This window comes from Natronorubrum halalkaliphilum (assembly GCF_009834785.1).
Lineage (GTDB): Archaea > Halobacteriota > Halobacteria > Halobacteriales > Natrialbaceae > Natronorubrum > Natronorubrum halalkaliphilum.
This window is the reverse complement of record NZ_WUYX01000019.1, coordinates 1-55,641: the sequence shown is the minus strand read 5'-3', so window position 1 is coordinate 55,641 and position 55,641 is coordinate 1. Positions and strand designations below refer to the sequence as shown.

Here is a 55,641-nt window from a genome sequence, read left to right as displayed (position 1 = left end):
TTCAGCACCTGTTTGATCGTGTAGTACATCGACTCTAAGTTCTGGGCCTGTCGGACGACGACGCGGCGGACGCCGTCGATGGGGACTCGCGACCGGATGATCGGAATGACGGATTCGTCCTGTGCACCGTCGGTGACCACGAGCACGGTGATGTCTTCGGCGGTCGAGAGACTTGCAAGAACCGTGTCGACTTCGTCGCCGACCTCGCGGTTGGCGTTAACGTCGCCGTCGTCGTTGCCGGTGACCACGGCTACCTCGACGCTTTCGTCGCGTTCGTCGAGGTCATCGTAGACGTGGAGGCCCTGAAAGATTACGTTGACGTCGGAGTCCTCCGGGTCCGCAGTCGCGAGCGCGACGGCGGCCTCTTCGACGGGATCGCGGCCGATAACTGGCGTCGAGAACCCGGTCTTGCGACCGAGGTCGTCGTCGAGGTCGACACAGAGGACCAACAGCATCGATCGAACGTTCGGCCGCGGGGTATTTCCATCTTCTGGGGACGACAGAATTCAGCGGCTCGACGAGAACCCGACCGTTACTCCACACCGCGCAGGGTCACTCCACGAGTGTGGATGAGGGTGGCGGCGAACGGGTCGGTGACGGAGTCGATATCGCCCGTACGACGCACGACCAGTGACGGTAGCACACGCCACACGCCCCAAATGCGTTTCGCACGTCTTTTGTGGATCCGCCCAGTATGTTCCCTCGAATGATCTCGAAGGGCTGTGAGCAGTGCGCGAAAGGTGGCAAGATGGTGCTGTTCGTCTACGGATACTGCGACCAGCGTGACTGCTTTTACTGCCCGCTCGGTGAGAACCGCAAGAACGTGACCGACGTCTACGCTAACGAGCGACGCGTCGAGAGCGACGAGGACGTCCTTACGGAAGCCCGCCGAATGGACGCACTCGGGACCTCGATCACCGGCGGCGAGCCACAAGAGGCTCTCGAGCGGACCTGTAACTACCTCTCCCTGCTCAAAGACGAGTTCGGTGAAGACCATCACACGCACCTCTACACCGGCATTACCGGCGGCCGCGAGAACATGCGCCGTCTCTCCGAGGCCGGCCTCGACGAAATTCGATTCCACCCACCGTACGAACAGTGGGGCGACCTCCACGGCACCGAGTGGGAGGAAATCCTCTACATCGCTCGCGACGAAGGACTCACGCCCGCGTTCGAGATTCCGGGGATTCGAGCCGAAGAAGAGTTCCTCGAGTTCCTGGACGAAGGCGCTGCCGACTTCTGTAACGTCAACGAGTTCGAGATGAGCGACGGGAACTACCGTCGAATGCAGGAGGAAGGATTCGAACTCAAGGAAGACCACATGAGCGCCGTCGACAACGACCGCGACGAAATCCTCGACGTGATGGGCGACCACGAGAAGGTCTACTTCTGTACCTCGGTGTTCAAAGACGCCGCCCAACACCGCCGGCGACTCAAGCGGATGGCCCGTAACGTCCGTCGCGAGTTCGACGACGTCACCGACGACGGTACGCTCGTCTACGGCAAAACGTACGCCGACCCCGACCGCTTCGAAGCGCTCGGCGTCCCCGAGGAGTTCTACACGGTCAAGTCGAATCACGTCGAAGTCGCTTGGTGGCTCTTAGAGGAGATGATCGAAGCCGGCGATCTCGAGGAGGGCGAAATCGTCGAACAGTATCCGAGTTACGACGGTCAGGTCGTCGAACGGACGCCGCTGGCCTGAGCGACTGTCCCGCGAGCGAACGGAGAGAGCGAGCGGCTTTTTGGTCGAGATTTTTGCGCGAGAAGTGAGTGAGCCTCGCGAACGAACTCGAGCGGAAAAAGGTCGCGACGCAGTATCCGAGTTACGACGGTCAGGTCGTCGAACGGACGCCGCTGGCCTGAGCGACTGTCCCGCGAGCGAACGGAGAGAGCGAGCGGCTTTTTGGTCGAGATTTTTGCGCGAGACGGATTCAGACCCCGATAGGGGACGGGTATCACCGGTTGGGCGCAAGGAGATTTCGGGGTGAACACGAACGACCCTCTCACCGCAGATACGTCACTGATATTTCACGATGAGTTCTTGTGGCTGACTCGCCAAGACTGAAGTATGCCTCACGACCAAGATATCGAAGGCGATACGTCGAAAATAGCCTCCGAGTACGAGTGCCTGCAATGTGGAAAGATCGTTTCGGCCAAAACCCACCCCGGAGAATGCTCCGACTGTGGCGGTGAGTTCCAGAACCGAGCAAAATCGCTTGAATGAGTGTTCGCTGAACGCCCCGTACGTACCGTTGTCGGGTAGCCACAGAGAGCGTCCGTGAACCGCCTACGGCACCCTCAACCAGGTAAACCGTCGTCAGTCGAACTCGGCCGGATTGACTTCGGGGAGCGTGATGAGATTTTCACGGCCGATCCGAAGCTTCTCGATATCGTCGTCGTCGTCCATCTGCGAGAGGAGTTGCGAGACTTTGGCGTTCGACCAGCCGGTCTCCGTAACGATCGAGGCCTGCTTCATCCGCCCGCCGTTTTGTTTGAGCAACCGGAGGACCCGTTCCTCGTCGCTCAGCAGTTCGGGATCGATCTCCTCGTCGACTTCCTCCTCGAACTCGAGTTGCGTTCCGGCTGCGGCGTCTGCAGCGTCGGTGTTGCCAACGGCTGTCGGCCCGGCACCCGGTTGCACCGACCCACCGTTGGTATCAGTCGCCATCGACGAGTCGTGTTCCTGCTCGCCTCGAGTACCGCCGCGCGAACGGAGTCGGTTCCCGAGACCAGTACGTCCGAGCTGGGAGACACGCTCGGCGAGTTGATCGACCGGCTGCGGCAGATCGATCTCCGGTTTCCACCGTGCGAGGAGATAGCTGCCGATCCCAACGAACAAAACGAGCGCGAAGACGGCAGCGATCATCCAGCTCGAGATATCGAAGCCGGAAGTCGCGCCGCTGTGGACGAAGACGATGTCGAGCTCGCCGTCGCCGAACTCGTAGGGGCCGTCCCAGTCGAGTTGGGTCGGCGTCTCGAGGGCGTAGTCCGCCGGCGGCTCGATAATAAGCCGTTGCGTGTCGGTTAACGTGAGCCAGACGCCGGTGTCGGTCTGAAAGGCATCGCCGAAGTAGATTCGGTCGTTCTCGGTGGTCGCGAAGTTGGTCCACGTAAACGAGTAGGTGATGACGCCGACGTGGACGGTCTCACCGTCGCCGTCGTCGGTTTCGATGGTCTCGGCGTCGACAACGTCGTCCTCCGCGACCGGGTTGACGCGCGGCTCGTCCCAGCCGGCGTTTTCGATCGACATGTGACGATCGGTCCGATCTGCGGCATCGTGTGCGTGGGCTTCGAACAGTTGACGGTTGATCGCGATGTCGCGTTCGCCGGCCGTGACGGCGCTGGCGAACTGCTCGAAATCGTCGATATCGTCGTCGTCGTGGAGAACGAAGCGACTCTCGATAGTCCAGTGTGCATCTCCGCTTTCGTCGATGTCGATCCGGAATACCTGTCGTGGATCGGCGTCTGTCGGCGGATCGGTACCGGCCTGAGAGAGCGATGCTGGGGGCGTGGATACGAGCGAGGAGGATGATGGCGCAGTAGAGAGCGCTTGCGTCGGGGAGAGCGAGGCCGACTCGAGCGAGGACTGGTCAGCGCCAACGACCGTCGGCCCAGCGTCGGGCGCGGATCCCGTCGCTGACGGCGTGGCTGCCACCACCCCCACGGTAGACGTTACGAGGAGGATTGTGAGGGCGATTGTAATGGCGGTGGATAACCGCATGCGTACCAATCGGTGGTTTCCCCGGGGAAAAAACCCTTTCCATCGGAAAATAAACGGTTACCATCGACTGTAGACTTGTCTATCACGCCTGTTTGCGATGATTTAGATCTACACGAGTGGTGCGACCAGCTTTTGTATCAGGAGCCCATACGGTCGGTCGATGAATCGTACGACGCCCGTCCTCCTCGCTGCGGTCCTCGTCTCCTCGCTTCTTGCGATGCCGGTTATTGCGGCGGGACCGGAGCCAACGTCCCACGACGTGGGAGCCGACGACCCCACCTCCTCCCTTCCCCTCCACCAGCTCGCTGCTCAACAACCGCCAGCCGAGGCCGATGGAACGACAAATCGTCTCCCGCTCGAACCCGATCGAGCCGGACACACCGAGTACGGCACCGACATCGGCCTCGCACTCGCGAGCGTAGACGACGAACTGCGAGTCGATCACGAGCAGTATACGCTCATCGACAGCGAGTTCGCCACCGCTTCGGCCGACGAACGAGAAGAGATGGTCCGAGCGGCATACAACCAGATCAAAGATCGAACCGAGCAGTTAGAAGAGCGCGAGCGTGAGGCGGTTCGCGACCACGCCGCTGGCGAACTCACCGACACCGAACTCATACAGACGCTGTTGCGAAACCAGAACGAGGCGGCCAAGCTGTACGATGCGCTGGTGTTAACCGATGATCGAGCGGATCAGATCGACGGCTACTCGCTCGTCGGTCAACAGACTCGAGCCGATAGAACGATCCTCGAATACCACCAGACGTCGATTCGATCGACGCTCGAACAAGCGAGCCAATCCGGCGGAGCGAGCGAGCAGACCGAGCTCCTGATTCAGACCTCGGAGAACGGCTACAGTCTCTCGATGATTGACGGCGATATGTACGAGCGAGAGACGGTTCGATTCGATAACCGTCGGGTGAGCACGGCACCGAACCAGTTCGAAGACAGTTCGCATTCCGAAACGATGGACCACGCAGCGGAGCACTATCCGTGGGCAGGCATCGACCAGGGCTGGTCAGGCTTTCGCGACAGCGGCAACGAAAACCTCTATCGGATGACGATGGAGGTAGATCAGAACCACCTCGAGATTCACCTCGACGGCGGAACCGGCGAGGTCTACCGCGAGGAGCAGGAGCTCTCGCTGGAATCACTCCCCGAAGAGAGCGTCGAAACCTGGACCGACGACGAGGACGAACTCGAGCTCGAACTCGTACAGACGCCGGCAAACGGACCAGCGGCAGTGACGGTAAACGATACGGCAACGGACGAACCCGTGGGCGCGACGATCACCATCGACGGAGTCGACGTCGGCCACACTGACGACGGGACGCTGTGGATCGTTCCACCGAACGACGAGTACGAACTGCGAGCCGAGACAAGCACTGGAACCGTCAATGCGACAATTACGGGTAACTAACGTCGCCCGACGACCGATAGACGATACCGACTACCCGTCCGACCCTTTATCACGGAACGAGCGGCCCAGAGTAGCGTGTGTCCAGTCGCTCGAGTACACCGCGCCCTCGATGTCGCTGTCCGACTAGCAAAACCGCCAGTTGTGCTCACGGTACTGTCGGCCGTGTCGACGCTGACGGACGAGCGATCAGTCCGGTCGTCGGCGTTCTCGTACTGATCGTCCTCACGGTGTTGCTCGTGACGATCGTCGCCGTCGGTGCGAGTACGCTGACACTCGAGTCCGGCGGCCCGACTGCAGCGTTCGACCTGACGGCCGATAGCGGGACCTCAGAGATCACCATCGAACACGTCGCCGGTGATCGGATCGACGTCGAGGAACTGTCCGTGACGGTCGCGGTAAACGACGACCCGTTGGCGGCACAACCGCCCGTACCGTTCGTCGGCGCGACCGGATTCGACGGAGCGCCGAGGGGCGCGTTCAACGCGGAGGCGGACCCCGAGTGGCGAGTCGGAGAGCAGGTCGGTTTCACCGTTGCCGAAACGAACGATCCCGGGATCGACGCGGGTGATTCGGTCACCGTTACGCTCGCCGTTGACGGCTATCGCGTGGCGGCGCTCGAGACGACGGCGCGCTGAAAGCCGACACGAGAGAAACTGTCGAGGAGGTACGATCGAAAATCGGATCAGGTCGCCCTACCGAACGCCGGTCACGTACGTCTGCTCGTGATCCGGAAACAGCTTCGAAACGGCTTCGGGGCCGTCTTCGTCGGCAATGATGGCTCGGAGTTCCGCCTCGTAATCGGCTCGGTCGATCTCCTCGCTCGGTCCGACGGTCACCTCGAGGCGCGCTTCGACGAGCCGGTCGACGGCGGTACGGCCAAAGCCCGACAGGGGTGCGATGTAATCGACATCGTGGCGATCCTCGAGGCTCTGGGCCTGCGCCCGCGAAATAGTCGGGACGCGGTCGTCACGCCGCGTACCGTCGGCGATCGCGTCGAACTCCTGTTCCGCCAGTCGCTCGAGGGCGTGCTGGTGTATCTGTTGTATCCCGTTGCGCGGAAAGCCGTCGTCACGGATCTGGTCGACGGCCTCCCGGGCGACGGCCGAATCCAGCTCGAGGCGCTCGAACGCGAAGCCGGCGGCGGTAGCGGTCTCGCGGGCGTGTTTCCAGTCGTCACTGATGCCGAACTGGGCCGTGACGAGCGTGACGTCGTAGAACTCCTCGAGGAGAAGGGCTGCGAGCGTCGAGTCCTTGCCGCCGCTGTAGAGCACTCCGAGCTCCATCAGCGACGCTTGATGTCGAAGCTCTGTGAGTCGGGTTTCAGCTCCTGAAGGAGTTGTTTCATCTTTTCGTCGTCGATTTTGCCCTGGATGCGCCCGCTGCGGGCCAGCGTGACGACCTGCCGTTCGACTTGCTCACCGAACTGGGGTTTGCTCATCTTGACGGTGTTGAGCCGTTTGCGGGCATCGTCGGTCAGGTGTTGGCGCAACACGGCCTTCTTCTGGGCTTCGGCCTGTTGCTGGGCCGCCTCCTGCGAGCCGTCGCCCTGTTGGCCGGCCTGTTCCTGTAACTGCTCCATTTTCTTCTGTCGGAGCTCCTCAAGTTTTTCCTCGTCAGGTGAGCCACTCATAGCTATCGACGTATTGGTTCGCATGGCGGAAAATGATTACGGACGACAGGCGATGCTACTGGCGGCGCTCGAGTGTCGTTTCGGCAGGAAACTGGTTTCGATCGTCTACGCGTAGCGTTCGAGTTCCGGGCGGTCGAGCTCCTCAAGGACGGCACCGGCAGTGTCGTCGAGCAGGCTTCGGCCGGCAGGCGTGATGCGGCGACCTTCACCCTCCGCGGTTTCGACGAGGTCCTCCTCTTCGAGCTGCTGGAGGATGGTACGGATCAGGTTCTTCGAGCCGTCGGTTCGCTTGTCGGGAGCGACCTGGTAGCGGTTCGAACCGTCCTTCGCGCCGCCGTACTCTGTCGAGAGTCGTTCGACGCCGATCGGGCCGCGGTCGGCGACCTTGCGCAGGAGACTTGCGGCGCGGGTCGCCCAGAAGTCTTCCTGTTCGGGCGGAAGCTCTCGGTCGACACCGGTCTTTACGAACTTGCCCCAGTCGGGCTCGTCGAGTCGCTCCTCGAGATCGTCGGCGAGCGCCTCGATGAGGTCGTCCGCCGGAACGTCGTACATCGTAGCCATTGGCGTGTGGTTTCCGTCCGCGGCATTTAAGGCCATCGTTGTCCCGTCCAGTAGGTGTGTGCCGTCTGCACACACGGAACGCGGGTTTCGCGGCTCGCGGAACGTGACGGTCACGGACGGTCCGGACCGCTTTTCGTACTGGACGCGAAACGGCCGGTATGGACGAACGCGCCGCCCTGGCGCTCCTCGAGCGCGAACTCGAGGCTGTCGGTGACGATGCTGCCGTCGTCGACGACCTCGTGATTACGACGGATATGCTCCACGAGCGGACGGATTTCCCGCCGGGAACGACCCGCTACACCGCAGGTTGGCGAGCGGTCGCCGCCTCGCTCTCCGACGTCGCCGCGATGGGCGCCGACGCAACCGCGACCGTCGCGGCGTACGCGGCCCCCGAATTCGATCGCGAGGAGCTTCTCGCGTTCGTGCGCGGAGCGAGCGACGTTTGCGAGCGCGTCGACGCCGAGTACGTCGGGGGCGATCTCGACGGTCACGAGGAGTTCACCGTGACGACGACGGCGGTCGGCCGAACGGACGATCCCGTCCCTCGTAGCGGTGCCCAGCCCGGCAATCTCGTCTGTGTTACCGGCACGGTCGGTCGGAGCGCGGCCGCGATCGAACTGTTCGAGCGCGGCGATGACGGCCGAGACGGCGACGCCGACTCTCGCGGCGAATCGTCCGGCGACAGCGGTCGCAGGCGACCAGCCGGCGATAGCGAATCGTCCGGCGACACCAGGACCGCCCTCGAGCGCGCGAACGAACTCTTCCGGTTCGAACCGCGGGTCGCGGCCGGCCGGACGCTCGCGCCGCACGCGACGGCGATGATGGACTCGAGCGACGGTCTCGCCCGGTCGCTCCACCAGCTCGCCGAAGCCAGCGACTGCGGGTTCTCGGTCGAGTCGGAACGGCTTCCGATCGCCGACGCGCTGTGCGACGTGGCCGACGGCGAGGAGTTACTCGACCTCGCGACCACCTTCGGCGAGGAGTTTGAGCTCGTCGTGACGCTCCCGGAAGCGGCGCTCGAGACGGTTCGGACGGAGATCGACGTCGATCTCTCGGTCGTCGGTTCAGTGACGCCAGCCGAGGACGGGATCACCCTCGACGGCGAGACGCTTGCGGATCGCGGATACACGCATGGTAACTGAGTAGGAGCGAGACGGCGATCACGCCGTTCCACGGCGGTTGTCCGTTCTCACTGTAGAATTTCGATCGGTACCGGCATGAAGCAGAGCAAGCCGAGGCCGAACGTGACGATGCCGACGATGAGTCGACCCGTTCCCAGCCGCTCGTCGGTTACCGGTCTTGCCGCACCCGCCGACGCCAGCACGATAGCCAGGATGCCCCAGAAGACCCAGATGAACACCGTCTGCGCGCCGTAGCCGCCGACGTAGTAGAGGTACGCGGCGAGAGCGAACAGGGCGGCCGGCACGAGCGCGCTGATGGTCTCGTGGAACTCGCCGGTCATCGCCCGGAGGATGTGGCCGCCGTCGAGCTGTCCGACCGGGATCAGGTTGAGAAACGTGACGAACATGCCGACCCAGGCTCCGATGACGACCGGATTGATGTTCCGCGTCGGATCGTCGGTGTACATCGGCTGATCGACTGCCGTCGCGAGCAACTCGAGCATCGGCGGGATTCCGAGGCGAAGCCCGCCGCTCTCGGCCTCCTGAACGAGGGATTCCGGAACGGTCACGGGCGGCATGTGGAGTCCGACAACGGCGACGACGACCGTCGCGACCAGTCCCGCCAGCGGGCCGGCGACACCGATATCGAACAGGGCTTTGCGGTCGGGCATCTGTCCCTTCAGTTTGATCACCGCACCCATCGTTCCGATAATCGTCGGGATAGGGATGAAGTACGGCAGCGAGGCGTCGACCTCGTGATAGCGGCTCATCGCGTAGTGTCCCAGTTCGTGGACCCCGAGTACCGAGAGAATCGCGAGCGAGAAGGGCCACGCGTGGACGATATCGACCGGATTCGCGACCGGGTCGAGCCCCGGATACCACCACAACGCACCGACGAACAACGTGGAGATCGCCGTCGACAGCAGCAACACGATATTCGTCCAGGGGATGCCGTCGATGCCGACGCTGACCGGTTCGGCGACGAGAACGTACTCGCCGTAGCGCGTGGTCAGCTGCAGTTCGTACCCCGCCCGTCTGAAGACGGGCCACAGTTCGCGCAGTGCCTGCTCGGGATGTACCCGCGGATCGCCGTAGTACAGCAGCTGGTCGCCCTCGGTTCGGATCTCGTAGATCGTAAACACCGACTCGACTCGCTCGAGCGGCGGTCCGTCATCGAAAGACCGACCGTCGGCTCGTCCCGTTCCGAACCCGGCCGAATCGACGTCGTCCATCACCGGTGATTCAGTACCGCTTCGTATAAATCGCCTGCCGTTGGCTGCTCCGGCTGTGAGCGTCCGAACGACGATCGGTACCTGCCACAACAGCGGCTACCGAGGTTACTGACCGCTGAAAAAGCGACAAGGGACGAGCGGGGACTCGTCAGGGCTCGTGCCGGATGGCGTCAGGAACGCGCCGACATGCGGGGTGTGGGTGGAGAGAGGCGGATCGTGGGAGATCCGTCGTCGTGTGGGGTTTCAGGAGCGGCACAGCGCACACGACCGCGATCAGGCGGGCTCGACGCGCCAGGTCGTCGCACTCGTGTACGACCACTTTTCGATCTCGAGGTCGGTCGCCGACTCCGAGAGCTTGACCATCAGCGCGCCGATTTCTTTGGGGGACATTCCGACGTCGTCTGCGATGAACTTGCCTTTGAAGTACAGCTCGCCGTCTTCTGCACGTTCACGCAGGTAGCGTTTCAGGCGGTGTTCTTTGCTTTCCGTGGAGGGTTGGGCTGTCGTGCTCATCGACATCAACCGCTTGTGGGGGGAATATGTTATAAAGGGTGGATGGTTAGCGGCATTTCGTTTGTGTTCAACGATTTGGGGGGTAAGAGACATTTTACACCCCTTTATGAGATCGTTTCTAGGGGGCCGAGATGGCATTAGAAGTTTTAAAACCGCTGCTAATCTATTATCGCGCCCAGGATTCTCACGTGTGATAGACAGTCGTTTCTCGCGAGGGTTGATCAATTTTGAACGACACGTGTCCGAATACAATACGTTACGATCGTTCGTGGACCCAGAACTCGTCGTCCACTGTCACTTCTTTCTTGAACAGCGGAACCTCGTCTTTCAGGCGGTTGATTCCGTCTTCGACGGTCCGAAACGCCTCCGTACGGTGCCCCGCGAGCACGACGACGAAGACGATATCCTCGCCGTCTTCGACGACGCCGGTGCGGTGTTCGAGTTCGACCTCGAGAACGCCGTCACGGGCCTCGAGATCCGCCTCGAGGGCCGCCATACGCTCCTCCGCGATACCCTCGTACTTCTCGAACTCGAGGTATTGGGTGCGCGAGTCGTCCGGGTCGTCTTTCGCCCGCACGCGCCCAGTGAACGTCGCGATCGCGCCGGCCTGATCGGCGTTCGGTGACCGCTTTACCCGCTCGACCAGCGCCTCGAGGGTGACGTGTGGTTCGGTGTCCGCAAGCGCGGTCGCGACCGCGTCGACATCGAGATCGCCGGACGCCTTGACGGCCGCGATGACGTCGTCCTCGAGATCGGTCGAACCGACGACGAGTTTCGGGTGGCGAAGGGCTTCGATGCCGACGACGACCGCATAGTCGCAGTTGACCGCCAACTGGTCGAGGGCATCTCCGACGGTCATTCCCGTCCCGGAGGCGGCCCAGTCGCCGTCCGCGCCAAGGTCGTAGATGACGTCCCCGCCGACGGCCGTCGGTTCGTGTGCGTGCATGCCGTCCGCGATCGTCGCGTCGTATCTGATGACGCCGACGCGTCCCTCCTGTGCGAGTCGATCGACGGTGCGGTCGACGACCCGCTCGAGTGCGTCGCCGCCCGCGCCGCGGTCGAGGATACCGAGTACGTGCATACTATGAACATGGCGACGTCGGGCTTTGTAGCTATCGACGCCGGAGGCAGAGAGCCGGTGCTGGCGGACCACTTCGTGTTGGGATATGACACGCGCGCTGCCGGCCAGTTGGCAACCCTTAAGATAGCAACCCGGTTACACCGGGTTAGCATGAAAGTGGTCGTCTCTATCGGCGGAAGCGTGCTCGTCCCCGAGCCCGGTGCGGATCGGGTTGCCGAACACGCGGCCGTCGTCGAAGACCTCGTCGCGGACGGCTGTCGCGTCGGTGCCGTCGTCGGGGGCGGCGGCGTCGCTCGTGAGTACATCAGCGCCGCTCGCGATCTGGGGGCAAACGAGATCGAACTCGATCAGCTGGGTATCGACGTCACCCGGCTCAACGCACGGCTGTTGATCGCCGCACTGGGCGAGGATTCCGTCACCGCGCCGGCCGCGGACTACGAGGACGCCCGCGAGGCGCTCCGGCGCGGCGGAATATCGGTCATGGGCGGCGTCGCGCCGGCCCAGACGACCGACGCCGTCGGCGCGGCCCTCGCGGAGTACGTCGACGCCGACCTGCTCGTCTACGCGACGAGCGTCCCCGGCGTCTACAGCGACGATCCCAACGAAGCGGCCGACGCGACGAAATACGACGAACTCAGCGCGACCGAACTCGTCGACGTCATCGCCGGCCTCGAGATGAACGCCGGTGCCTCGGCACCCGTCGATCTGCTGGCGGCGAAGATCATCCAGCGCTCGGGGATGCGAACGATCGTCCTCGACGGCACCGATCCGGACCGAATCTCGCGTGCCGTTCGCCACGGTGACCACGACGGCACCGACGTCATTCCGGCGGGCGTCGGCGAGGAACCGACCTACTGGGCCGACGACGAGCAATGAGTACCGAACACGACGGAGACGCCGACGCAGACGACGGCACCGTCAGTCCCTACACGCTCCAGCGTGAGGACGGCGACGACGCTCGTCACGCCTTCTGGGCGGACACCGTCGCGGATCGAGTGGAGGCCCGCGACCCCGACGAACCGATCGTCGTCAAGGGCGGTATCTCCCCGTCGGGCGTGCCCCACCTGGGAAACGTCAACGAGATCATGCGGGGCTACTACGTCGCCGAAGTTCTTCGCGATCGCGGTCACGAGGTCCGGCAGGTCTTTACCGCGGACGACCGCGATCCGCTGCGAGGACTGCCGCGGACGCTCTGTGATCTCGAGGGGAACCTCGTCGATCTCGGCGAGGTCGACGCGGGCGCGCTCGGCCGAAACCTCGGCGCACCGTACACGGACATTCCGGACCCCTTCGGCTGCTGTGATTCTTACGGCGATCACTTCTCCACGATCATTCAGGACAGCGCAGACGCCGTCGACGTCCCGATCGAACTGCTCTCGAACACGGAACTGTACGAGAACGGCGACCTCGAGGACGTCACCCGCTTCGTCCTCGAAAACCGAGATCGCGCACGCGAGGTGCTCGCCGAGTACCAGGACAAGGTCGACGCGGACTACGTTCCGTTCAATCCGATCTGTGAGGCGTGTGGGAAGATCACGGAAACGGTGACCGGCGTCGATTTAGACACCGGCGAAGCGGGAACCGTCGACTACAGATGTACCGATATGGACGCCGGCGACCAGACGATCGACGGCTGCGGTCACGAGGGCACCGCGACCCTGCGCGAGGGGAAGATGCCCTGGCGCTTCGAGTGGCCCGCCCAGTGGCAGGTACTCGGCGTCGACTTCGAGCCCTTCGGCAAGGACCACGCCGAAGGCTCCTGGCCCAGCGGCCAGGACGTCGCGCGCAACGTCTTCGACAACGAGCCGCCCGTTCCGATGGTCTACGAGTGGTTCACCCTCGAGGGCGAGCCGTTTTCCTCCTCGGAAGGAAACGTCATCCTCGTCTCGGACGTGCTCGAACTGTTAGAGCCCGAAGTCCTGCGCTATTTCTTCGCAAAAGATCCCGCGAAGGCCCGGGACTTCAGCATTGAACGCTTAGACCAGTTGGTCGACGAGTTCGACCGCCTCGAGGCGATCTACTTCGACGAGATCGAGGCCAGCGAGGACGAGACGGCCTTCGCGAAACGAGTCTACCCGCTCGTCGTGGGCGAGCCGAAAGCCGAGCGGGTTCGACTGCCCTACACCTTCGCCGCCGTTCTCGGCATGACCGACGACCCCGATCTGCGCGAGGAAATCGCCCGGCGCGAGGGCCATATTCCCGAGGACGCCCCCGAGTGGGCGGTCGAGGGTGCACTCGAGCGCGTCGAACAGGCCCGCAACTGGGCGCGGCGGACCGAAAACGAGTTCGACTACGAACTCAAGCGAACCGAGATTCCGGACCACGAGTTCGACGCGGCGACCGAGGATGCCCTCGACGAACTCGCGGCGTTCATCGAAGCGGGTCACGAGCCCGAGGAGATTCAGAGCGAGATCTACGAAACGGCACGGCGTCACGACATCGACGTCGGTGACTTCTTCAGTGCGGGCTACCGGCTTTTCTTCGACGAGGAGCAGGGCCCGAAGCTCGGGTCGTTCCTCGCGAAGGTCGATCGCGAGTTCGTCGTCGCCCGACTGCGTCGTGAACGATGAGCGAGAACGGCGGTACTGAACCCGCCGTTCGGTCGGCAGGATAGACAAAAGCCCTTTGAGAACGCCCCCCGGAAATACGATCGATGGATTACGGCTCTCCCGCTGTCGTCTCGGTTCCCGAACTCTACGGCTCGGAGACGCTTACGTGGGCTGTTATCGGCCTACTCGTCTACTGGTTCGGGATTATTGCACTTCGCCGCGCGGATCTCTTACCGGAGTACGTCGGGACGCAGGGCCCGATTCTTACGTTCCACACGAAACGCGGTCGGGAGTTCCTCGACCGCCTCTCGAAGCCAAAGCGGTTCTGGCGAGCGTGGGCGAACCTCGGCGTCGGCATCGCCATCGTCGTGATGGTTACGATGTTCGTGGTTCTTCTCCTCGCGGCGATCTCCGCGATTTCGTCACCACAACCCTCCGGGGGCGTCCAGCAACCTCGCAACGTCGTGCCGTTCCCCGGCGTTAACGACTTTCTTCCGCTATCCGCGACGCCCGGTATCGTCGTCGGCCTCCTCGTCGGACTGGTCGTCCACGAGGGCGGCCACGGCCTCCTCTGTCGCGTCGAGGATATCGGCATCAACTCGATGGGCGTCGCCATGCTCGCGATTATTCCGTTTGGCGCGTTCGTCGAGCCCGATCAGGAAAGCAGCAAGAACGCCTCTCGAGGCGGCCAAACGCGGATGTTCGCTGCCGGCGTGACCAACAACTTCGCCGTGACGATCATCGTCTTCGCACTGCTTTTCGGACCGATCGTCGGCTCGATCGGCGTCGCCTCGGGGGCTGCGGTCGGCGGTATTGCACCCAACTCGCCCGCCGCAAACGCTGATATCGAACCCAACGACCGCATTACCGCCGTCAACGGCGCGACGGTCGAGACCAACGGCGACCTCGCCGACCGTCTCGAGGCCGCGGACGGAGAGCAGGTCGAACTCGAACTCAACGGCGAGGAAACCACGGCAGTCGAGCGATCGCTGCTCGTGACCGCGACGATGGCGAACGGCCCCGCGGGGCTGGACGTCGGTGACAGGATCATCTCGGTCAACGATCAGTCGATCGCGACCGAACGCGGCTTCTTCGAGGCCGTCGGCGGCGACGAACGCGTCACGCTGACGATCGAACGCAACGGGGACCAGTTCGAGCGCGAGGCGTCGATCGGTGCCGCCGTCGACGTCACGGAAGACGGGCCGCTCGAGGCGGCGACTGGCCCGACCGACGAGACGTTCGTGATCACGTCCTTCGACGGTGAACGAACGCAGACCTATAGTGATCTCGAGTCGCTGCTACAGGAGACCGATGCCGGCCAGGAGGTTACCGTCGCTGGCTACTTCGGCGACGAACGCGAGGAGTACGACGTAACGCTCGACGATCACCCGCGACAGGATTCCGGCTTCCTCGGTATCTTCGGTAATCCCGGTACGTCCGGCTTCGAAGTGAGCGATATCGGCGTCCAACTGTATCCCGCCGAAGAGTACCTGGCCATTCTCGGCGGTGACGGGGGGAGTTACGGCGCGGTGACCGACTCCTTCTTCGGCAAGATCGGTCTGTCGATCCTGCTGCCAGTTATCGGCGTTATCGGGCTACTACCGTTCAACTTCGCCGGCTTCACCGGCGGTGTCGAGAACTTCTACGAAGTGCAGGGCTCGCTTGCGGCACTCGGTGATAGCACCGTCTTCATCCTCGCGAACATCCTGTTCTGGACCGGCTGGATCAACGTCCAACTGGGCTTTTTCAACTGCATTCCGGCGTTCCCGCTCGACGGCGGCCATATCCTCCGGACGAGCACCGAGGCGGTCGTCTCGCGGCTGCCGTTCGAAACGAACCGCGGCCACGTCCGGACGGTCACGACGACGATCGGGCTGACGATGCTCATCAGCTTCCTCGTGATGCTGTTCCTGCCCTTCCTGCTCTAGTTTCGCCTACTATCGGCCGCGATTCCGTCTCAGAGAGAGAAAAGTCGACCCTCGTCCGAACGTTGATACGCGAGGACGATACGTCAAAACGGTGGGCCGGGACCCTATTCGTCGTCCGCGTCGCCACCGACGTCGTCGACATCGTGTCGGTCGTAAAACTCCGCCGGCGTCGCCTCGATGCGCTCGAATTCGCTGTCGAAATAGTGCTCGTGATGGCGAACCACCTGTTCGACGATCCACGCGCTGAACGTCTCGTCGAACTGCCACTCGCCCGCTATCTCGGGAATCTCGAACCGTTCGTCGGTTGAAAACGCGGCGTAGACGTGGAAAAAACCCAGAATAACGTCGGCGAACTCCCGCGCATTCTCGGTGCAATTTTCGCGACGAGTCGTGAGTTCGTCGTAGCCGTCGTCGGTGAGTTCGAAGTACTTCCGATCGGGTTCGTCCTCGCGTTCGATTCGTTCGGCCCAGCCCTTCTCCTCGAACTTGTACAAGATTGGATAGACGGAGCCGTAAGAAGGCTCCCAGTGACCGCCGCTGATCTCGCGAATCTCCTTTAAAATTTCGTAGCCATACCGCGGTTTCTCTTCGAGTAGCTCGAGAACGAGATAGGCGATGAGTCCTTTCGGTGGCCCACTTTTCCGCATGTGAACCCCGTTTAAGCGGGCGTACGTAAAGGATTTCGGTCCCCAGCAACCTCGAGTCGGGGCCACGGACGGACAGCCGAGAACAGTTCCTTCTTATCGGTCGCGTCCCAACGGTCGGCTATGGAACGACGGACACCACCGCGAACGAAAGAGGGCTGGTATATCCTGCACGACTTCCGAACGATCGACTGGGATGCGTGGCGGGATGCCCCCGATCACGTCCGCGAACGGGCGCTCGAGGAGGGTGTGGCGTTCCTCACTGACTGCGAGCGAGTCGCGGACGCGGCGGACGGCGATTCGGGGACGTTCGCCATGCTCGGCCACGAGACCGACCTGCTTATCATGCACATCCGGCCGACGATGGCCGACGTCGAACAGCTCGAGCGACGCTTCAACCAGACGGCGTTCGCCGAGTTCGCCGAGCAGACCGACTCGTACGTGTCGGTCGCGGAGGTCTCCGACTACGTGAGCGACGCCTACTTCGAGGACGACGAGGAGGTCGAAAACGCCGGCCTCTCTCGGTATCTCGAGCAGAAACTCTACCCGCAGATTCCCGACGCCGAGTACGTCAACTTCTATCCGATGGAAAAGCGCCGCCAGCCGGAGCAGAACTGGTACGACCTGCCGTTCGAGCAACGCTCGGAGCACATGAGCTCACACGGCGACATCGGCCGCAGCTACGGCGGCAAGGTCAGCCAGATCACGGCCGGAAGCATCGGCTTCGACGACTACGAGTGGAGCGTTTCGCTGTTCGCGGACGACCCCGCGAACATCAAGAATCTGCTCGCCGAGATGCGTTTCGACCCGTCGACCTCGAAGTACGCCGAGTTCGGTCGGTTCTACGTCGGACGGCGGTTCGCGCCGTCGGACCTCCACGCGTACATGGCCGGTGAGGCCGTTCCGGCGGAGGAGACGGACGACGACGGCGGCCACCCGCACGCGGAGGGACATCACGGTGATGCAAACGGGGCCGACGGCCACGGTCACGAGCACGGGGGCACCGATGATTCAGGCGGCCCGCCCGGTGCCGGCGGGGACGACGTCCGCGATGAACTCGAGGATATCGGCGTCTATGCCGGCCAGCCACACGGCGAGGACGTCCACGCAGTCGTGCTCTACTCCGCGGCCGATTCCGACGAGTTGTTCGACGAGGTCGACGGCCTGCGAACGAACTTCGACCACTACGATACGCACCTGAAAACCGCGGTGTACGAGGCGAGCGAAGTCGGTGGCGAAGACGCCGAAAACGCGATCGTCAGCCTCTGGGAGACCAAACGTGCCGCGGATACGGCAGCCGGCTTCCTCTCGGAGCTTCCCGAAATCGTCCGGCAGGCGGGTGACGACGGCGGCGACGGCGATTCCTGGGGAACGATGGGGATGTTCTACACCGTCGAACCCGACCACCGGGAGGACTTCGTCAATACCTTCGGCGACGTCGCCGGTCTCCTCGCCGACATGGACGGCCACCGCAAGACCGACCTGCTGATCAACCGTGAGGACGAGAACGATATGTTCATCGCCAGCCGCTGGGACGCTCGAGAGGACGCCATGGAGTTCTTCCGAAGCGACGCGTTCTCGGAAACCGTCGAGTTCGGCCGCGATATCCTGGCTGACCGGCCGCGACACGTCTTCCTCGCCTGATCGATCGCGGATCGACCCGTCGCTGGCGGCCGTTTTCTCGGTTTCCAGGGGATGTGACACGGCCGGGACCGGCAGGTGTGTCCACTAACGTTCGTCGTAGAAGAAGTAGCCGGCGAGACCCGCGAGTCCCAGCGCGAGTGTGATGTAGGGCCAGTTTCCGGCGTCGGTGTCCGTCAGGCGGGCGTGGCCCACGACGAAGACCGCGAAGCCGATGTGGGCGACCAGCGTCGCGAGGAGAAACGCGGCAATATCCATCATTCGGCGCTTTTCACGGTTTGATAATAGCCGTTTCGATAGTCGGCGAAAAGTACACGACGCTCGTCCACAAACCACCGACGTAGTGAACCGACGTGCCTTCCTCGCTGTGTTGCCGTCGATCGCTCTCGCGGGCTGTGCGGCGCAGCTCGGCCTCGCTGATCGCGTCGAAATCACCCAGAAGTACGTCCGGCTCCACCCCTGGGACGACGACGAACCGATCTACGCCGCCGTGAGAGAACACGATACAGAGGCGGGGCCGTCCTATCGGGACGAGATCCACGAAGTGCTCGCCGACAGTATCGACGACGGGGAGCCGATCGCCATCTCCGAATCGGTCGCCGACCGCCTCAGAGGCGAGTTCGAGGCGGTCGAGTTCAGAATACGAGGCTGTGAACCGGAAACCGGCGACTGTCGGCGAACCACGCTCGTCCGAGAGGATTTCAACGAAGTCGAAGTCGGCGATATCGCTGATATCGTGTTTCGCAGCACCGGTGCGGGGCTGGTCTCCGTTCACGAGCGATACGAGAACTATAGTGACAGTAGTTAGTAGTACGGTTTCTTTATTTAATCCCCTTCTTGAAACACTTTCAGTGGCTACTGTAGCTCGGCACCGAACTGGACCGGCTGCGCTCGTCGCTTTCGATCTCGAGGTCGAGATCGGAATCGAGACTCGTCGTGCAGCAATCGGAACTGAAACCGAGAACGCGACCCGGACCGGGGCCGGAAGCGATACCGGTAACAGCACCGTCTAGTTCCACACCACACACTGTTCAGTCCTATCGCGCTCTCGAAACCGAACGAATGCCGTCGCTCCCGAGCGCGAACGTAGGGCACAGCAGAGTTACCGGAACCGGTCAGTCGTCAAACTCGTGATCCGGATCGTCTTCGACCTTCCGCTTCATCGAGTCTCGACGGGATTTGGCGTCTCGACCGGTTGCCTCGAGCAGGAAGTCGTTTTTCGCGTCGACCGCGTCGGCGGCGGCCTCGAGTTCGTCGGGACCGAGTTCGGTCGGATCGCGCTCGTAAAATTCGACGCCCAGTTTGTCCTTCTTGCCGGAGTACTCGACGGTTCCGACGACGACCTTCTCGAAGACCGGGTTGTCGGGTTCACCGATCACGTAGAGGTCGCTTCCCTTGTACTCCTCGGTGTCGGTGACGGGACCGAAGTAGTCCACGACTGTCGCTTCCATATCGGGGATTCGCTCTTCGAGATATTCACCGCGACGCATCTTGTACTCCTTCATGGATTGGAGATACACGGCGGACTGTTTACCTCTTTTCATAGCCGACGTTGGGTGCGACCGATAGACGGCTCGAGGGATGCGTGGCCAGGCCGTCGAACGTGTCGGGGCGCTCGTTGATCGGCGCGGCCGACAGGGGCCGCGTGAATGGAGCGTCTGCGAGGAGGCGAAACTGGGTGACCGATTGGAGCGGCGGTGACCGCGACGACCGGCGAACGGACGGCGACTCGGTTACAGAGTTACAGAGTTACAGAGCAGCGGAAAACCGGCCGGGTCCGTCAGGCTATCGCCGTTCTCGTTCGCCGAGATACCCCTTTCGGCATTCGGGGCAGATATCGCCAGCGCGAAGCGAACCGCGATTGCCGGCGGCGACGAACTCACACTGCGGGCAGTAGAACTCGGAGGGGACGTCCTCGCTCGGCGTCCCGCCGCTCTCACCGGGCGAGGGTGCCGTACTCGCCCGTTTGATACCGGTACCGGAGTCGGTTTGAGAGGCGGCGGACTCAGCAGTAGCCTCGTCCCGGCGTTCGTCTCGACCATCGGCCGGGTTCGGCGGCTGCGTGGTGACCGATCTGGCGTCGGCAGCGGCCGTCGATTCCCCCGTTTCATCGGATCCGATGTTGTCCTCGAGGACGACTGCGTCGTCCGTGACTTCGGCGTCGTCTTGCTCGGGGTCGGCTGTCAGTGGGGTGTCGTCGGCCGTGTCCGCCTCGTCACTGGCGGGTTCGTCGTCGTCCGGCCATTTGGCCGGGTCGTTTTTCGCACCGACGGGTGGGCCGACGTCTTCCGATTCGGGCCACTCCCCGTGTTCGCGGTCACGGTCGCGGCCCGTCTCGTCGTCATCGAGGATTTCGCCGTCGTCGGTTACCGGTTCGCCGGTGTCGTCGGTCGGGACGTCGAGGTCGCCGGTGGACTCGACCGACTTGGTATCGCCCGTCGCGGGCGTCGATTCGTCGACATCGTCGTCGATAAATTCCGCGTCGTCGTCACCGTCGTCGGCGTCGATGAATTCGGCGTCATCGGCGTCATCGGCGTCACCGTCGGCGCCGGCGTCGGTATCAGCTTCGCCGGCCGCCTCGGGGGTTGGTTCGGCGGCGCTGATGTCAGGGGTATCAGCGTCGGCCGTGTCAGTCGTATCGGGCTCGGGGTCGGACTCGTTGGGGAGCGAGTCGCCGTCCGTCTCGGCGGAGAGACTCGTCACTTCGGTGTTCTCGCTGATGACGTTACGATCGCCACAGCGGACACACTCTTCGTACTCCTGGACGGTGAGGACGACTTCGCTGCCCCGTTCTTCGCGCTCGCGTTCGACTTCGGACTCGCCGTAGTCGTGCCCGAGCAGCGAACATCGCAGGACCATTGTCCCACCGTACCCAGTCACGGCATAAAAAACGTACTGCCTCTCGGACCGCGTCCGTGTCGGGGTGTTGACCTTTCCCGGACGGGGAGACGTCGCTCGCTCGATTCTCGAACGGGCCGGTTTCATCTCGACTCTCGCCGAGCGAACGACAAACGTCAAATCCCCGGTCGTTGAAGACGGAGGTGGATGAGAGCAAAGCGGGAGTACCGGGACCGGCAATCGACGGAGGTAGCGGTACTCGACGCGCTCGTCGATCGTGCCGACGACGGAATGGGTATCTTCGAGCTTCGCGCAGCCGTCGAAGCCGATATCGACGAACTCGAGGAGGCCCTCTCGACGCTGAAAGAAGACGACCTGATCGTCGTCGAGTCCGAAACCAGCGAGACCGTTATCAAGCCCGCCGACCGGGTCATTCCCGACGTACCGAACGAAGAGACCAACGAACAGTCGATCGGCGAGTGGCTGCGCGAGCGGTTGCCTTTTTGAATCGAAACGCCTGATAGGCTCAGGCCCGAGTGAATACGCATGAGCGTCATCGAGTCTATTCACACGGATCACGGGGCGACGTTCGGCGATCGGGACGGGCGAACGATCGTCGAGCACTTCGGCCGCCCGGAGCGGACCCATCGTGCGGTTCGAAACGGCGTCGGCCTGCTCGAGGCGGCGTACGGCGTTGTTGTCGTCGAGGGCGACGACCGACTCGAGTACGTCGACAACGTCGTCTCGAACCGAGTTCCTGACGCGGACGGCCGGGGCTGTTACGCGCTCGTTCTGGGACCACAGGGCGGGATCGAGGTCGAGCTCTATATCTACAACGCTGGCGAGCGGCTGTTGCTCTTTACGCCGCCCTCGGAAGCCGAACCGCTGGCCGAGGACTGGTCCGAGAAGGTGTTCATCCAGGACGTCGATATCCGGGTTGCAACGGATGAGTACGCGATCTTCGGGATTCACGGGCCGAAGGCGACCGAAAAAGTCGCCAGCGTCCTCAACGGCGCTGGGTCGCCCGACGAGCGGTACTCGTTCGTTCGCGGAACGATGGGCGACGAGGGCGTGACCGTCATTCGCACCGACGCGCTCACCGGTGAGGAGAGCTACGAGGTCGTCTGCGGGGCCGCCGACGCCGAAGCCGTCTACGACACGTTGCTCAATCACGGTCTGAACGCCGCCCCCTTCGGCTACCGAGCCTTCGAGAGCCTCGCACTCGAGGCCGGTTCACCTCTGTTCGAGACCGAACTTGAGGGCACCCTCCCGAACGTCCTCGGGCTGCGCAACGCGCTGGACTTCGAGAAGGGCTGTTACGTCGGCCAGGAGGTGGTCTCCCGCGTCGAGAACCGCGGCCAGCCGAGTCGGCGGCTGGTGGGATTGACCCTCGAGGGCGAGACCGTCCCGGAATCGGGAGCCGCGATCTTCGACGGCGATAGCTCCGTCGGCGAGGTGACGCGGGCGGGCGAGAGTCCGCTGCTCGAGGACGTGATCGCGCTCGCGGTCGTCGACTACGGCCTCGAGAGCGACGAGTTGACGGCCCGCGTGGCCGGTGAGGAAACGCCGGCGACCGTGACTGCGCTGCCGTTCGTCGAGGGCTCGGACCGGTCGGATCGGCTGCCCGAGTATCAGTAATCCGCCCTACCCGTACAGATAGATCTTTGATAACTCCGCTCGAGAGAGCCGTACGTTCGAAACGATGATGATCGTTCTCTCGGTGGTCTTTCTGGTCGGCGGGCCGCTCGCCGTCACCAACGGCTACCGGATCGACACCGCGGAACAGCGGACCAGGGCGAACCGGCTCTGGCGAGTCTGGGTCGCGATGTCGGCCTTCGAAAGCGCCGTCGGACGTCTGTTTAATCTGGGTTCTGACGCGGGGGATGCCGACGGTCTGGCTTGTTACCGCACCGACGGCCGTCCCGCGCCCGTAGCCCTCGTTCAGTGGCGCATGCACGAGCGCACGGAGTTCAGGGGCTGGACGGACGAGTGGTTCGCCGGTCGCGGCTCGAGTGAGTCGTCGCTCCCGGCCTGATTCGGATCCTTCGAGGGACAGGGGTGCTCCCGTTTCGACGAGGTCCGGCGACCGTTCTCCGTCGCTATCCGCGCGCGGTGAGTCGGTACGATTCCATCGGGAAGACGACTCCGTCGTCGTCGGTGTACGCGTCGAGGCCGTCTTCAACCGCTCGGATCAGCTCGTCTCGGACCGTTCGCTCGGCACCCGCGATCGGTTCGGCCAGGGGTGAGCTTGCGGCCTCTCGACGGACGAATTCCTCGATCGAGGGATAGCGCATCGAACCGATCTCGATGGTGATCGATACGTCGTCGAACCCCGCCTCGCGGGCGAACGTTCTGAGGACGTCCTCCTCCCACGCGGGGAACGGTGAGCGCATCATCGCCCCGGCTTCGTCCCCGATGTGACGCTCCAGGGCTTCGGCTGCGACGACGTAACCGGGCTGGTACTCCAGCGGTCGCCAGACGCTGAGCGCCACACGTCCGCCCGACGCGAGGACCCGGTGCATCTCCTCGAGTGCGACAGATGGCTCGTCGACGAACTGGAGGGCCTGTTGGCAGCAGGCGACGTCGAATCGCCCCTTGGGAAACGGCAGGTCGATCGCGTCCCCCCGTCGCCACTCGATCGCGGGTCGGCGTTCGGTCTCGGTCGTCTCCGCTGCGACCGCGAGCATTCCCTCGTTGATGTCGAGCCCCACGATGGATCCGCGTTCACCCACCCGGGAGGCAGCGCTGCGCGCCACGATGCCGGTCCCGCAGGCGACATCCAAGAGCCGGTCACCGTCGCGCAAATCGGCAGCATCGAGGAGCCGTTCGGCCCACGGGGCAAACAGCGGCGGAACCAGATACTGTTCGTAGGCTTCGGAGGCGCGTTGTTCGAGCTGCCAGCCGGCGGATTGGTGTTCCTGATCGTTCATGACTGTACACCACGAATAGAAGTACGCGGCGAGCGAAAGTATAATTGTCTAGTGAAATATTTCACGGCGTGAACGCGGCGCTCGGCGGGACGGGATTCGAACGACACCGCTTACGGGAACGAGTCGACCGAGAGGAGTTCGTCCGCCGCCTCGAGCGGGCTGGCTTCCGCCCGGAACTGTTCGTAGTACGACGTCGCCCAGTCGTGCATCTCGTCGCTCCCCGTGTCGACGAGCGATCGGAGCGTTCCGGCCTCGTGATCGTAACAACAGATGCTGACCCGGTCGTCGAAGAGGCAGATCCCACACCGGTCGTCCATCGGGAGGGCGTCGTGTAATAAGACGGTGTAGTTGGGTCGCGCGGTCGCCTCTACGACGGTTCTTCGGTCCCACGACAGGAGTTCCTCGAAGACGGCAGGCGGATAGACGTATTCACACACCAGATCGTCCAGAGCGCGGTCGAAGAAGGGTTCCAAGTTACTCGACTTGAGGATCGCCATCCCGAATCCGCACATCGTCGTCGTCTCCGCGAGCAGTTGCGTGAGCCGTTCGACGGGCTGATAGGGGTACCCGGGACCCGGAACGGAGACGACCGCGTCGGTGAACAGTTCGACGCTGAATCCCTCGATCTCGTGTGGCAGCCACGGCCAGACTCCGCGGAGCCGTCGCTCGAGGCCCATCGCGTCGACGAACGTTCCGAATCGATCGGCGACGAACTCGCCCAACTCGGTCAGCCGGTACGTTCGTCCGTCCCGTTCGATCCAGTGGCGATCCTGAAAATCGGCGAGGATTCGTCCCATCGTCGGCGAGGAGGCCCCCGTCGCGGCGCGCAGGTCGTTTCGATCACGCGGGCGTTCGGCCAGCGTCTCGAGTACCCCGACGCGGTGATCGGAGCGTACGAGAAAGTCGATATCGTCGATTGTCTCTCCCATGGGTGTGGTACGCAGTAGCAGGCAATAGTCGTGCAGGTAGAGCGACGGCCGAGCGGTCTCGTCCGACCGATTTCCGGCTGGTAGCGGCTCGACTGGCGACTGCTCCCCGCTACGCCGCACGGCCCCCGGAACTGGCCAGCCGTACGATCAAGGACGGCGACGATCGAATCCTGCTATGGGCTCGAGTACCGACGAACCGGTCGACACCAGTACGGACTTCGAGGACTGTCCGCGCGACTCCGCACGCAGTCCGAGGAGGCGCCCGGCTCCGACACTGACCGCGTGACGATCCGATCGCTCGAGGACGTCAGTTCCGACTCACTGTCGGAGTTACTCGAAGCGGCCGAAACTAAAACCGACGCGACTGACCCGGCGGATCTCGTCTTCGTTCTCTCGCGGGCAAACGCCGAACTCGTCCTCGAGCGGGAGTTCGATATCGACGACGTCGACGAGTTAGCGGAGATTCTGGGCCGGCCGGTACAGGTCGAAGGCGAGATGCCGGACGACACGATTCTCCTGTTGGATCCTGACGCGGTCGACGGCGAGGAGCCCGTCGATCCGGAGGCCATCGCCTGCGGAATCGTCGGAACCGATCACTGACGCTGTCGGGACCGTTCGATTGTCGGCCGCGACGGCCGTCCACTGCCGCCCGTAGTTCTATCCGCAACTCGAGTGTGGCCCCAGTATGCGCTATCTCGAGATTACGGTCCCCGAGGGGAAACGTCGGGCCGTCCTCGACATTCTGGAAGACGAGGGGATCGACTACGTCGTCAGCGACGAGACGAGCGGCAGGGGGTACACCGCAGTCGTCCGGTTCCCGGTCCCGACGCGGGCCGTCGAACCGGTCCTCGATCGACTCAGGCGGGCCGGGATCAGCGACGAGAGCAGCGTCGTCGTCATCAACGCCGAGACGGTCATCTCCGAGCAGTTCGCGACACTCCGCGATCAGTACAGCCACGGCGGCCAGAAGGGGGCCCGAACCTCAAGACAGGTTCTCCGGACGAAAGCCGACGAACTCACGCCCCCGTTTACGATCTACACCGTGATGTTGCTCATCAGCGCCGTCGTCGCCACCGCCGGGTTGCTGGCCGACTCCCCGGCGGTCGTCATCGGCGCGATGGTCATCGCACCCCTGCTCGGCCCCGCACTCGCCGCAAACGTCGGGATTGTCACCGGCGACGACCGCCTCAAGGCGACCGGCTTCGTCTACCAGCTCGTCGGCGTTACGATGGTCGTCGTCGCCTCGATCGGCCTCGCGGTGCTCGCACGGATCGCCGGACTCGAGCCCGCGGGAGTCGACATCGTCGTCGCGACCGAACTGGGCGAACGAGTTTCGCCGAACCTGTTCTCGCTCGCAGTGGCCCTCGGCGCGGGAATCGCCGGTATCTTGAGTCTCACGCGGGGGTTCTCGGAGGCCATCGTCGGCGTCATGATCGCCGCGGCGTTGATTCCGCCGTCGGCCGCGGTCGGGATCACGGTCGCCTGGGGGATGTACGGCGCGGCGGTCGGTGCGGCCGTGCTCGTGATCGTCAATCTGCTGTCGATCAACCTCGCCGCGCTGGCCACGCTCTGGGTCGCCGGCTATCGTCCGCAGGGGTTGTTCGAGGTGTCGCCGAGCCGGACACCGACGTACACGTACGCGGCGATTTTCGGGATCGGGCTGCTGGTACTGGCCGCGCCGCTGGCCGGCGTCACCCTGCTCGATTTCCACACGACCGAACTCGAGTCGTCGGCCGATGACGAAGTCGAGTCGGTGCTCAACGAGTCCGAATACGACCACCTCGAGGCGGCTGCCGTCGCGGTCGAACTCGACGGCGACTATCCGATTCAGTCGGTCGATCAGGTCGTCGTTACGGTCACCGGACAGGATCCCGGACCGGAACCGGGGCTCGCCGACCGACTCTACGAGGCGATCGAACCGCACAGCGACGAGTCGCTTGTCATCGAGGTGCAGTACGTCGTGGCCGAACAGCGCGGTGGAGAGACCGAGATCCAACAGGTGGCGGATCGATCCTCGAGCGACTCGTGAGCGGGGGTCACTAACTCATGCCCGCGCCGATAGCGACGCTGACCGCCTCGCACTCTCATTTGCTCGACTCTTCACGCACCTCGAGCCGAACGGAATTTCAGGTCTCGAGTGAGCGAGCCGTCGCTCGGCGGGACTCAATCCACATCGGCGTCCGACGACGGCCGGTACCGCCGGCTCACGGCCTTCCAGCGGCCGCGTCGGAACAGCCAGTAATTGATCCCGCCCGGAACGGCCGTCTCGAGCAGCAAGGCGAGATAGAGCCCGCCGACGCCGAGCGGCGTGATCAGGCCGAGCGCGGCCGCCGGGACAGCGAACACGTACCGACCGACCAGCGAGGCCACGAACGGCAGGCGCGTGTCACCGGCACCGAGCAACGCACCCGCAGCGGTGCCGTCGATTCCGAACCCGATCGAACTGATCGCACCGACGACGACGAACGTAGCGGCCCACGCGAGTTCGTCGGCGCCCGAGACGAACAGGCTCGCGATGGGCTCCGCGAAGACGATGACCAGCGCGGCCAGTCCGACGTAACAGACGATAGAGAGCCGGATAATTGCCGCGCCGTAGGCTCCCGCCTCGTCCTCGTCGTCCGCCCCCAACTGCTGGCCCACGAGCGAACTCGAGGCCAGCGAGAGCCCCCAGTTGACGCTGTTGATCAGGCTTCGCACGCGGCGACCGACCTCGAGTGCGGTGACGATAACCGGCCCGAAAGCGGCCGCGATCCACAGCAGCGGGAAGACGGCGATCCCCTGTGCGAGCCGGCGACCGATCTCCGGCGTCGAAATCTCGATCACCTGTCGAAGGAGCGCCGGCTCGATCCACGGCCCCGTTCGAGTCACCGGAACCGGGCTGGGTTCCATGCCGAGGGCGCCGTAGGACCGGCCCACCATCCCCCACCCGAGGACGAGCGTCACGAACCCCGTCGAGAGCGTGGTGCCGATCGCCGCTCCGGCGACGCCGAGGTCGAACCCAAAGATGAAGAGCGCGCTCAAGACGATGTTGAGCACCGCGCCGCCCGCGCGGGCGACCATCTCGGTGAACGTGTCACCGACGCCCGTGTAGGTCCGGCTGGCGATCAGGTTGAGCAGTTCGAACAGGACCGCAGGCGCGACGAAGACGAGGTAGGTGGTGCCGTGCTCGAGCGACGCCGATCCGGCGCCGAACAAGCCGATCAGCGGCTCGGCGAACAGGAAAAAGACGCCCACGATCGGCACCGCGATCGCGGTCGCGAGCAGGATACTCTGTGTCACGACGAGCGAGGCGCGTTCGGTCTCCTCGCCGCCGTAGTTCTGCGAGACGAGGCTGACGGTCCCGCCCGCAAGCCCGAGTCCCAGCATCGTCACGATTTCCCAGTACGCGAGCGCAAACGCCAGTCCCGCAGTTCCCGCCGTCCCGACGGCGATACCGACCATCGCGAGGTCGGCCGTCTGCTTTGACATGATCGCGAAGCCGGTCACGATTCGGGGCCACGCCAGGTTCGCCGTCGGACGGAACCGCTCGGCGTCGATAATCCCGAGGCGCTCGAGCGATCTCGCGAGCCACTCGACTGCCGCCTGCCGGCGCGTCATCGCTTGGTCGTTTCCGGAGGCGCGTCTTCGGTCTGTCGACTGCGCTCGAGTGCAGATCGGGGTTCCTTACAGCCAAATTGGCGGATTTGTGATCCTATCCGGGCGTGACGGTCGGACTCGCCACCACCTACAGAGAAAGCAGGGGAGAGCCCACGACTGCAGTCGTGAGAGGAGGTCAACGAAGCCGCGAGAGCATCGCCTTGAGGTGGGTCGGAGAAAGGAGGGACGTCGGCCGATCCATGTGGACGCCGATTTCGCCCGAGAGCGCACCGAGGCCCACGTGCTGGACGGGCTCCGGGAACGAGTACGCCCGTCGGAGGTACCGGCCCAGTTCCTGCTCGCGGGCCAGGTCCTCGCGCCAGGCGCGTTCGTAGGCGGCGAGCGTCGTCGGACGGTCGGGATCGATCTCTCGAGCGGCGTGATCGGCGGAGGTCATCCCGTACAGGATGCCGCCGCCGGTAAACGGCTTGGTCTGGGCGGCCGCGTCGCCGATGAGGAACGCCCGGCGACCGGTCACGCGATCCGGTGGATCGATCGGGATGGCCCCCGAACAGCGATGGGAGACGTCGATCTCGTAGCCGTCGATCAGTTCCCGGAAGTGCTTGTTCACCTGGACGCCCGGCGGTGCCGCGAGCCCGTACTCGACGCCCGCCTCGCCGCGGGGGATACGCCACGCGAAGAACGTCGGCGCGGTGAGGTGGACGTCGACGAAGTCCTCGTGATCGTCCTCGTCGGAGAATGCCAACACGCCGTGCAAGAGTTCGCCGGGCTGGGGGAGCGACAGTTCGTCTCGAACCCGCGAGCGCGCGCCGTCACAGCCGGCCAGCATCTTCGCCTCGTGCTTGACGGTGCCGTCGGGACCGCTGGCGACGATCTCGACGCGGTCGTGGTGTTCGGTGACGCCCGTAACGGTGTGTTCCTCGCGGACGTCTGCGCCCGCCTCGCGCGCGAGATCCGCGAGGTGGCGATCCAGTCCCACCCGATCGATGACGTTCGACGCGACTTCGTCCTTGTAGAACGGGTAGGGTTCGCTGTGTGGCCCGCCGACGTGAAATCGCGCGCCATACACTTCGTTCTGGAACAGTTCTTCGCGCGCGCCCTTGCCGGTAAATTCCCAGATATCAGTACTCACGTGGCCCGAACAGGCAAGCGGCGTCCCCACCGTTCCTTGCTCGAGTGCGAGCACGTCATACCCCTGTTCGGCGGCCCGTCGCGAGAAGCGGGCCCCCGCCGGACCGACGCCCACGACGACGAAATCGTACATATCTATTACGTTCACGGGGAAGAGTAAATAGTTTCTCGAGCGGGCGCTCCGCTCCGTCGTGTCCCGGCCCGGCTCCGAACACGGATGCGACCAGGACCACGGCTACGGCAACGGCACCGACCGCCACGGAAGACGGCCTCGAGTTAGCCGGTACCGGACCAAAATTGGTGTCTCCGTGAACAGGTATCGTTTTATGAATTGCCTGAGCCCGAGAGAATGTGAACGCGACACCAGTAGCGTTCGTGGCCGCCCGGCGGCCGCACAGGAACCACTTGGCGCTGACATCCTCCGTTCTGCATCGGCTGATTCGCCGATGATCGACGGTGTTTCGACCGGCGCGCTGGTCGTCTTCGGACTCATCGGCGTCGCCCTCGTGTTGTTCGTTACCGAAGCGATCCCGAACGACGTGACGGCGATCGGAATCATCGTCTCGCTGGCGGCGCTCGAGCCGGTGACCGGCGTCGGCCATCAGGCGGCGATTTCGGGCTTTGCGAGCACCGCCACGATCACGATCGTCGCCATGTACATGCTCAGTTCGGCGATCCAGAAGACCGGCGTGGTCCAGCGACTCGGGGTGTCCCTCGCCAGGTTCACGAACGGAAGCGAAAAGCGGGCGCTGGCGGCGACGATCTGTACGACCGGCCCGCTCGCGGGATTCATCAACAACACGCCCGTCGTGGCGATCTTCATCCCGATGATCTCCGAACTCGCCGAGAAGACGGGGATATCGCCGTCGAAGCTGCTCTTGCCGCTGTCGTACGCCGCGATCCTCGGCGGCACGCTCACCCTCATCGGCACGTCGACGAACCTCCTCGCCAGCGAGTTTGCCGTCGAACTCCTCGGTCGCCAGCCGCTCGGCATGTTCGAGTTCTCGCTGCTCGGCTTCCTCGTCCTCCTCGTCGGGCTCGCGTACCTCGCGACCGTCGGCCGGTGGTTGACCCCGGCGCGGATCCCGGTCGACGCCGACCTCGTCGAGGAGTTCGACCTGGAGGACCATCTCACGGCGGTCCGCGTTCGCGAGGATTCGACGCCGGTCGGGCTCACGGTCGGCGAACTCGAGGCGCGCACGGACGCGAACGTGCGCGTCTTACAGCTTCGCCGGGATGGCGAAGAGCGACGCGAACAGCGGGTGCTCGAGTACGACGGAGAGCGTAGTGAGGGCGGTGACGGTGGCAATATCGACCTCGGCGGCACGAGCCTCGACTCGTGTGACGACGCGATGGGCGAGCAACAGCGCAGTCGCGATGACGACTCTCGAGTCGCGACGAGCGGAGAGGCGGTTGCCACCGCAGCTGGGGCCACGAGCGACGCGCCCGTCGGAGAAACGGAACCGGTTGCTACCGCCGGCGAAACCTTCGTCGCCGTCGGCTCCGATCAGCGCATCCGCGCCGGTGACGTGCTCACGGTTCACGGCTCCCTGCAGGCGGTCAACCGGTTCGTCGGGAACCAGGACCTGCAGCAGCTCGTCCGAAAGCGGGTGACCGAGGAGACCTTCGACGAGGCGTCCAGCGAGGACGTCCTCGCCAAGGCCGTCGTCCCCGCCGACTCGGGGTTCGTCGACGAAACGCTCGCCGAGACCAATCTCCGCACGTTCTACGGGACGACGGTGCTGGCGATCCGCCGCGAGGGCGAACTGCTCCGGACCGAACTCGGCGACGTCCGACTCGCCGCCGGCGACGTCCTCCTGCTCCAGACCGATCCCGACGCGATCGAACACTTCACCAAGTCCACCGACTTGCTCTTCGTCGACGAAGACGCCTTCGACCGGCTGGCGGACACCGACCTCGAGGAGCTCGCCCCGCTGTCGTCGAAAACGCCGCTCACGATCGGGATCATGGCCGGCGTCATCGGCGCGGCCGCGTTGAACGTCGCTCCGATCGTGATAACCGCCTTCGCCGGCGTGTTCCTGATGGTCGTCACCGGCTGTCTGTCGATCACCGACGCCTACGACGCCGTCTCCTGGAACATCATCTTCCTGCTGGCGGGCGTGATCCCGCTCGGTATCGCCCTCGAGGCCACCGGCGGCTCCCAGATTATCGCGTCCGGGCTGGTCGCGACCGCGGACGTCCTCCCGTTGCTTCTCGTCCTACTGCTGTTTTACGTCGTGACCGGGCTGCTCGCGAACGTCATCACGCCCGTCGCGACGGTGGTGTTGATGATTCCCGTCGCCGTCGACGCCGCGACGAGTCTGGGCGCGTCGACGTTTTCGTTCCTGCTCGCGGTGATGTTCGCCTCCGCGACGTCGTTCATGACGCCGGTCGGCTACCAGACGAACCTGATGGTGTACGGCCCCGGCGGCTACGAGTTCGCCGACTTCCTGCGGGTCGGCGGCCCGCTTCAGTTCCTGCTTGCGGTCGTGACGACGGTCGGAATCGCCCTCATCTGGGGGCTCTGACCGAAGGTCGTTCGCTCCGACGATCCCGCGGCTTCGGGAGTTAGCTCACCGAATCATCGTCAGCAGCATCTTGAACCGCGACGGCGCCTCGACCGCGTGTGGGACGTTCGCCGGAAAGACGATGCCCTCACCCGCCTCGAGGTCGTACGTCTCGTCTTCGATCCGCACCCGGCCCGTCCCGTCGAGCACCTGCAGCGTCGCCTCGTGTGGCGCGCTGTGCTCGCTGATCGTCTGTCCGTCGTCCAGAGCGAAGACGGTCAGCGTCGCCGCCTCCTCGTCGACCAACGTTCTGCTGACGATCGAACCGGTCTGGTAGTCGATCAGGTCCGCGAATTCGAAGACCTCGCCCGCGAGTTCCGCGAGTTGATCACTGGTAGATCCCATACGCTCACTTCGAACCTCACGGAGTTAGTCGATCCGACGCACATATTCGGGGAGACGTCCTCCCGTAGGGGCCGCCGGCGGATTCCGACCGCGCGCGGGATCACTTTCAAATACGTTCCCCGAAACGTCGATAGTATGAGTGATGTGTTGACAGCCGACAAAGCCACGCTGATCGATCTGAGCATCGGCCTCGAGGACGACTCACCGAGCGAGCCGATGCCGCCGTCGATCGACTCGTTCGGACACGAAGCCGGTGCCCAGCGCCTGGCGGAGACCCTGCGGGCGCTCGGCCACGACGTCGAGGCGAACGACTTCCCCGACGGGATGGGGCTGGCCTGGGAAGACCTCGAGGTGATCCCCCACGCGGGAACTCACATCGACGCGCCGTGGCACTACGGCCCGACGGTCGACGGCGACCCGGCGAAGACGATCGACGAGATCCCCCTCGAGTGGTGTCGCGGGAACGCGGTCGTACTCGACTTTCGCTGGATGGAACCCGGCGAAGAGATCTCGGTAACCGATCTCGAGGACGCGCTCGACGACCTGAATCACGACCTCGCGCCCGGCGAAATCGTCCTGATTCAGACGGGAGCCGACGAGCTGTGGGGCAGCCCCGAGTACCTTACCGAGTTCCCCGGAATGAGCGCCGACGGAACGAAATTCCTCGTCGAGCAGGGCGTGAAGGTGATCGGGACGGACGCCTACGGCTTCGATAAACCGTTCACGACAATGGGCGAACGCTACGTCGAGAGCGAGGACGAGGACGAACTGTGGCCGGCCCACTTCGCCGGCCGCGAGGTCGAGTACTGCCAGATCGAGAAGATGGCAAACCTCGACGCGCTACCGAGAAAGACGGCTATCCCGATCGTCGCCTTCCCGATCACAATCGAGGGCGGAAGCGCGGGCTGGGTCCGCCCAGTCGCGTTTATCGAAGCTGACGACGGAGGGTCAGCCGCATGAAACTCGCCACCTTCGAAGTCGAGACTCCAGTGGGTCCTGTCGAACGCATCGGTGCCGTCGCCGAAGCGACCGAGAGCGAGGACGCGTCGGCCGGAGAAGCGACCCTCGTCGATCTCACCGCCGCCTACGGCGCTGCACTCGAGGCCGAGGGCGAACCGGCGCCCGCTGATTTGGCCCACGCGCACGTCCCGCCGGAGATGATCGCCTTCTTAGAGCGCGGCGAGCGAGCGATCGACGATGCGCGGGAGGCGCTCGAGTACGCCGCCGAGACCGACGCCGAGCGCGGCCCCGGCGGCGCGAAACTCCGGTACGAACCCGGCGAGTACGAGCTACTCGCACCGCTTCCTCGCCCCAACTCGCTCCGGGATTTCATGGCTATCGAAGAACACGTTCAGAACAGTATGGACGGGGAAATCGCGGACGTCTGGTACGATCTGCCGGTCTATTACAAGGGCAACGCCGACAGCGTCGTCGCACCCGGAACGACCGTCCAGTGGCCCGACTACTCACAGATCATGGATTACGAACTCGAGATCGCGGCCGTGATCGGCAGACGGGGCCGCGATATCGCCGCTGAAGACGCCAAGGACTACATCGCCGGCTACACCGTCTTCAACGATTTCAGCGCTCGAGACATCCAGGGCCGAGAGATGGAGGGGCGACTCGGCCCGGCCAAGGGCAAGGACTTCGCGAACGGTCTCGGGCCGTATTTCGTTCCGAGCGACGATATCGACGTGCTCGAGGCTCCCATGACGGCCCGAATCGACGGCGAGGTCTGGTCGGAGGGCACCGTCGACGAGATGTACCACTCCTTTTCCGAGATCATCGAACACGTCTCCCAGTCCGAGACGCTGCATCCGGGCGACGTCATCGGCAGCGGGACCGTCGGCGAGGGCTGCGGGTTAGAACTGGGCACGTGGCTCGAGGACGGGTCGACCGTCGAACTCGAGATTGAGGGGATCGGCACGCTCGAGCACACGGTCGTCGGGTAACGGATCGAATCAGAAGTGCAGTCCGTTCACGTGCGTTCGGGCCGCCACCGCCTTTACTCGTCTCCCTTCCGAAACACCAGGCAGTAGGAGTGATCGTAGCCGTATCCGAAACGGCCGTCTCTCTCGTCGGGGCTGCAGCCGCCTTCCCACGTGATGACGACCTCGCCCTCGAAGTGGAAGACGTTCGAGACGCGCGCCGCGACGTCCCACGCCAGCGGCGTTACTCGTCCCTCGTGTTTGATGTTCGCGATGTCGACGACGACGGTGGCTCCGGGGGTGAGTACGGCGGCGAGATTGCCGAACGCCGTTTCGATATCCGCGAGATACTCCTCGTAACTGCTCGAACCCGAATAGTTTCGGAACGGGTTCCGGTCGTCCGTCCGTTCCATGAACGGCGGCGAGGTGAAACAGCAGTCACAGGCCGGGAACCACGATGAGTCGAGTTCGAGCACGTCTCCCCGTCGAACGTGGTCCGGCGTCGCGATCCGATCACGGATGTGTGAAACGCGCTCGGCTTCGTACTCGAGTCCGTAGGGAGTCCGTCCTATCCGTTCGGCGACGGTGAGCGTCGTTCCGTATCCGGCGAAGATATCGATGACCGTGTCACCGGCGTCGGAATACGCCGACAGGAACTGTTCGACGAGTGCGTTCGGGGTTCGAACCTCGGTGGTGTGGCCCACCGGTAACTCGCTGCTGTGAGCGTATTCGACGGAACGGTACGTATCCATATACGAGCGTTTTATCACACAAATCTAACAACTTTTGGTTCGAGTGCCAGCGTCTTCTTGTTCTGCACACTCTCGAACACCGTCTCGTTGGCGACCTCGAGCATACGGTCCTCGAATAGTGACTGGAGTCCGCCCTGCTCACTCGTATCCAATTTCGGCCGAGAGTTCGATGTTGCTCGGCACGAACGTGCCGGTCGCCCGGGCCAGTTGCGTCCCATCGTCGTCCTCGAGGACCGACTCCGCGATGTATTAGGTCGGGTGTTCGTACACCACGTTGCCGACCGCGGTCATCGTCCCGTCGGAGATGGGACGTCGTTCATCGGCGGTCGAGGCGGATACCCCGACCCTTGAGGTCGGGGAGGAAGCCGACACTTGGGAAACTAACCACGCATCACAGAACGGCTAACTCCCCCACGCTGTTAAACACTAAGTATTAAATATTTCTGTCCCTTCTAATGAAGTATGGCAGAGGTGGTCAGGAACATCCAAGTCAAACTCAACATCGCCGAGTCACGACACTCGGACGTTGACCAGACCTTCGAGGAGTTCCGCCAAGCTGCCCAACACGTCGCAGACCACGGGTGGAGCGGCGACCCTGACCACCTCGTCAAAGCCAAAAACAAACTTCACGAAGCCACGTACACCGAAGTCCGCGAACAAACCACCCTCCAAGCCAGTCTCGTCCAATCCGCCAGAAACCTCGCCGCGACCGCTCTCGGAAACTGTAAGGACTTGCTCGACGACGACAAAAACACGAGCAAGCCAGAGTTCCGAGGCACTGTCATCGTGTACAACGGACGCACAATCACGTACAACGACGGCCACGTGACGCTCGCCACCACAGGCGACCGCGTGACAGCCGAGTACGTCCTCCCACACGACGACGAAGGCACGCCGTTCGAGGACTACTGGGACGAAGCTGAATGGGAAAAGAAAGAGGCCACGCTCCACAAGCGTGACGGAGAATACTACCTCCACGTCGCAGTCGAGAAAGAAGTTGAACCTATTTCTAGCGATGAGAAGACCGAGAACGGAGTGGTTCTCGGCGTTGACCTCAACGTGGACGGATACCTCGCCGTCACCAGTACAGGAGCGTTCCTCGGCAACACGGACGAACTCAACCACAAGCGCGACCAGTACGAACGCCGCCGAGGAAACCTGCAACGAATAGGCACTCGCTCGGCACACCTCACCATCCAGTCAATCGGCGATAGGTTTGCCGAGTGGAGCCGTCACCGCCTGCACGACGTATCGAACGACATCATCACAGAAGCTGTTGAGAACGACTGTACGCATATCGCGTTCGAGCGGTTGACGTGGATTTGGACGCGCATCTCGAACGCTTCGAAGTTCCAGCAGTGGGCGTTCCGCGAGATTCAGCGACAGGTCGAGTACAAGGCCGAAGAACACGGCATCGAAGTCGAAACCGTTGCGCCCCAATACACGTCACAGCGGTGCAGTCACAGCGAGTGTGGATTCACCCACGAGAATAACCGTGATGGTGACGAGTTCGAGTGTTTGAAGTGTGGGAAAGTCTTGCACGCGGATTACAACGCTGCACGGAATGTGGCGTGGCGTCTTGTCCAGAACTGGCTCAAGTCTGGTTCTGGACGGGCTACCAGTCAACTAGCCCTAAAGTCAGGAACCGTGAACGCGAACGGCGATTTCAATGCCTCCGCCTAAGTGCGGCAGAGCGGGAGTTCACTGACAAGCCCCGACCCCCGAGGTCGGGGTCGTTGACGGTAGTGATGCTCTGTGCTCGGCAAAAACGTCGCCGGCCAGTCCCGTTCCATTCGATACGCTCGAGTGACGAACGTTATTCGTCTCCGTTCGCGCTCTCGAGCAACTCCCAGAACCGCTCCGTGTCGCCCTCGAAGCGCTCGAGCAACGCGCGCATCTCCGCCCGGTGGTCGTCCGTGACCGTCACGTGAACCATCCCCTCGTCGGGTTGGCCGTAGACTACGCTCGCCCCTTCGGGCGCGGCGACGATCGCCGGCAGCGCGATCAGATCCTCTTCGCCCTCGACGAGGATCGTCGTCGGCTCTTCGCGCGCGATCCCCTCGAGGAGCGCCTCGATCACTTCGGCCGAAATTTCGGCGGGCGGGTTGACGGCCTCGAGGTGGGTCGATTCCGTCACCGTCTCGCGGATCTCCTCGTCGACCGTCTGTCGCTTGGTTCGTTCGTCGACGACTGCGACGTCCGGCGGATGGCCCGCCCGTAAGAAGTGGTAGGTGACGACGTCACCGACGGCGATCAGCGGCCCGTCGACGGTCTTGAGTAAGACGTTTGCGTCGGTCTCGATCGGTCCCATCGGCTCCTTGAGTTCGTGGCGGAGATCGTCGGGCAAAACCAGTAGCTGCTCGTCGGCACCGGTCGAGTCGGGCGTTGCCGTATCGTCGTCCCGAGCCACGACTACCGGACTTTCAGCGCGTACGCGCCGGGTTCGGTTACCTGCATCTCCGAGGCGATTTCGCTGTCCTCGGGGTGGGCGATAACGACGTAGCCGGCCCAGTCCTCGGTCAGCGACGAGGAGTTACAGGCGTCGCAGGTCTCGTTGTCCGGATCGTTGACCCGGTGACACTCTCGACAGACGAGGCGATCCGAGGCCATGGTTATTCACCCGCCGCCGCTTCCTGCTTTTCGTGTTCTTCCTCGAGCCAGCCGTGTTTCCCGAGGCCGGGCTGTTTCGCCGTCAGACCGATCTTCGAGTCGCGCGGATTCCGTTCATCGATACTCTTCGTGACGATTCGCGCGCGGACGGCGTCGTCGACGCCCAGCGTGCGGTTGGACTCGTTCGAGGCGAGTTGCTGGTTCTCGCCGTCGAAGGCGAGATACTCGTCGCTGATCTGTGAGACGTGGAGCAGGCCGTCGACGGGGCCGATGCCGACGAAGGCACCGAACTCGACGACTTCGACGACGGTGCCGTCGACGACTTCCTGCATCTGCGGATCGAACGTGACGGCGTCGAAGTCGGCCTCGTAGTAGACGCCCGGTCGGTTCGGCAGGACCGTCCCCTCACCGATGTCGTGGACGTCGGTGACCGAGACGATACTGCCGACCTCCTCGTCCATGCGGCCTTCGAGTTTGTCCTGCAGCAGTCGCTTCACGAGGTCCGGCGAGACGTCGCCGAGCTCCTCCGGCGGTACTTCTACGGTGTCTTTCAGTCTGACCCGTTTGTACATCTATGGTTGAGTGATCGCTAACTTGTTTCTCCCGCGTAATGCAATTACCGGTACACGCTCCTCGAGTACACGGTCACACAGCGGGCGATCGTTCGTGACGACGTAGTCGACGTTCCCCTCGCGGGCGAGTTCGACAAGCGCGTCGTCGGCGTATGAAGCCTCCGTATCGACGATGAGACAGCGTTCGGTCGCGAGGTCGTGGCCGACGTTTGCGGCCGTTCCCTCGTTACCGCCCTTTTCGGAGAGCCGTCGGAGTTCTTCGACGACGGCCTGTGGGGCCGTCGGCTCGTAGGCTCCGACCACCCGATCGAGTTCGTCGAACAGCCGAACGTCGAGTTCGACCGGCATCATGAGGGCGCTCGTATCGAGGGCCACCTGCGTCGACGTGCTCATTCGTCTTCGTCGTCCTCGTCGCTATTCCTTGAGCGTTCCCAGTCCGATCAGCCGCCAGCGAGCACCGATGCGGCGGTTGATCGCGATCTTTGCGCCCGGCTCGGCGGCGACTGGCCGCTTGAGATTGACCTCGCACTCGCCCTCGCGAGCGCTGGTCACGGCTCCGACGGTCGTCGCCGTGCCGACGGTCATCATCAGCGGTTCGCCGGTGCTGATCTCGTCGACCGTCTCGCCGCTTTCGGCGCCGACGACGCGCTCGAGCAGGTCGACGTCCATCGTGAACTCCTCCCACGTCGGCGGCAGCGATCCCGGTGGGCCGGCCAGCCGACCCGCGAGGGCGTCTCCCTTGGTCAGTGCGGGATCGAGCCCGGTCCCGACGCCGAGCAGACCGCCCGGCGTGACCGTCTCTGCGGACTTCCCGCCCGCCTGCAGCGAACGGATCGACGTCTGGATCGGCACGTACTCCGTTTGACCGCCCTCTTCGACTTCGCGGCCGGGTCGGATCTCGAGGTCGTCGCCGACCTCGAGTTCGCCCTGGACGAGACTACCGCCGAGGACGCCGCCGGCGAGGTCCGTGGCCGTAGTCCCCGGTTTGTTGATGTCGAAACTGCGGGCGACGTGCATCCGCGGATCGGCCTCGGGGTCGCGGTCGGGTGTGGGGATCTCTTCTTCGATTGCCTGGATCAGCAGGTCGAGGTTGACCTCCTGGCCGGCCGAAACCGGGACGACGGGGGCGTCTTCGGCGACGGTCCCCTCGACGAACTCCTGGATCTCCTCGTAGTTCTCCCGGGCCTGATCGCCGCTGACGAGGTCGACCTTGTTCTGGGCGATGACGATGTTGTCGATGCCGATAATGTCGAGCGCCATCAGGTGCTCTTCGGTCTGGGGCTGTGGGACGGGTTCGTTGGCGCTGACCACCAACACCGCGCCGTCCATCAGCGACGCACCAGAGAGCATCGTGGCCATCAGGGTCTCGTGACCCGGGGCATCGACGAACGACACGGTCCGCAGCGGCTCGCTTTCCGAGCCGTCCGGACACTCCTCCTCGACGGTGTAACACTCGGGTTCGTCCGCTCCGTCGCAGTAGCGAAACGTCGCGTCCGCGTAGCCAAGACGGATGGAGATACCGCGTTTCATCTCCTCTGAGTGCTGGTCAGTCCACGATCCGCTGAGGGCCTGGACCAGTGTCGTCTTGCCGTGATCGACGTGACCGACGAGCCCGATGTTCACCTCCGGTTGTTGATTTCCTGCCATAAGACGGTGAGTAATCTTAGATAGCCCTATCCCCGTGCGCTTGATAAACCTACTGTTCTGCTCTCTACAAGCGCGGGTGAAGACGGCTCCCTCCCCGGAACAGAGACGTGATATTCAGCTGTCTCGCGTCGGTGTGTGCGGGACTGGTGGGTAGTGAGGAGTATCTCCCTGAGGAGCTCCGACTCTCCTCGCTCGTCGTTGTGCTGGTCCTCCAAGGTAGACGCTATACTGTCCGTCAGACACGGTGAGGCTGTGACCGCCCTGCGGCCGGGCCGGTTAATCGTTACGGCAGACCGTTTCAGTCGTCCGGATCGATAACGAACATGGTTCCGGTGACTCCCTCGACGTCCGGTGACGAGTAGCCGATTACGTACTTTCCCTCGAACGGAAACGTCCAAGAGTGGCTGGTCCCACCGTCGCTGCCGGACCACTGGCACGGGCTGTGTACCTCGACCGGTTCGATCTCCCCGGTACTATCGCCCCACCGCCAGGTGACCTGCGTGTTCGAGTCGATCATAACGGGATCCGGATCGAACGCGGGTTCTCTGCCCGGTGAGATCTGTATCGTGAGCTTCGACTCACCGGTTCGATCGACCGGATCGTAGTCGTCGATTTCGTCGAGGTGTGGATCGTAACCGTTGTTCGCTCCCTCCTCAGCGTCGTCTTCGTCGTCTCCGAGACAGCCTGCCAACAGGGCCGTCGTGCAGGCCGCTCCGAAGAGCGCTCGTCGCGTCCACATATAGGTCGCTCTACGGAGTAGCTCAGGATAACAGTTCGTCCGAATTCGCCTATCGTACCACGTTTTCGCCCCGATCACCGCCAGGCAACTCGCCGTCGCGAACCGCACGGCCACGTTCGCTGCAGTCACGAAGGGTGCTACGCCCTCAAATTTCGGTGGACCGACGGCTCGGGGCTCGCTGGAAACTTGAGCACGCGATCAGTAACGCCGTCTCCAAGACATCGGCCACCACGGAACCGCCGATCGGCGCGGTCGAGACGACGAGACTCGCAAGGCTGTCGTCGCCTATTGACAACGACATTGCAAAAACGTCGTTCAGGAAAAGGTTTTGACAGTTACTCGCGTAATCCTAGGCATGAGTCGATCGAACGCCTCGAGTGACGGCGAGAGCCCGCTCGAGTGTACGGACTGTCTCGATCCCGCCGACGCGTTCGCGCTGGTGAGCAACGAGACGCGATTGTCCATCCTCGAGGCGCTGTGGGCGGCCGACGACCGGCCGGTCTCGTTCTCGGAGCTCCGTCGCGAGGTCGGGATGCGCGATTCGGCCCAGTTCAACTACCACCTCCAGCAGTTGACCGACCACTTCGTTACCCAGGTCGAGGACGGCTCCGCGAGCGGGGGCTCGTCGGGCGGCCGGTCCGGCGGCGGATACGACTTCAAACACGCCGGCGAGAAGGTCGTCCGCTCGGTGATCGCCGGCTCGTTCAACGAACATCCGACGATTGAGCCGTTCCCGGTCGAGGGTGCGTGCGTCGCCTGTGACGGGCCCGTCGAAGCCCGGTATCGGGACGAACAGCTCGCGATCGCGTGTGCCGACTGCGGACACGGTCACGGCGAGTACGACTTTCCGCCGGGCGGCCTGAACGACCGGACGCGCGAGGAGGTCGCCGACGCCTTCGATCAGCGCGTCAAACACCTCCACTGCCTCGCGGCCGACGGCGTCTGTCCGGAGTGTAGCGGCCGCGTCGAGTCGCGAGTCGTCGAAGACGACGCGTGCTGTCTCGGCGCGACGGTCCGGGTCGATCACGAATGCGTCCAGTGCGGTCACACCCTCTGTTCGGCACCCGGGCTCCGCCTGCTCGATCACTCGCGAGTCGTCAGCTTCCACCGCGAACGCGGGGTCTCGCTCGACGAGCGGCCCTACTGGACGCTCCCGTGGTGTGTCTCCGACGAGTACACGACGCTCGTCGATCGCGATCCAACCCGCCTTCGCGTCCGCATCCCGCTCGAGGGAGACGAGCTTCGAGCCACCCTGAACGGGGGCCTCGACGTTCTCGAGACGACCGTCCAATCGGTCGACTGAGCGGCGGTCGCTCGGACGTCTAGTGTCCGAATCCTGAATTATCTGGCTGTCATATACGTCTGTTTCCGGCTCGAGTCAGCCAACGGCTCGTCTCGAGACGCCGTATAAGTCACGTTTCATACTGAAACGGATTTCAGTATCGCAGCGTACAAAAATGTTTTTCAGATTACACTTATTCGGATGGCGGCCGTTCGTTCGAACGAAGTCCAATGGTCTACACTCACCCTGACAGATCGCCACGCCGCCCCGGTCGGCCGCTCTCGCGAGCAGCGAGTGTCGCGACGCTCTCGACGCTCGGACTGCTCGTCGGCGGCGGCGTCGGCGTTGCGGTCTGGTCCGTGCTCGCGTTCGTACCGATTTTCGGATTCGGGGCTGGAATCGGGGCCATCACCGGCCTCGCAGTCGCTATCGCGGTCCCAGCCACGATCGAGCGCCTCGTCGTCGTCGTCGTGACGCGACTCACTCGAGACTCGAGCGGTACCGATTCGACCGGCGTTGGGTCGGCGAGCGTCGACACTGAGCCATCGACTGAGGAAAGCCGACGCTCGGCCGCGTCCGCCGCTCTCGAGGAGTAACCCGCCAATCGAGTCGTCGAATCGCGCGCTTTTTGCCGCTGGCACCCCTCGCGGTAGCCGTGAGTGAGTTCGCGTTCGAACTCGAGCTGTGTGCCCACCTCGAGACCCGCCGGGACGGCGTTCTCGCCCGACAGCTCGGCGCGAGCGTCGCCGATCCGGGCGGGCGAATTCTCGACGTGCTCTGCGTCGAGCCCGGCCCCGAGTTCGACGACCGCGTTCGACTCACGAGCGAGTCGATTCCGGACGCCGCGATCGAGTCGGCGGTGGGAACCGGCCGGGCGCGCTACTGGAAGACCGCCTTCGACTGTCACCCGGATCGGGCACGGAGCGCAACGGAACGAGCCTGCGAGATCGGATTTTTCGAGCGCGAACACCGCAAGGGACGGGACTACGTCCGACAGGTTGCGCGCTACCCCGACTGGTACGGTCGTATCGTCGGTATCGAGAACAAACCCGACCTCGGCCGACCCGGCGACCTCGAGGCCCAGTTACGAACGGACGTCAGCCTCGCGCTGGTCGACGAGGTGATCCTCGCGACCGAGAGCTACGTCACGCGTGCACACCTGAATCGAATCCCCGAAGAGGTCGGCGTCTGGCGCGTACATCGCGAGGACGGCGCTCCGCTCGAGATCGAAATCGTCCGCGAGCCGACGTCACTTCCGGTCGACGAACCGGGAATCGAGCCGCTCGAGGCCCACCCCGGCCGAACCGAGATCGCCGTCGTCGACCCCGACGCGAAAGCACGGCAGCGTCGACGGATCGCCGAGCGCACCTACGGCAAGGGGTGGCGGACGTACGAATTTCCCGACTGCGGCGCCTGCGATCCCGACGACTCGAGCGGCGCGACGCTTCCTTACTGCGAGTGGAAGGGGCGGATCGTCGACGCCGGCTCGGAGTGTGGCGCTTCCTGTGGGGGGTACGATCCGGTTTCAGATGCCGATACAGATACAGATGCAGATTCAGTTCCAGACTCGGACTCGGACACAGATCCAGAGTTGCACTCCGGCTCAGCGCTCGAGTCGGATGCGGATTCCGCGACAGCAATCGATCTCGAGGCCGAGCGCGATCGCCGAACGCCTTGGAAAGCCGATCCGGACGGCAAACGCCGCCAGCAGTCCGGGCTGGACCAGTTCGGCTGACCACGGCAACGCATTGATTCTCGAGAGGGGGTGCTCTCGGTAGCGCGGACGTGTGGCGCTACTCGTCTTCGGTTTCGTCCTCGTCGCCTTCAGCCCCGGCCTCGTTATCACGAACCCGGAACGCGCCGGTAAACTCCTCGCCGTCTGCATCCCGGCTGGCGTAGCGGTACGCACCCTCGGCCCAGAAGAGCCGATCGCTCTCCTCGCCGGCGTCTCGCTCCTCGACCGTTTCCGCGTCGACTTCCTCCGCCCACAGACAGTCCGACGGGATGTCGATCGGATACACCGCCGTACTCGGCCCCTCCCAGGTCCACTCGAGGACGGTGTCCCGATCGATCTTGAGCGTTTCGGGCTCGAAGCCGTCCCCCTCGGGATCGACCGCGATCTCGACGACCTCCTGGCCGGTGTGATCTTCGAGGTCGTGTTCCTCGAGGATCGTTTCGGCGTCGCGGTCGTCGTCGCCGGCGTCGTCAGTCTCGACCGATTCGCCGTCGTCCCTGTCCGGATTCTCGTCGGGATCGTCCTCCCCGAGACAGCCCGCGAGAGCAGCGACCGCCGCGCTCGTCCCGATCAGACGCCGCCTGGTCCACTCCATACGTGCCAGTCCGGGCTCGAGGCTCTTGAGTGTCCGTTTCGGCACCCACCGGTCACGGCCGCCGCCCTCGAGTACAGCCCCCTCACTGCTCGTCATTCGCGTGTTCGTCGCTCGCGGGAAGCGTAACGGTAAACGTCGCCCCCTCTCCAGGATCGCTTTCGACCCGGATCTCGCCGCCGTGGCGCTCGACGATCCGCTTGCAAAGCGCTAGACCGATTCCGGTCCCGGCGTGTTCCTCGTGGCTGTGAAGGCGCTCGAACACCTCGAAGATGCGCTCCTGATCGTCGGCATCGATCCCGACCCCTTCGTCGCTGATCGATATCTGCCACTTCTGTCCCACGCGTTCGGCGGCGACGCGTACGCGAGGTACCTCGTCGCCGCTGTACTCGATCGCGTTCTCGAGCAGGTTCTGAAACAGCTGGCGCAACTGGTCGGCGTCACCCTCGACGCGGGGCAACGACTCCGCCGTGACCTGCGCGTCGTGGTCGTCGATCTTCATCTGCAGGTCCTCGAGGACGTCCTCGAGGACGTTGTTGAGGTCCGTCGGCGCTAGCTGCTCTCCGTCCGCATCGATTCGCGAGTACTCGAGGAGGCCGTGGATCATCCCGCGCATCCGATCGGCGCCGTCGATGGCGAACTCGAGGAACTCGTCGCCGTCTTCGTCGAGGGCGTCACCGTACCGTTGGTCGATCAGTTGCAGGTAGCTCGAGACCATCCGCAGGGGCTCCTGCAAGTCGTGGCTGGCGGCGTAGGCGAACTGCTCGAGCGATCTGTTGGACTCCTCGAGGCGCGTGATATACCGGCGCAGATCCTTCGACTGCGTTCGTCGAGTGAGCAGGGTGTTCAAGCGCCGAAAGAGGACGGTTCGATCGATCGGCGCGTCGACGATTTCGTCGACGAGCAGGGGCGGGTCGCGTTCGCCCGGATCCGGAAGCGAAAGCCGCAGGGCGCTGTCTCTGCGCCGAACGACGACCACCGGACAGAATACGGGATGACTCCGTTCGACACGCTCGCGCAGCGCTTCGTGATAGTCGGGGAAGGTGTGGTCGTCGACGAGATAGCAGTCGGCCTCGCCGACCGACTGGTCGGTGTCGACCTCGTACTGTCCCTCGAGCAACTCTCTAACTGCGGCTCGGTTTCCCGTCTCGCCGATGAGTAGCTTGACTGTTTCTCGGTGTTCGTCCGCGCTCATAGATAACGAACGTCGAAACTGCAAGCGGGTGCCATCCGACTCATTGGTCGAGGATACTGTCCGTGCCGTCGCCCATTCGCGGCGCTCCTTGCAGAATGCCGTAGAGCCCCGTCAACGGTTCGCCGACGTGAATCCCGTCCGCCGTAATTTCGAACTCGCGAAGCGTGTGTTCGAACCCGCCGGTCCGTTTTTTCAACATGCCGATGACTTTGCGGAGGCTGCCGTCCATTTCGACGTAGCTCAGGAACATGAGATTGTCCGCGATGTAGCTGAGATCGCCGCTGGTTGCTCTGGAGATACCCGTGATCTCGGAGATTTCGTTCGTGATCAACACCGTCACACCGCGACTCCGCAGGTATCGCGTCAGAGCGTGCAGTTTTCGGACCAGTTTGCTTTCCTGGCCTTGCAGGGCGACCGTGTAGCCGTCGATACCGTCGATCATCACGACGTCTACCCCCTCCTGGTCGACCTGCTGTTTGACCATGTGGCCGAACTCCTCGGCAGAGCGCGTGAGCGGCTCGACTTCGGTCACCGTAAGCGCCCCCTCCTCGCACAGCTTTTCGACGGGGATGCCGATCGACTTTGACCGGTGGCCGTACGTCTGCAGGTCCTCTTCGAAGAGATAGATCGCCGACTGGAGCCCGTTCTCGGCCGCCTGACACAGTAACTGCGTCCCGGTCGACGTCTTTCCGGTCCCCGTCGGACCGCTAATGAACGTCACGGTTCGCCGATCGAAACCGCCACCGACCAGGTCGTCGAGTTCGTCGATTCCGAAGCGAACACGATCCGACTCGAACGGTCGGTCGTGTTGTTCAGGAATCAACTGTGGATAGACTTCGACGCCCTCGTTGCGGATCTCCATTCCGTGATCGCCGGCCATCTGGCCGAGCGCGCGATGCTTCGCCGCTTTCATTCGCCGTCCGGCGTCACCTCGAGTCAGTTCGACGATACCATCGCTGAGCGAGCGAATCTCGGTATCGTAGTCCTGATCGGGAGCAGACGTCGCAGTGGCGATCACGGTAACTTCGCGCTGTTTGAGAAACCGCATAAACGCGAGAATTCGTTTGCGGAACTGGTGGTCGTTCGCTTCGACGTATCGCAGTTGCGTAATCGGATCGATGACGACGCGATTCGGATCGATCTCCCCGATAGCGTCGTGAATATCCTGTGTATATCGGTCCCGGTCGATATCGCTCGGATCGACCAGATCGTACGAATAATCCTCGGTGAAGAAGTCGGAATCCGGTCCCAGATCCAGAAACTCCGCGTCGGCGATATCGATCCCGACGGCCGTGCCGTTCGCGAGAATTTCCTCGCGAGATTCTTCGCCGTGGATGAACAGCACCGTCTCGTTGTTCTCGAGTCCCTCCTCGAGGAAGTGCATACCCAGCAGCGTCTTCCCGGTTCCTGGCTGACCCTGAATGAGATACATTCGACCGGTAACGAGCCCCCCGCGAAGAATATCGTCCAGACCGTCAACGCCGCTACTCAGCGGGGAAATACTCGGGCCCATGCCCACACTCACGGAACTTTCGGTTATAAATTCCCCCATCTGGAACAAGAACGATACGCTGACGATATTTCAGTTTTCGGCGTCTTTGTTCGCTTTGCCAACGTTCGGTATTGATTTTGTATCCCTCAGAGAACGTACTCCTCGCCGTCGATCGCCAGCGGCTCCTCGAACGCCTCCTCGGCCGGGTAGTAGTGGGCGAGGTGGACGAGCCGCGTCCGCTCGGCGTTCAGTTCGTCGGCCAACTCGAGCGCGCCCTCTCGAGTCATGTGTTTCGTCCCGAACGTCCGGGGCACGCCGTCCTCGTTCTCGTGACGGCCCCCGAGGGGATGGTAGTCACAGAGGTGGGCGGGGACGATGGCGTCGGCGAGCAACAGGTCAGGATCGGCGAGGATCTCACGGGATTCGGCCGGAACGTTGTAGCTCGTATCCCCCGAGAGCGACAGCTTTGCACCCGTGACGGGATCCTCGATCGCGAGCCCGTAACAGACCAGCGGCGGGTGTTCGACCGGAACCAGCGTCACGTTGAAGCCACAGACATTGATCGGCTCGAGGGGTGTCGTCGGATAGACGTCGATCGGCTCGAGATAGTGGTAGTCGTCGCTGACCGTTTCGGCGACGCTCTTGCCCGTCTTGGGATCGGTTTCGTTCGCCGCGTAGACGTCCAGTGAGTCGAAGACGCGAAAGACGTTGCCCAGGCCGTCGAGATGATCGAAGTGGATGTGGGTGATGACGGCGGCGTCGGGCAGGGGAACGTCTTCGCGCAGGAACTGGTAGCGAAAGTCCGGACTAAAATCGATCAGTAGCGATTCGCCGACGCGCTCGTTTTCGACGTGGACCGAAAACCGGGTGCGTTCGATACCGCGCTCACGGGCGGTCTCGCAGGTGTCACAGTCACACCCCACGGTAGGCGTTCCGGTCGTATCGCCGGCACCCAGCAGCGTCACCCGCATCGTTACGTTAGGCCTCCGGTGGCGACGCCCACGGAACCGGCTCGGACGAGCCGCCGCTCGAACTCCCTGCGATGGGCCCACGAGTTACGACCGTCCGTTCGTGTTCGACCGGCGAACGTGGCCGTAACGTTCCCCCGTATCGGTTCGTCGCTCATTGGGATGTGATTAGGACCCACCACATAAAGGGTATTTCCCCGCGAGACGGACGACGCCTACTCCGTCCCGGAGTCACCACCGGTCTGCGGTTCGCACTCGTGTTCCCGCAGCAGATCCGGATCGACGTCTCGCAACACTCCTTCGTGGGTCGCCTCGAGGACCACTGGCGGCGCGCAGTCGGCCTCGACCGCCTCTATCCACCGCCCGAGACAGAGACACCACCGATCCCCGGGCTCGAGACCCGGAAACTCGAACTCGGGCTTTGGCGTCACGAGATCGTTGCCTTGAGCCCTGCTGAACCGCAGAAAATCTTCAGTCATCACGGCACAGATCTCGTGGCGACCCCGATCACCCTCGACGCGTCGACAGCAGCCGTCTCGGAGGAAGCCCGTCGCGGGATCCGTGCTACAGGGCTCGAGTTCGGCGCCGTAGACGTTCCGATCCTCGGTCATATGTGTGTTCTCGGATGCCGTGGGCAAAAGAGTGCGGAACGGGGAACCCGAAGCGGTAGTGGGTTCTCGCTACTCAAGACCGTCTCGTCGACCGTCGTCCGCGGTTGTTCTTCGGCACCGACCGCAATCGGCCCGGTCAGCAGGGGGACAGTCGAATGCCGATGGAACGAACATCGGGATCGCCAGTAACCGACCGACTATGGTGACTGCAGCCGCTCAGTTCACATTCTTGTGACGTTTCGTCGAGACGACCCCCTACTGAGAACCGTCACCAGCATCGGCATAGCAATCACCCATAGATCGTCCGTCGCTAACCGAACCGCGATCAATTGAGTCCTGGCGGGGCGACCGGCTCGATGCCGTGAGTTTCGAAGTACTCCTCGAGAAACGTCGCTCGAGCGTCGATCTCGCCCGGCTCGTGGGAGTCCGAGCCGACGGTGACCGAGACGTCGTACTCCCGCAAGATATCGAAGAACGTCTCCGAGGGGTGGACGATCGCCATGTCGGCGACGGCTCGCCCGGCGTTGATTTCGGGGACCGTCCGCGAGTCAGCGAGCGCTCGAGCGACGCGCTCGTAGTGGTCCGTCGATGCCCGCCCTCGCAGCGCCGGCGTCCGTTCGATCAGGTCGAGATGGGCCGCGACGTCGAACAGTTCCGATTCGATCAGCGCGACGAGATTCTCGAAGTAGTCGTCGACGATCGCATCGCGCTCCACGCGCGATAGGCCGGCGAAATTGCTCGGCACCTGGACGTTCAGCCCGTCGACCGCGTGGACGCTTCCGATAGTGTAGTCGAAGTCCGCGTCCGCGAGAAACTCGCGAATAGCGGCCTCGTCGCGGGGATCGTAGTCCATCTCGACCCCGTCGTAAATCTCGACCGAAAGTTCTTCGCGGTCGCGCTGGGCTTCGATCGCCCGCCGTCGGCGCTCGTAGGTCAGATCCAGATTGAAGCCGTAGACGCTGCGGACGGTTTCCGGTCCGTCTCGAGACGAAACCGTACAGTGGTCGGTCAGGCCGATTCCCTCGAGTCCGGCCGCGTCGGCGGCCTGAACCATCCCCTTGAGAAAGCCTCCGTCGGAGTAGTTGGTGTGGGCGTGGTAGTCGTGCATACGCCGAGGACATCGAGCGGACAGTTGGTAGTTTCGCTCGAAAAGCCAGGTCGGGATCCGGGTTCGGGTTCGGTACGGATTCGATTCTGTGTTCGGTCCCGGTTCACATAGCGGTCCGCGCTTGCCGTGCCTACTCTCTCGGCGCGACGACTTCGACTTTGTGCCCCTCCGGAGCCGCACAGTAGAGCGCGTAGTACCCGCCGGCGTAGGGATGGCGGTCGTCGTAGAGAATGCTCGCGTCCTCGCGCTCTCGAATTTCGGCCGTGAGCCTATCGACCTGATCGCGGGAGGCCGCGTGGAACGCGAGGTGGTTCAGTCCGGACGCCTGCCGGTCGAACGGCTGGTCGGAATCGTCGGCCCGCTCGAGTACGATGTACGTCGGGCCGTTGATCCACGAACGGCCGCTCTCCCACTCGTTTTTCGGTTCGTAACCCAACTCGGCGAGCAGCCAGTCCCAGAATTCGATCGCGGGCTCGAGGGCTGTTGCGTACAGTTCGATGTGATGCAGTTGGCCGGCGTGGTTGGGGTCGGCGTGGTCGTCGCTCATACCAGTGTTGTGTCGACTCGCGGCAAATAGTAGTCGATCGTTGACGTGACTGGCGGGGGGACGAACCAGGTTTTCAGCGAACGCGTCGACGACAGGGGCCTCCGATTCAGTGGCTGTGGTCGTGGTTATGATCGTGATCGTGCGAATGCCCGTCGTCATCGCTCGGCTCACCGCCGTCGCTCGCCTTGCCGAGATCCCCGCCGGCGACGAGCGCGTCGTGGTCTCCGCCCATCATGTCCATGTTCTTGAGCGTATCGCGCTCCTCGAACTCCTCGACGGCGTTCATGAGGTCCTCCTGGGTCAGCGTGGTTCGGTCTTCGGTCAGCGCCTCGAGGACGGCTTCCCGGAGGACCATCCGGAGGTCGCTGCCGGTCAGTCCCTGTGTTACGTCGGCGATGAGTTGCGGATCGAACTCCTGGATGTCCATCGTCCGGGTGATGAGTCCGAGGATGTCCGCGCGCATGCCGTGGTCGGGCTTGGGGAAGTTGATGATCTCGTCGAAGCGCCGCCAGGCCGCGTCATCGAGCTGATCGGGGTGGTTGGTCGCGCCGATCAGCAACACGTCGTCCTCGATGAGCGAGATGTTGTCGATGCTCTTGAGGAGCGTGTTGACGGCGCGTTTGAGCGCGGCGTGTTCGTCGCTACGGCGGGTCTTGGCGACGAAGTCGAACTCGTCGATAAACAGGATACACGGCGAGAGACGCTTTGCGACCTCGAAGGTCTTGTCGACGTTTTTGGCCGTCTCACCCAGGTACTGGCTCGTGATCATCGAGAGTTTGACCTCGACGAAGGGGAGATCCATGTCCTGGGCCAGCGCCTGTGCCGTCGACGTCTTCCCGGTCCCCGGCGGGCCGACGAACAGCAGCTTTCCGATCTCGCGAAGGCCGATATTCGCGAGGTAATCGCGGTGTTCGATCGCCTTCGAGATCTTGTTGAGTTCGTTCTCCTGATCCTCGGTGAGCACGAGGTCATCGAGGGACATATCGACCTCTTCGGGTGCACGGACCTCGACGAGGTCGAGCATCTCCTCGTCCTCCTCTTCGTCGAAGTACTCGTCGAGGAGGCCGTCGATCCAGACGCGGTCGGCCTGGATCGGCCGGTTCTGTTCTCGGGCTTCCTCGTGGGTGACGTCGAACTGATCGCCGAACTCCTCGTGATTTGCGAAGTGTTTCGCGAGGGTCGGGTTTTCGCGCAGTCGCTCGTCGTCGGCGCGTTCGGCGTACCACTGCTCGGCCATCCCCTCCTGGGCGAGCGTGATGGTTCCCGCAAACTCGTCGCGTTCGGTGAACATCAGCTCCGAGACGGCGTTCCAGGGCCGATCGACGTCGGTCGCTTCGCGCGCGGTACTGTTCGTGGCTGAGAGCGGCCGGCTAATGCCGGCGTGTTTGTGACTCCCCGTTTCGTCGTCATGGTCGTCATCGGCACCTCCGGTCCAGAATACCCGGCGGAACGACGGCGGGAGATCGTTCTCGTCCAACGTCCTGTCGTCCGAATATACGCTCGTCGTGAGCAGGAACTCCACGACATCGAGCGCCGCATCACTCATTCGGTCAACGTATTCACCACACGTTCTTAACGTCGTCGTCCTGTACACCGTCTGCGGCTGTGACGCACGGTTGCTTCACTCGGTCCCGAGTACGTTTCCACAGTCCCATCGTTCCTCGGAAAGCGTCCGTCGACAGCCCGGGCCGTAACGCCGTATCCACCGACGGTCGCTCTCGCGGGGACTGCGGCACAACGGTTTTCGTCCATCGGTACACATACATGCACATGAACGTCTTAGTGGGCCTCGTCGGGAGTGACGAATCGATCAAGACGCTGGAGCAAACGATCGATCGCACGCGCGATGTCGGCGACGATCTCACCGTCGCCACCGTGGAAAAGCCCGAAGCGAAACGCTCACAGGAGGAGATGGCACAAGAGGCCGAGAAATTGCTCTCCGAGGCCGATATCGATGCGGAGATGGTCGCACTCGAGGGCGACCCGGGGAGCGCACTGGTCGACTACGCCGAGCAGGGCGAGTTCGATCAACTGGTCATCGGCGGCGGGACCCTGAGTCCGATGGGGAAGATTCAACTCGGCCCGATCACCGAGTTCGTCCTGTTGAACGCGCCGACGACCGTCAAACTGGTGCGATAACGATGGCTGGTGCGAGACAGTATCCCGACGAGACGGCCGGCCCGTTCCCCTCGCCGCCGACGTCGTTCGAGGATCGGGATGGACGAACGATCGAGGTTCGGGCGTCCGACGACTTCGAGGATACGCTCGAGGACGTCGTCGAGATGTACGTCCAGTTCGATCCGACCGACCGAGCACAGGGGATTCCGCCGACCGGCGACGAACGCATCCGCAACTGGCTCGAGACGATCGCCGACGAGAGCGTCAACGTCGTCGCCCGACACGGGGAGGACGTCGTCGCCCACGCGATGCTCGTTCCCGACACCAGCGATCCGTCGACGATCGAGGACAACGCCGAGATCGAGTGGGAGCTCGCGATTTTCGTCCTGCAGGACTACCAGCGGGCCGGAATCGGCACGCAGCTGATGGAGTATTTACTCGGCCACGCGATCGGCATCGGCATCGAACGCGTCTGGCTGACCGTCGAGCGCTGGAACAACCCGGCGATCGCCCTCTACGAACGGGTCGGCTTCGAGTCGACCGGTACCGAGAGCTTCGAACAGGAGATGGCGATCCGTCTCGGGGACGACTCGACCGTCGAGAACGGCAACGAGAACTGAGATCGAACGAGCGCCGTTCTCGCGTCTACGCGGTTCTCGGACGATTCGGGTGACTCATACCACTCATACCGAAAGCACCGGCTGACTCGCGTACGCGAGAACGTACTCGGCGGCCTTCTCGAGGACCTCCGTCGAGGCGGTGTCGGTGACGGGCTCTCTCGGAAGGACGATGAAGTCGGCGTCGATGTCGTCGGCGGTGTCGAGGACGACGTTACCCGGATGAAGCGTCTTTCGAGTCTGGGAGAACCCGTCGTCGACGGAGGTTACCAGCGGGACGTCCATCTCGTCCGCGATGGTCCCGATATCGTCGAAGAATCCCTGCGTATCCGCTGCGACGGCGTCTTCCTCGACGGCTCCGGCGTTCATGCCACGAACGACACCGCGGCCGAGTACGAACAGCGCGTGGACCGACGCATCGTAGCGGTCGGCGACGGCGACGGCGTACTCGACGGCGGTGGCTGACTCCTCACTTCCGTCGACCGGCGCGAGAACAGTGTCGACGGTAAACGGCTCGCTATCGTCCATACGCGGTGGTGTGTCCCCCGTCGCAAAAAAGCCATCCCCAGTTCCCGGCGGAACCGTCGCGATCGGACCGTCGACACGGGTTCCGACCGCGGGGAAAAGTCGTCGGTGTTTAAGCCGCCTCGGCCGTAATCTCCGCCCATGTTCGATACGGTCGTAGTCGCTACCGACGGCTCCGAAAGCGTCAAACGAGCCGTCGACGTCGCACTCGATCTCGCGGACCGCTTCGAGGCCGAGGTGCACGCGCTCTCGGTCGTCGACGCCAGCGAGGTCGACGCCTCACCCCAACAGCTCCGAGACGAACTCCGAACCGCTCTCGAGACGACCTCCGACGCCGCGCTCGCGACCGTCGAGGACCGGGCCGGCCAGGAGGTGACGACCGCCGTCCGGGAGGGGCGGCCCGCAGCCGAAATCTGTAGCTACGCGCGCGATATCGACGCCGATCTGATCGCGACGGGCACTCGCGGTCGCCACGGCGAGAACCGACTCCTGCTCGGCAGCGTCGCGGAACGCGTCGTTCGGACCTCCCCCGTTCCCGTCCTCTCCGTTCGTCAACTCGAGACCGCTGGCGAGGGATCGACGGACGAGCCGACTGTCGAAGCCTGATACGGTTTACTGTAGTCAATTACCACCGATCGTCGACCCCGTTCTGGCGATCGGCGGTACATAGTTACAGCAATCCGTATGAGTCCGTTGCTATCACGATACTGTTCCCGACCACGTCCCCAGCCGCCGGCGAAAAGCGAAGACCGGCGATTACTTCCCCCGCCGTCGCTCAGTACCGGCCATGTACGACGAACTGATCGACAGCGGCGATCTCTCGATCGCGCGTAAGTCGGTCCTGCCGGGAACCGGCTTCTTCCTGCCTGACACCCTCGAGGACGACCTCGAGGACGAGCAAACTGCGGCCGCCCTCGAGGGGAGCGAGGTCGCCGTCATCGCCGATCCGGACGCCGACGGCCTGGCCTGCGTGGCGCTGATTCGCGAAGCCTACGGCGACGTGCAGAACGTTCCGGAGCCGGAATCCGACGGCGAGGACGCCGACGGACCGACCGATGCCACGGACGCGGCCGACGCCATCGACGACGCCGACGAGGACGGCGTCGTGCTCGCGGGCGACGCCGATGATCCGCTCGAGGAACCCGAACCCACGCCCCACAACGTCGCGTTGATCCCGGCCAGCCCGCACGACGTCGAGGACGCGCTGGCTCGCGTCGCCGAGTACGGCGACGACGGGATCGACATCTTCGTCTGTGACCTCGCGCCGGACCGGTTCGAGTACGTCGAGGACGAACTCGACGCCGCGCTCGAGACCGCGGACAGCGTCTCGTGGTACGACCACCACCAGTGGGGCGACGAGGTCGCGCGGGGCGTCCGCGACGCCGGCGTCGAACTGGTCGTCGGCGATTCGGACGAGGAGTGTAGCGCCGACGTGGTCTACCGCTCGCTCGAGTACGACTTTTCCCCAATGTACGAGGAGTTGGCGGCGGTCACGCGCGACCACGACCTCTGGCTGCGCGAGGACCCTCGGAGCGACGACCTCGCGGACTACGCCTACTGGACCGACCCGGCCGAGTACGTCGAGATCGTCCGCGAGTACGGCGTCGATCTTCCGGACTGGGTCCAGGCGTATCTCGCCGAGCGCCGCGAAGAAAAAGAGGCGCTCATCGACCGCGCCGTCGGCCGCTCGGAACTCCGCGAGGTCGGCGGCTACACGGTCGGGATCACCTACGGCCGCTGTTCGCAAAACGAGGTCGCCGAAGCGATGCGCGAACGGGGAGCCGACGCCTCGGTGGTCGTCAAGCCCGCCGGCTCCGCGTCGATCCGCGGCACCGACGAGTTCCAGTTGTGCCACGAGGTCGCGGGGAAGGTAAACGGCGGCGGCCACCCCAAGGCCGCGGGCTGTAAGCCCGATATCTACGACGATATGCTCGACTACGCGAACCACTGGACGTCCCGCGGCGCGGTGACCAAACAGGTCATTCTCGATGCGTTTCGGGAGGTCGTCGAGGCCGAAGCCGAAGCCGAGGGCGAGGCCGCGGAAGCCGCAAACGACGAAGCGACCGAAGCAGACGAGTAGGTCGGTTCCTCGAGAAGCTTCGGTGGCGACTGGAACGGCCAACCGCGTTTAGATGGAAGACCAACCTCAGTACTTCACAAAGCCGCTTAGTTAGAACGTCTGCTTGCTGTGAATGTGCCTAGCAAACAGCAGCAAGCAGACAATG

The 55,641-nt window shown here is 63.6% G+C and carries 58 protein-coding genes and 1 pseudogene (1 of these 59 only partly in view); 26 read left to right on the top strand and 33 right to left on the bottom strand.

Annotated elements, in window-relative coordinates:
* Positions 1-455: the 5' portion of a DUF373 family protein gene (locus GS429_RS04645; RefSeq protein WP_160063185.1), read on the bottom strand. 667 nt of this gene lie to the left of the window's left edge; 455 of the gene's 1,122 nt are visible here — the first part of the coding sequence; the start codon lies at positions 453-455; the stop codon falls past the left edge of the window.
* A 251-nt stretch (positions 456-706) separates the two neighbouring features.
* On the opposite strand from GS429_RS04645, the gene GS429_RS04640 reads away from it, so the two are divergent.
* Together GS429_RS04640 and GS429_RS04635 are read left to right on the top strand one after the other, a co-directional pair.
* Entirely contained in the window at positions 707-1,702 is a 996-nt protein-coding gene (locus GS429_RS04640; RefSeq protein ID WP_160063305.1) for a radical SAM protein, read from the top strand.
* 366 nt (positions 1,703-2,068) lie between these two features.
* Complete coding sequence (locus tag GS429_RS04635) at positions 2,069-2,224, top strand: rubrerythrin-like domain-containing protein (RefSeq protein WP_160063183.1); 156 nt, start codon at positions 2,069-2,071, stop codon at positions 2,222-2,224.
* A gap of 93 nt (positions 2,225-2,317) precedes the next feature.
* Here GS429_RS04635 and GS429_RS04630 read toward each other — a convergent pair whose 3' ends face one another.
* Positions 2,318-3,655 carry a helix-turn-helix transcriptional regulator gene (locus tag GS429_RS04630; RefSeq protein WP_328821241.1) on the bottom strand — a complete coding sequence of 446 codons (1,338 nt, stop codon included), beginning with the start codon at positions 3,653-3,655 and terminating at the stop codon, positions 2,318-2,320.
* Positions 3,656-3,881: 226 nt separating this feature from the next.
* Here GS429_RS04630 and GS429_RS04625 point away from each other — a divergent pair, with 226 nt between their 5' ends.
* Together GS429_RS04625 and GS429_RS04620 are read left to right on the top strand one after the other, a co-directional pair.
* A complete protein-coding gene (locus tag GS429_RS04625) occupies positions 3,882-5,141 on the top strand; it encodes a DUF7096 domain-containing protein (protein WP_160063179.1) in 1,260 nt (419 codons plus the stop codon).
* Positions 5,142-5,326: 185 nt separating this feature from the next.
* Positions 5,327-5,776: a type IV pilin domain-containing protein gene (locus tag GS429_RS04620; protein ID WP_328821246.1), complete on the top strand. Its 450-nt coding sequence runs from the start codon at positions 5,327-5,329 to the stop codon at positions 5,774-5,776.
* 57 nt (positions 5,777-5,833) lie between these two features.
* Here the strand turns inward: GS429_RS04620 and GS429_RS04615 are convergent, their stop codons facing one another.
* From GS429_RS04615 to GS429_RS04605, 3 genes are all read right to left on the bottom strand, one after another.
* Entirely contained in the window at positions 5,834-6,424 is a 591-nt protein-coding gene (locus tag GS429_RS04615) for a DUF7411 family protein (protein ID WP_160063177.1), read from the bottom strand.
* Positions 6,424-6,771 (bottom strand): DNA-binding protein, encoded by a 348-nt coding sequence (locus GS429_RS04610; protein ID WP_160063175.1) that lies wholly within the window; start codon positions 6,769-6,771, stop codon positions 6,424-6,426. The genes GS429_RS04615 and GS429_RS04610 overlap by 1 nt, the downstream gene beginning before the upstream one ends.
* 105 nt (positions 6,772-6,876) lie before the next feature.
* Positions 6,877-7,332 carry a 30S ribosomal protein S19e gene (locus GS429_RS04605; RefSeq protein WP_160063173.1) on the bottom strand — a complete coding sequence of 152 codons (456 nt, stop codon included), beginning with the start codon at positions 7,330-7,332 and terminating at the stop codon, positions 6,877-6,879.
* A gap of 158 nt (positions 7,333-7,490) precedes the next feature.
* Here GS429_RS04605 and thiL point away from each other — a divergent pair, with 158 nt between their 5' ends.
* Entirely contained in the window at positions 7,491-8,474 is a 984-nt protein-coding gene (gene thiL, locus GS429_RS04600; RefSeq protein WP_160063171.1) for a thiamine-phosphate kinase, read from the top strand.
* 47 nt (positions 8,475-8,521) lie between these two features.
* Here the strand turns inward: thiL and GS429_RS04595 are convergent, their stop codons facing one another.
* The 3 genes from GS429_RS04595 to GS429_RS04585 form a co-directional block, all read right to left on the bottom strand.
* Positions 8,522-9,685, bottom strand: a complete 1,164-nt coding sequence (locus GS429_RS04595) for a site-2 protease family protein (protein WP_160063169.1) — start codon at positions 9,683-9,685, stop codon at positions 8,522-8,524.
* Positions 9,686-9,958: 273 nt separating this feature from the next.
* Complete coding sequence (locus GS429_RS04590) at positions 9,959-10,204, bottom strand: DUF7123 family protein (RefSeq protein WP_160063167.1); 246 nt, start codon at positions 10,202-10,204, stop codon at positions 9,959-9,961.
* A gap of 250 nt (positions 10,205-10,454) precedes the next feature.
* Positions 10,455-11,279 (bottom strand): molybdopterin synthase, encoded by an 825-nt coding sequence (locus GS429_RS04585; protein ID WP_160063165.1) that lies wholly within the window; start codon positions 11,277-11,279, stop codon positions 10,455-10,457.
* Between the two features lie 150 nt (positions 11,280-11,429).
* Between GS429_RS04585 and pyrH the strand changes: the two genes are divergently transcribed.
* The 3 genes from pyrH to GS429_RS04570 all read left to right on the top strand — a co-directional run bounded on the left by pyrH (position 11,430) and on the right by GS429_RS04570 (position 15,756).
* Positions 11,430-12,155 carry a UMP kinase gene (gene pyrH, locus GS429_RS04580; protein WP_160063163.1) on the top strand — a complete coding sequence of 242 codons (726 nt, stop codon included), beginning with the start codon at positions 11,430-11,432 and terminating at the stop codon, positions 12,153-12,155.
* A complete protein-coding gene (gene lysS / locus GS429_RS04575) occupies positions 12,152-13,849 on the top strand; it encodes a lysine--tRNA ligase (RefSeq protein ID WP_160063161.1) in 1,698 nt (565 codons plus the stop codon). The genes pyrH and lysS overlap by 4 nt, the downstream gene beginning before the upstream one ends.
* An 83-nt stretch (positions 13,850-13,932) precedes the next feature.
* On the top strand, positions 13,933-15,756 hold the full coding sequence (locus GS429_RS04570) for a site-2 protease family protein (protein ID WP_160063159.1): 1,824 nt from the start codon (positions 13,933-13,935) through the stop codon (positions 15,754-15,756).
* A 104-nt stretch (positions 15,757-15,860) separates the two neighbouring features.
* Here GS429_RS04570 and GS429_RS04565 read toward each other — a convergent pair whose 3' ends face one another.
* Positions 15,861-16,403: a PadR family transcriptional regulator gene (locus GS429_RS04565; protein ID WP_160063157.1), complete on the bottom strand. Its 543-nt coding sequence runs from the start codon at positions 16,401-16,403 to the stop codon at positions 15,861-15,863.
* A 120-nt stretch (positions 16,404-16,523) separates the two neighbouring features.
* On the opposite strand from GS429_RS04565, the gene GS429_RS04560 reads away from it, so the two are divergent.
* On the top strand, positions 16,524-18,044 hold the full coding sequence (locus GS429_RS04560) for a heme-binding protein (protein ID WP_160063155.1): 1,521 nt from the start codon (positions 16,524-16,526) through the stop codon (positions 18,042-18,044).
* An 84-nt stretch (positions 18,045-18,128) separates the two neighbouring features.
* On the opposite strand, the gene GS429_RS21725 is transcribed toward GS429_RS04560, so the two are convergent.
* Positions 18,129-18,299, bottom strand: coding sequence for a hypothetical protein (locus GS429_RS21725; protein ID WP_201293954.1), 171 nt, complete (start codon positions 18,297-18,299; stop codon positions 18,129-18,131).
* Positions 18,300-18,384: 85 nt separating this feature from the next.
* Here GS429_RS21725 and GS429_RS04555 point away from each other — a divergent pair, with 85 nt between their 5' ends.
* Complete coding sequence (locus GS429_RS04555; RefSeq protein WP_328821240.1) at positions 18,385-18,849, top strand: hypothetical protein; 465 nt, start codon at positions 18,385-18,387, stop codon at positions 18,847-18,849.
* Positions 18,850-19,156: 307 nt separating this feature from the next.
* On the opposite strand, the gene GS429_RS04550 is transcribed toward GS429_RS04555, so the two are convergent.
* Both GS429_RS04550 and GS429_RS04545 read right to left on the bottom strand, forming a co-directional pair.
* Entirely contained in the window at positions 19,157-19,546 is a 390-nt protein-coding gene (locus tag GS429_RS04550; RefSeq protein WP_160063153.1) for a DUF5611 family protein, read from the bottom strand.
* A gap of 280 nt (positions 19,547-19,826) precedes the next feature.
* Positions 19,827-20,900 carry a DUF7093 family protein gene (locus tag GS429_RS04545; protein WP_160063151.1) on the bottom strand — a complete coding sequence of 358 codons (1,074 nt, stop codon included), beginning with the start codon at positions 20,898-20,900 and terminating at the stop codon, positions 19,827-19,829.
* A gap of 186 nt (positions 20,901-21,086) precedes the next feature.
* Here GS429_RS04545 and GS429_RS04540 point away from each other — a divergent pair, with 186 nt between their 5' ends.
* From GS429_RS04540 to GS429_RS04530, 3 genes are all read left to right on the top strand, one after another.
* A complete protein-coding gene (locus GS429_RS04540; RefSeq protein WP_160063149.1) occupies positions 21,087-21,386 on the top strand; it encodes a DUF6432 family protein in 300 nt (99 codons plus the stop codon).
* 39 nt (positions 21,387-21,425) lie between these two features.
* The gene (gene ygfZ, locus GS429_RS04535; RefSeq protein WP_160063147.1) at positions 21,426-22,517 is read left to right on the top strand and encodes a CAF17-like 4Fe-4S cluster assembly/insertion protein YgfZ; all 1,092 of its coding nucleotides are present in this window, start codon (positions 21,426-21,428) and stop codon (positions 22,515-22,517) included.
* Positions 22,518-22,581: 64 nt separating this feature from the next.
* A complete protein-coding gene (locus GS429_RS04530) occupies positions 22,582-22,914 on the top strand; it encodes a hypothetical protein (RefSeq protein WP_235920734.1) in 333 nt (110 codons plus the stop codon).
* Positions 22,915-22,978: 64 nt separating this feature from the next.
* Here the strand turns inward: GS429_RS04530 and GS429_RS04525 are convergent, their stop codons facing one another.
* Positions 22,979-23,809 (bottom strand): class I SAM-dependent methyltransferase, encoded by an 831-nt coding sequence (locus tag GS429_RS04525; protein WP_160063145.1) that lies wholly within the window; start codon positions 23,807-23,809, stop codon positions 22,979-22,981.
* Positions 23,810-23,919: 110 nt separating this feature from the next.
* On the bottom strand, positions 23,920-24,738 hold the full coding sequence (locus GS429_RS04520) for a helix-turn-helix transcriptional regulator (RefSeq protein WP_160063143.1): 819 nt from the start codon (positions 24,736-24,738) through the stop codon (positions 23,920-23,922).
* Positions 24,739-24,913: 175 nt separating this feature from the next.
* On the opposite strand from GS429_RS04520, the pseudogene GS429_RS04515 reads away from it, so the two are divergent.
* Positions 24,914-25,338: pseudogene (locus GS429_RS04515) on the top strand (hypothetical protein).
* Between the two features lie 85 nt (positions 25,339-25,423).
* Positions 25,424-26,767 carry a TIGR00341 family protein gene (locus tag GS429_RS04510; protein WP_160063141.1) on the top strand — a complete coding sequence of 448 codons (1,344 nt, stop codon included), beginning with the start codon at positions 25,424-25,426 and terminating at the stop codon, positions 26,765-26,767.
* A gap of 134 nt (positions 26,768-26,901) precedes the next feature.
* Here GS429_RS04510 and GS429_RS04505 read toward each other — a convergent pair whose 3' ends face one another.
* Together GS429_RS04505 and GS429_RS04500 are read right to left on the bottom strand one after the other, a co-directional pair.
* Positions 26,902-28,335, bottom strand: coding sequence for an MATE family efflux transporter (locus tag GS429_RS04505; protein WP_160063139.1), 1,434 nt, complete (start codon positions 28,333-28,335; stop codon positions 26,902-26,904).
* 175 nt (positions 28,336-28,510) lie between these two features.
* Positions 28,511-29,599, bottom strand: a complete 1,089-nt coding sequence (locus GS429_RS04500; protein WP_160063137.1) for a geranylgeranyl reductase family protein — start codon at positions 29,597-29,599, stop codon at positions 28,511-28,513.
* Between the two features lie 313 nt (positions 29,600-29,912).
* Between GS429_RS04500 and GS429_RS04495 the strand changes: the two genes are divergently transcribed.
* A complete protein-coding gene (locus GS429_RS04495) occupies positions 29,913-31,994 on the top strand; it encodes an SLC13 family permease (protein WP_160063135.1) in 2,082 nt (693 codons plus the stop codon).
* Between the two features lie 45 nt (positions 31,995-32,039).
* Here the strand turns inward: GS429_RS04495 and GS429_RS04490 are convergent, their stop codons facing one another.
* Positions 32,040-32,378: a cupin domain-containing protein gene (locus GS429_RS04490; protein ID WP_160063133.1), complete on the bottom strand. Its 339-nt coding sequence runs from the start codon at positions 32,376-32,378 to the stop codon at positions 32,040-32,042.
* 135 nt (positions 32,379-32,513) lie between these two features.
* On the opposite strand from GS429_RS04490, the gene GS429_RS04485 reads away from it, so the two are divergent.
* Positions 32,514-33,338 (top strand): cyclase family protein, encoded by an 825-nt coding sequence (locus tag GS429_RS04485; protein ID WP_160063131.1) that lies wholly within the window; start codon positions 32,514-32,516, stop codon positions 33,336-33,338.
* Complete coding sequence (locus GS429_RS04480; protein WP_160063129.1) at positions 33,335-34,330, top strand: fumarylacetoacetate hydrolase family protein; 996 nt, start codon at positions 33,335-33,337, stop codon at positions 34,328-34,330. Before GS429_RS04485 ends, GS429_RS04480 begins: the two co-directional genes overlap by 4 nt.
* Positions 34,331-34,383: 53 nt before the next feature.
* Here GS429_RS04480 and GS429_RS04475 read toward each other — a convergent pair whose 3' ends face one another.
* Positions 34,384-35,058, bottom strand: a complete 675-nt coding sequence (locus GS429_RS04475; RefSeq protein ID WP_160063127.1) for a DNA methyltransferase — start codon at positions 35,056-35,058, stop codon at positions 34,384-34,386.
* 462 nt (positions 35,059-35,520) lie between these two features.
* On the opposite strand from GS429_RS04475, the gene GS429_RS04470 reads away from it, so the two are divergent.
* On the top strand, positions 35,521-36,741 hold the full coding sequence (locus tag GS429_RS04470; protein ID WP_160063125.1) for an RNA-guided endonuclease InsQ/TnpB family protein: 1,221 nt from the start codon (positions 35,521-35,523) through the stop codon (positions 36,739-36,741).
* Between the two features lie 133 nt (positions 36,742-36,874).
* Here the strand turns inward: GS429_RS04470 and GS429_RS04465 are convergent, their stop codons facing one another.
* The 6 genes from GS429_RS04465 to GS429_RS04440 all read right to left on the bottom strand — a co-directional run bounded on the left by GS429_RS04465 (position 36,875) and on the right by GS429_RS04440 (position 40,626).
* Positions 36,875-37,468 (bottom strand): GTP-dependent dephospho-CoA kinase family protein, encoded by a 594-nt coding sequence (locus GS429_RS04465; RefSeq protein ID WP_328821239.1) that lies wholly within the window; start codon positions 37,466-37,468, stop codon positions 36,875-36,877.
* 2 nt (positions 37,469-37,470) lie between these two features.
* Entirely contained in the window at positions 37,471-37,668 is a 198-nt protein-coding gene (gene spt4 / locus GS429_RS04460) for a transcription elongation factor subunit Spt4 (protein ID WP_090505944.1), read from the bottom strand.
* 2 nt (positions 37,669-37,670) lie between these two features.
* Complete coding sequence (locus GS429_RS04455; RefSeq protein ID WP_160063123.1) at positions 37,671-38,240, bottom strand: DNA-directed RNA polymerase; 570 nt, start codon at positions 38,238-38,240, stop codon at positions 37,671-37,673.
* The gene (locus GS429_RS04450; RefSeq protein ID WP_160063121.1) at positions 38,241-38,633 is read right to left on the bottom strand and encodes a type II toxin-antitoxin system VapC family toxin; all 393 of its coding nucleotides are present in this window, start codon (positions 38,631-38,633) and stop codon (positions 38,241-38,243) included. It abuts the gene before it with no gap.
* 21 nt (positions 38,634-38,654) lie between these two features.
* On the bottom strand, positions 38,655-39,887 hold the full coding sequence (locus tag GS429_RS04445) for a translation initiation factor IF-2 subunit gamma (protein WP_160063119.1): 1,233 nt from the start codon (positions 39,885-39,887) through the stop codon (positions 38,655-38,657).
* A 298-nt stretch (positions 39,888-40,185) separates the two neighbouring features.
* A complete protein-coding gene (locus tag GS429_RS04440) occupies positions 40,186-40,626 on the bottom strand; it encodes a cupredoxin domain-containing protein (RefSeq protein ID WP_160063117.1) in 441 nt (146 codons plus the stop codon).
* A gap of 355 nt (positions 40,627-40,981) precedes the next feature.
* Between GS429_RS04440 and GS429_RS04435 the strand changes: the two genes are divergently transcribed.
* The 3 genes from GS429_RS04435 to GS429_RS04425 all read left to right on the top strand — a co-directional run bounded on the left by GS429_RS04435 (position 40,982) and on the right by GS429_RS04425 (position 43,643).
* Entirely contained in the window at positions 40,982-41,929 is a 948-nt protein-coding gene (locus GS429_RS04435) for a winged helix-turn-helix domain-containing protein (RefSeq protein ID WP_160063115.1), read from the top strand.
* Positions 41,930-42,138: 209 nt separating this feature from the next.
* Positions 42,139-42,504 (top strand): hypothetical protein, encoded by a 366-nt coding sequence (locus GS429_RS04430; protein ID WP_160063113.1) that lies wholly within the window; start codon positions 42,139-42,141, stop codon positions 42,502-42,504.
* Positions 42,505-42,563: 59 nt separating this feature from the next.
* Complete coding sequence (locus GS429_RS04425) at positions 42,564-43,643, top strand: DUF5787 family protein (protein ID WP_328821238.1); 1,080 nt, start codon at positions 42,564-42,566, stop codon at positions 43,641-43,643.
* 58 nt (positions 43,644-43,701) lie between these two features.
* Here GS429_RS04425 and GS429_RS04420 read toward each other — a convergent pair whose 3' ends face one another.
* The 8 genes from GS429_RS04420 to GS429_RS04385 all read right to left on the bottom strand — a co-directional run bounded on the left by GS429_RS04420 (position 43,702) and on the right by GS429_RS04385 (position 51,702).
* Positions 43,702-44,334 carry a hypothetical protein gene (locus tag GS429_RS04420; RefSeq protein ID WP_235920733.1) on the bottom strand — a complete coding sequence of 211 codons (633 nt, stop codon included), beginning with the start codon at positions 44,332-44,334 and terminating at the stop codon, positions 43,702-43,704.
* On the bottom strand, positions 44,321-45,430 hold the full coding sequence (locus GS429_RS04415; protein WP_160063111.1) for a sensor histidine kinase: 1,110 nt from the start codon (positions 45,428-45,430) through the stop codon (positions 44,321-44,323). Before GS429_RS04415 ends, GS429_RS04420 begins: the two co-directional genes overlap by 14 nt.
* 40 nt (positions 45,431-45,470) lie before the next feature.
* Positions 45,471-46,943, bottom strand: a complete 1,473-nt coding sequence (locus tag GS429_RS04410) for an ATPase domain-containing protein (RefSeq protein ID WP_160063109.1) — start codon at positions 46,941-46,943, stop codon at positions 45,471-45,473.
* A 125-nt stretch (positions 46,944-47,068) separates the two neighbouring features.
* Entirely contained in the window at positions 47,069-47,893 is an 825-nt protein-coding gene (locus GS429_RS04405) for an MBL fold metallo-hydrolase (RefSeq protein WP_160063107.1), read from the bottom strand.
* 212 nt (positions 47,894-48,105) lie between these two features.
* Positions 48,106-48,501 (bottom strand): DUF2237 family protein, encoded by a 396-nt coding sequence (locus tag GS429_RS04400; protein WP_160063105.1) that lies wholly within the window; start codon positions 48,499-48,501, stop codon positions 48,106-48,108.
* A 325-nt stretch (positions 48,502-48,826) separates the two neighbouring features.
* Entirely contained in the window at positions 48,827-49,609 is a 783-nt protein-coding gene (locus GS429_RS04395; RefSeq protein ID WP_160063103.1) for a PHP domain-containing protein, read from the bottom strand.
* Positions 49,610-49,739: 130 nt separating this feature from the next.
* Positions 49,740-50,156: a VOC family protein gene (locus GS429_RS04390; RefSeq protein WP_160063101.1), complete on the bottom strand. Its 417-nt coding sequence runs from the start codon at positions 50,154-50,156 to the stop codon at positions 49,740-49,742.
* A 106-nt stretch (positions 50,157-50,262) separates the two neighbouring features.
* Positions 50,263-51,702 (bottom strand): ATP-binding protein, encoded by a 1,440-nt coding sequence (locus GS429_RS04385; protein ID WP_160063099.1) that lies wholly within the window; start codon positions 51,700-51,702, stop codon positions 50,263-50,265.
* A gap of 224 nt (positions 51,703-51,926) precedes the next feature.
* On the opposite strand from GS429_RS04385, the gene GS429_RS04380 reads away from it, so the two are divergent.
* Positions 51,927-52,295, top strand: coding sequence for a universal stress protein (locus tag GS429_RS04380; protein ID WP_160063097.1), 369 nt, complete (start codon positions 51,927-51,929; stop codon positions 52,293-52,295).
* Positions 52,296-52,297: 2 nt separating this feature from the next.
* Entirely contained in the window at positions 52,298-52,894 is a 597-nt protein-coding gene (locus GS429_RS04375) for a GNAT family N-acetyltransferase (protein WP_160063095.1), read from the top strand.
* A 63-nt stretch (positions 52,895-52,957) separates the two neighbouring features.
* Here the strand turns inward: GS429_RS04375 and GS429_RS04370 are convergent, their stop codons facing one another.
* Entirely contained in the window at positions 52,958-53,419 is a 462-nt protein-coding gene (locus GS429_RS04370) for a universal stress protein (protein ID WP_160063093.1), read from the bottom strand.
* Between the two features lie 138 nt (positions 53,420-53,557).
* Here GS429_RS04370 and GS429_RS04365 point away from each other — a divergent pair, with 138 nt between their 5' ends.
* Complete coding sequence (locus GS429_RS04365) at positions 53,558-54,022, top strand: universal stress protein (RefSeq protein WP_160063091.1); 465 nt, start codon at positions 53,558-53,560, stop codon at positions 54,020-54,022.
* Positions 54,023-54,203: 181 nt separating this feature from the next.
* Positions 54,204-55,496, top strand: a complete 1,293-nt coding sequence (locus GS429_RS04360; RefSeq protein WP_160063089.1) for a DHH family phosphoesterase — start codon at positions 54,204-54,206, stop codon at positions 55,494-55,496.
* Positions 55,497-55,641 lie beyond the last annotated feature (145 nt).

Bases quoted from the DNA above. Each gene is read 5' to 3' on its own strand.
- GS429_RS04545 (WP_160063151.1), bottom strand. From the start codon at position 20,900: ATGGTCCTGCGATGTTCGCTGCTCGGGCACGACTACGGCGAGTCCGAA.
- GS429_RS04605 (WP_160063173.1), bottom strand. From the start codon at position 7,332: ATGGCTACGATGTACGACGTTCCGGCGGACGACCTCATCGAGGCGCTC.
- GS429_RS04590 (WP_160063167.1), bottom strand. From the start codon at position 10,204: ATGTCGATGAGCACGACAGCCCAACCCTCCACGGAAAGCAAAGAACAC.
- GS429_RS04570 (WP_160063159.1), top strand. From the start codon at position 13,933: ATGGATTACGGCTCTCCCGCTGTCGTCTCGGTTCCCGAACTCTACGGC.
- lysS (WP_160063161.1), top strand. From the start codon at position 12,152: ATGAGTACCGAACACGACGGAGACGCCGACGCAGACGACGGCACCGTC.
- GS429_RS04370 (WP_160063093.1), bottom strand. From the start codon at position 53,419: ATGGACGATAGCGAGCCGTTTACCGTCGACACTGTTCTCGCGCCGGTC.
- GS429_RS04490 (WP_160063133.1), bottom strand. From the start codon at position 32,378: ATGGGATCTACCAGTGATCAACTCGCGGAACTCGCGGGCGAGGTCTTC.
- GS429_RS04400 (WP_160063105.1), bottom strand. From the start codon at position 48,501: ATGACCGAGGATCGGAACGTCTACGGCGCCGAACTCGAGCCCTGTAGC.
- GS429_RS04530 (WP_235920734.1), top strand. From the start codon at position 22,582: ATGATGATCGTTCTCTCGGTGGTCTTTCTGGTCGGCGGGCCGCTCGCC.
- GS429_RS04635 (WP_160063183.1), top strand. From the start codon at position 2,069: ATGCCTCACGACCAAGATATCGAAGGCGATACGTCGAAAATAGCCTCC.
- GS429_RS04595 (WP_160063169.1), bottom strand. From the start codon at position 9,685: ATGGACGACGTCGATTCGGCCGGGTTCGGAACGGGACGAGCCGACGGT.
- GS429_RS04375 (WP_160063095.1), top strand. From the start codon at position 52,298: ATGGCTGGTGCGAGACAGTATCCCGACGAGACGGCCGGCCCGTTCCCC.
- GS429_RS04625 (WP_160063179.1), top strand. From the start codon at position 3,882: ATGAATCGTACGACGCCCGTCCTCCTCGCTGCGGTCCTCGTCTCCTCG.
- GS429_RS04480 (WP_160063129.1), top strand. From the start codon at position 33,335: ATGAAACTCGCCACCTTCGAAGTCGAGACTCCAGTGGGTCCTGTCGAA.
- GS429_RS04445 (WP_160063119.1), bottom strand. From the start codon at position 39,887: ATGGCAGGAAATCAACAACCGGAGGTGAACATCGGGCTCGTCGGTCAC.
- GS429_RS04610 (WP_160063175.1), bottom strand. From the start codon at position 6,771: ATGAGTGGCTCACCTGACGAGGAAAAACTTGAGGAGCTCCGACAGAAG.
- GS429_RS04565 (WP_160063157.1), bottom strand. From the start codon at position 16,403: ATGCGGAAAAGTGGGCCACCGAAAGGACTCATCGCCTATCTCGTTCTC.
- GS429_RS04560 (WP_160063155.1), top strand. From the start codon at position 16,524: ATGGAACGACGGACACCACCGCGAACGAAAGAGGGCTGGTATATCCTG.
- GS429_RS04510 (WP_160063141.1), top strand. From the start codon at position 25,424: ATGCGCTATCTCGAGATTACGGTCCCCGAGGGGAAACGTCGGGCCGTC.
- GS429_RS04455 (WP_160063123.1), bottom strand. From the start codon at position 38,240: ATGTACAAACGGGTCAGACTGAAAGACACCGTAGAAGTACCGCCGGAG.
- GS429_RS04405 (WP_160063107.1), bottom strand. From the start codon at position 47,893: ATGCGGGTGACGCTGCTGGGTGCCGGCGATACGACCGGAACGCCTACC.
- GS429_RS04505 (WP_160063139.1), bottom strand. From the start codon at position 28,335: ATGACGCGCCGGCAGGCGGCAGTCGAGTGGCTCGCGAGATCGCTCGAG.
- GS429_RS21725 (WP_201293954.1), bottom strand. From the start codon at position 18,299: ATGGATATTGCCGCGTTTCTCCTCGCGACGCTGGTCGCCCACATCGGC.
- GS429_RS04365 (WP_160063091.1), top strand. From the start codon at position 53,558: ATGTTCGATACGGTCGTAGTCGCTACCGACGGCTCCGAAAGCGTCAAA.
- GS429_RS04435 (WP_160063115.1), top strand. From the start codon at position 40,982: ATGAGTCGATCGAACGCCTCGAGTGACGGCGAGAGCCCGCTCGAGTGT.
- GS429_RS04540 (WP_160063149.1), top strand. From the start codon at position 21,087: ATGAGAGCAAAGCGGGAGTACCGGGACCGGCAATCGACGGAGGTAGCG.
- thiL (WP_160063171.1), top strand. From the start codon at position 7,491: ATGGACGAACGCGCCGCCCTGGCGCTCCTCGAGCGCGAACTCGAGGCT.
- GS429_RS04430 (WP_160063113.1), top strand. From the start codon at position 42,139: ATGGTCTACACTCACCCTGACAGATCGCCACGCCGCCCCGGTCGGCCG.
- GS429_RS04550 (WP_160063153.1), bottom strand. From the start codon at position 19,546: ATGAAGGAGTACAAGATGCGTCGCGGTGAATATCTCGAAGAGCGAATC.
- GS429_RS04360 (WP_160063089.1), top strand. From the start codon at position 54,204: ATGTACGACGAACTGATCGACAGCGGCGATCTCTCGATCGCGCGTAAG.
- GS429_RS04475 (WP_160063127.1), bottom strand. From the start codon at position 35,058: ATGGATACGTACCGTTCCGTCGAATACGCTCACAGCAGCGAGTTACCG.
- GS429_RS04585 (WP_160063165.1), bottom strand. From the start codon at position 11,279: ATGCACGTACTCGGTATCCTCGACCGCGGCGCGGGCGGCGACGCACTC.
- GS429_RS04470 (WP_160063125.1), top strand. From the start codon at position 35,521: ATGGCAGAGGTGGTCAGGAACATCCAAGTCAAACTCAACATCGCCGAG.
- GS429_RS04380 (WP_160063097.1), top strand. From the start codon at position 51,927: ATGAACGTCTTAGTGGGCCTCGTCGGGAGTGACGAATCGATCAAGACG.
- GS429_RS04390 (WP_160063101.1), bottom strand. From the start codon at position 50,156: ATGAGCGACGACCACGCCGACCCCAACCACGCCGGCCAACTGCATCAC.
- GS429_RS04495 (WP_160063135.1), top strand. From the start codon at position 29,913: ATGATCGACGGTGTTTCGACCGGCGCGCTGGTCGTCTTCGGACTCATC.
- GS429_RS04420 (WP_235920733.1), bottom strand. From the start codon at position 44,334: ATGACGAGCAGTGAGGGGGCTGTACTCGAGGGCGGCGGCCGTGACCGG.
- GS429_RS04415 (WP_160063111.1), bottom strand. From the start codon at position 45,430: ATGAGCGCGGACGAACACCGAGAAACAGTCAAGCTACTCATCGGCGAG.
- GS429_RS04485 (WP_160063131.1), top strand. From the start codon at position 32,514: ATGAGTGATGTGTTGACAGCCGACAAAGCCACGCTGATCGATCTGAGC.
- GS429_RS04615 (WP_160063177.1), bottom strand. From the start codon at position 6,424: ATGGAGCTCGGAGTGCTCTACAGCGGCGGCAAGGACTCGACGCTCGCA.
- pyrH (WP_160063163.1), top strand. From the start codon at position 11,430: ATGAAAGTGGTCGTCTCTATCGGCGGAAGCGTGCTCGTCCCCGAGCCC.
- GS429_RS04640 (WP_160063305.1), top strand. From the start codon at position 707: ATGATCTCGAAGGGCTGTGAGCAGTGCGCGAAAGGTGGCAAGATGGTG.
- GS429_RS04500 (WP_160063137.1), bottom strand. From the start codon at position 29,599: ATGTACGATTTCGTCGTCGTGGGCGTCGGTCCGGCGGGGGCCCGCTTC.
- GS429_RS04395 (WP_160063103.1), bottom strand. From the start codon at position 49,609: ATGCACGACTACCACGCCCACACCAACTACTCCGACGGAGGCTTTCTC.
- GS429_RS04385 (WP_160063099.1), bottom strand. From the start codon at position 51,702: ATGAGTGATGCGGCGCTCGATGTCGTGGAGTTCCTGCTCACGACGAGC.
- GS429_RS04525 (WP_160063145.1), bottom strand. From the start codon at position 23,809: ATGAACGATCAGGAACACCAATCCGCCGGCTGGCAGCTCGAACAACGC.
- GS429_RS04410 (WP_160063109.1), bottom strand. From the start codon at position 46,943: ATGGGCCCGAGTATTTCCCCGCTGAGTAGCGGCGTTGACGGTCTGGAC.
- GS429_RS04450 (WP_160063121.1), bottom strand. From the start codon at position 38,633: ATGAGCACGTCGACGCAGGTGGCCCTCGATACGAGCGCCCTCATGATG.
- spt4 (WP_090505944.1), bottom strand. From the start codon at position 37,668: ATGGCCTCGGATCGCCTCGTCTGTCGAGAGTGTCACCGGGTCAACGAT.
- GS429_RS04440 (WP_160063117.1), bottom strand. From the start codon at position 40,626: ATGTGGACGCGACGAGCGCTCTTCGGAGCGGCCTGCACGACGGCCCTG.
- ygfZ (WP_160063147.1), top strand. From the start codon at position 21,426: ATGAGCGTCATCGAGTCTATTCACACGGATCACGGGGCGACGTTCGGC.
- GS429_RS04520 (WP_160063143.1), bottom strand. From the start codon at position 24,738: ATGGGAGAGACAATCGACGATATCGACTTTCTCGTACGCTCCGATCAC.